Origin of the sequence: Paraburkholderia sp. WC7.3g (assembly GCF_050436345.1) — a bacterium.
Taxonomy (GTDB): Bacteria; Pseudomonadota; Gammaproteobacteria; order Burkholderiales; family Burkholderiaceae; genus Paraburkholderia; species Paraburkholderia podalyriae.
Genome location: NZ_JBNDMA010000005.1, coordinates 1 through 57,671, shown reverse-complemented (window position 1 = coordinate 57,671; position 57,671 = coordinate 1). Strand labels below are relative to the sequence as shown.

The following is a 57,671-nucleotide window of genomic DNA, read 5'->3' as shown; positions in this document are numbered from 1 at the left end:
CTGACCAATGGCCAACCAGCCGCAAACGCTCACCGTTGCACCGCCGCGCACCTATACACGCACCGACTTCGCGGCGCTGCGCGCGTTCGTGCAGCGGATCGAGCCGGCGGCGATCGCGCGGCGCTACTACGACGCCGACGATCCGCAACAGGCCCCGCATGCGGCGACGCCCGAGGCGATGGCCCGTTACCTGGGCACAATGCGCGACGAACTGGTGCGACTCGCACTGATTAATGGCTCGAGTGTGCTCGCCGACCATCTGAAAACCTCAATCCGCAAGCACGGCAGCGCGAAACTGACCGCGGTCACGCTGCGCATGGTCGAGCAGGCCGCGCAGCTGGCGGTTGCGGCGCCTGCCGCGTCGCACGGCGTGGGGCTGTGGTTCCGCCCGCTGATCGCACGGCGCCTGACGGGACAGGGCATCGCGACGCTCGGCGCGCTGATTGACTACTGCAATACCCATGGTGGCAGCTGGTGGCGCTCAGTGCCACGCATCGGGCCGCTGCGCGCGCGCACGATCGTCGCGTGGCTGCGCCGGCACGAGGCAACGCTAGGCGCACGCGTGGACCCCGACGTCGACGCGCGACCGCTCACGCCCGCAGTCGGCGAAGGGCGGGGCACGGCGGTCGTGATCGGTGGCCCGCCGGAGGCGCCCCGTCTTGCACCGTTCGAACGGCTCGCGGTGCCGTCGGACCTGTCGGGCGGCGAAGGGCGGGACGGCGTCGGCCGGCGCGGCACGAACCGTGCCACGGCGTTCGCGTACATCCGCGCGCCGCACGACCTGGCGGCATTCCACGCGTACCTGCACCGCTACCGGGACCGGCCGCCGACCTGCCGCGCGTACACCCGCGAGCTCGAGCGGCTGGTGCTGTGGGCCGTGATCGTGCGGGGCGTCGCGGTGTCGTCGATGACCGTCGAGGACTGCGACGCGTACAAGGATTTCCTCGCGGCCCCGTCACCGGCGTTCACGGGACCGAAGCGTTCACGATCCAGCGGGCGCTGGCGACCGTTCACCGGCACCCTGTCGGCCGGCAGCCAGGCGTATGCGGTGCGCACGTTGCGGGCCGCGTTCGCGTGGCTCGTCGACGTGCGCTATCTGGCTGGCAATCCGTGGGCCGCCGTGACGGATCCGGTGACCGTGACGCGCGAGGTCGCGGTGCAGGTCGAGCGTGCCCTGCCGGCGGCGCTGTGGGCGACCGTGCGCAGCGCGCTCGATACCCAATGCCGGGTGGCCGGTACAGGCAGGAAAGAAGACCAGAGGGGCGATGATTCTGGCCAGTGGCGAGCTGCGCGTGCAGCGATCCTGCTAATGGGCGATTCCGGATTGCGCCGGGCCGAAGCCGCCGCGGCCCGCCGGGAGGAGTTGCGGATCTCGCCCTGGTCGACCGCGGCCACGCCGGTCTGGGCATTGACCGTGATCGGCAAGCGCCGCCGGCAGCGCACCGTGCCAGTGAGCGCCGCGACGGTGCACGCGCTGCGCCTGCACTGGGCCGATCGCGGGCGGGAGTTCGACGGGGCGGGAGCGGGGGGGCCGCTGATCGCGCCGCAGGTGATTCCCGGCACGCGGGCTGCCCAGGACCGGCATGGCGGGGGAGAGGCCCCTTACGCGGCCGATGCGCTCGCCCGCCTGGTGCGTACGGCGCTCACCCGGCTCACGGACATCCTCGCAGCAGACGGCACGCTGCCGGCGGAGGATCTCGCGCGGCTCAACGGTACGTCTGCGCACGCGTTCCGCCATACCTTCGGCACCGGCGCGGTCGCCCGCGATATGCCGGTCGACGTCGTGCAGCAGGTCCTCGGTCACGCATCGCTGCAGACGACTTCGATCTATGTGCGCGCCGGCCAGCAGCGCATGCTCGAAGCGGCCGCCCGCTATTACGCGAGCGATGACGACCCGGGCGGGCGGCCGAAGCAGTTGCCGACGACCGACGACGTCGGCGCCTTGCCGACTGCGGAACTCAAGGTGACTTGAAGCGTCCTGTATCGCATCGATTCAAGGTAAGTTTCGACACGTTACGCAATAGCCACCACCGTACTCGCCGCATCGGCGACCGTATGAACCTCACGCAGTTCGATCAGCCGCTGCTCGGCTTCCTGTTGAAGCTCAATCACGTTGGACTTCAGACGATCTCTTTGATTGTCGCTAAGCGTAATATCGTCCGGGGACGGCGTACCAAACACCAGAACCGCCGCCAAGGAAGTGTGGCGCTCCTTCGCCAAGGCAAGCTTCCACATCTTGGCGCGTGCATCTTCCATGCCCTGATTCTGTTGGGCCGGGCGCAAAAGCCCAAACTGGGCCGCAAGGCGGGGGGTGAGCATCGCAAAGCGGACAGGTACTCCGCCATCCACCAGCACCGCCTCACGGTTGAAGTACATGCTGAGCTCAGGACGGAGCATCTGGACGGCTTCTTTAACCCGTGTTGTCCATTGCTGGTTGACTTCCTTTTCGGGCGTGGGAAGGTCGTCGGACGTGGACGCAGGCTCGTCGGCAATCACGCTGAGACTGCAATTCATCAACACGACCTGTCGCAACAGGTCTGCTTCGCTGCTGGCCCAGGTCGGACGCGATGGAGCGAGAGAAAAATTCGTCAGGGGTACCGCGGCCAGCGCCGCCTCCCAACCATGGGCATTGGCGACGGTGGAGAGCGCTTCAAGCACACCGTCCAACATTCTCAATACACCGTCGCCCGCTGCGCCGTACATGCAGCGTAAAACGTCCGGACGAATGAGGGGTTTTGCAAGGAAGCGGTCGTCATACTCGAATAGAGCCGCCACGTTGATTCGCTCTCCGGAGCCATAGACCGGCTCCCATCCGAGTACGCTGTATCGTGCATTGGTGCCTACAAATGCCTCGAGAGAACTCATGGTTGTTGCCTCGCGAACAAGGGGGACATCGAGTTGGCCGTCTTAGTCGCGAGCGAACCCAGATTGCCTTGAGCGAGCGATGCGAAGGTAGCCCGATGTTGCGTAATGACCGCAGGTACCGACGCGAACTCGGCGTCAATCATTTGCCAGACTGCCGAGCCAGCGCCCAGCAGCGCCTGCTGTGCGAGTGCCGCGCTCGTACTCGCACTTTGGACTGCGGCGACGAGCGGCGGCTTGAACTGGTTAGTCGCAAAGAATGCGAGGCGGTTTTGGCGCATAGGTTGAATTCCGAGAGTACGCTCGTGGTCGATGATGGTGAACTGCATGCCATTCCAGAGCACGTTGCCAGGATTGCGGTCACCATTGGCCACCAATTCGTCAAACGAGATCACTTGGCCAACCTGAGACCACGCCGAAAGGATGCACGCCAAAGCTTGCATTTGCGAAGCATCTGCGTGTGTTCCGATCCGTAACGCGCCGGACAGGCTTGGATATCCGGCTTCGCGGGCTCCAAAACAAAGCGTGTTATCGCGCGGATCGGTGATAACGAGCGGCGTCAATGTTGGGAGGCCCAACGCATCGCCCAGCAGTGCACACAGGCACTCTGCAGCAATTTCGCGGTCCCCGGCCTGTTTAACCACGCATCGCTGCGAAAGACCCGCAACACTCACGACGGCGTAGCTGGCCCCGGTGATGCCTTCGCCCACAGGAACCAATGTGTGCGGAATCAAGATGCCTTGTTCGATTTTCACCGCGTTCTCCTACTTCTGCCAATCCACGCTGGCCATTGATGGGCGTTTTCAACTGATTCTTGAGCTGGCCACAGCTGGTCGAGCAGACTGAGCTATAGGGATTACCGATGTTCCGGCAACGGCCCGCTACTCCTTTTCGAACCCACTTCCCGCTGCAAACTTCAGCGTTCTGCTGTTCTCGGTCACCGTACGGACTACCTGATCTGGAGCTCCGTCCGGAATCTCGGCGTCCACCTCGATGGTTACCGTCACGGTCGCGCCTACCAAGCCGGCGAGGTGTGAGATGACCTCATCCGCAATTCGGCTAGCGTCACGGCCAACGCGGGTTGTATCGAGGACCGCGGTACCGTGGAAGCGTTTAGCTTTCCCTTGTGTCGGTGGATGCTCGTTGGGCGGAGTGGGTCCTGGTCCTACGTCTCCGCCAGGAGGCTGTCCGGGTTCGACAATCGGATCGGGCACAGCGCGTTCGGCGTCGAGCTGTCTGCTCGCGACACCCGGCTTTACCACCAGTTCAGGTGCATGAGCGTCGGCGAGCGTCACCATTTGTCCACCGCGCAAACCCCTGTAACGACTGGCTCCCTCATCGAAGCTGTCGGCATAGCCAAAGCCATCCTGAGCCCACGTCAACAGACTCACTCCGTCCCGGATCGCGTCCAGCAGCACCGTGGAATTGCTGAGCCGGGGCAAGTAGAGATAGCGCGCAAAGTCTTCGACCAACTGTTTCACGGGCACATGATCGCCACGCCAAAGGGGAATGCGATCAAGCTCCATGCGCAAGCGGGTCGGCGCAAAGCTGGTCAGATAAAGCTCATCCGTGCGCAGCTTTTTGCTGGCACGTACGGCCAGCGCATCCTGCCCCGACAGCCGCAGCGCCTCCCATGTGACCGCGCCCTGCGGGCTGTTTTGCATTGGAACTAGGAGCCACTGGTATGTCTCAGGAAGCCTCGCCGTTACCGCGCTGTCGGCGGCAGTCTTCTGGGTCTCGGCTTGGGTCACCTGATATGGAGACAGGTTGAGCTGTTCCTTCTCGGCCAATATCGACGCCCACGCCAAATACTTGCGTGCCGCCTCGTCCAGGTCTTGCAAGCGCGTCTTGTCCGCAGCCAGAAAGACCAGGGTATTGCGGAACAAGCGGGGTGTGTTCCCGCGGGTTTCCAGAATCGCCTTCGCGGCGATTTCGGCAGCGCTGTTGGCCTCTTTGCTGTACGCGTGGCCGACGCCGAACACCACTAGACGCGCATCCAGATCGTCCGGCACATCCGCTCCCGATTGCGGCATGGGGTGGATGCGGTTGAAGTCACCCGTTCGCACCAAGTCCTTGCGCAGGCGCTGCTCCAGCTCGTGCGCCACCTTGTCCGGATCACGTTTGAACTGTTCAGCGCGGTCTTCCGCAAGTTTTGTGACGGTTGGCTGGGTTGAGTACCAGTAGTGCGGCCCATCCTGATAAAGATAGGTCGCCGCACCGGCCATGCGGCGCAAGGCATCGCCAAACACTGCGGGTGATTCCCCTGGCATTACACAGCCTAGCTTCACCCGTCGATCCTCGATGCCTTTGTGGGCGGCCGCAGTGGTCGGCGCCGATCCCATATAGATGGCGCGCGCCACACGACGACAAGCCGAGAGCTTGCCCAGATTGGGCACCTCGCTGTCCAGCCGCAACGGCAGTGAACTCGGGCCATCAACATCTTTCTCGATCACCGGCACCCAGTTATCCGACAGGTAACGCGTCAATTCGGACTGCACGCGCGGGTCATCTAATGCCACGTTGCCCGGGAGTATGAGCGGGTTGCGGTCGCCTTTTTCCCACAAGCTGTGAATCACCGCCGCCATCAGGCGCAGCACGCCACGCGTGCGCTGGAATTTCACCAACGTGGACCAGTCGGTGTAGAGGCGATCGAAAATCTCCGGGTGGATCGGATACGCCATCTTGATACGCTGCTCGTAGTCGGACTCCCTGCACTCCGGTGGAAACTCCGCTTGCTGGGTGGTATAGAACTCGGCGAAAGCTCGAGCCACCACATCACGGTCCTTGAACTGCACAGGATCAGACAATGGTTGAAACAGCCGCCGGCGGACGATTTCGAACCCCTCCTCAGCTGTGGCCGGGCGCCATGAAGATTCGACGCGCCCCACCACGTTGCGCAGCCGGTCCAATGCCTCACGTCCACGTGTTCCGCCCACCTCCACGTCATCCGCTTGGGTATGGGGAGAGCCGGACGTGTCAGAGGCCGGCAGGCTGATCACCAGCAGACAGTTCTTGGCCAGCTTGGCTGACTCGGTCAGTATCTGGGCAAAGGTGAATTGCGTCTCGAAGCCTCCGGCCGGCAGGTCACTTTGGTCATGGAGCTGGCGTGCGTAAGCTACCCATTCGTCAACCAGAATCAGACAAGGACCGTATTCGTTGAACAGTTCGCGCAGCACGTCTCCGGGACTGGTGGCATTTTCATCGTCAGCTTTGATACGGGAAAACGCTTTCTTTCCGCCCAATTGCCAGGCCAGTTCGCCCCACAGTGTTCGGACCACTGTACCGTCGGGTTTAGTGGACGGATTGCCCGGCGAGATTTTGTTGCCCACCAGCACCACCCGGCGGGCCGAAGGAATCTTGCTGACTCCGGCAGCTGCCATTACCGTATCGATACCGGCCAGTTCGGTCGGTGCAATCCCAGAGAACAGGTGGTAGAGCGCCAGCATCGAGTGTGTCTTGCCGCCGCCAAAGTTGGTCTGCAACTGAACTACAGGGTCGCCGCCGCCCGCCGTTAGACGTCGAACCGCGCCCGTCAGCATCTCCTTCAGACTCTCCGTCAGGTACGTGCGGCGGAAGAATTCCACCGGATCTCTATACTCTGGAGTGCCCTCGCCTAGATGTACCTGCCAGAGATCGGCCGCGAATTCGGCTTGCTGGTACCGACCGCTGGCTACATCTTCGTGCGGCATCACGACTTCACGCCAGGGTTTGAGGGTGGCCGTCACGCCGCTTTCGATCGCGATACCTGCTGACTTGCGCTTGTCGCTGCGTGCCTGCTCGTCAAAGCGCACCCGCAACAGTTCCATCTTCATTTTTTCAACATCGTCCGCCTCAGTTGCGGAGACGGAAGAAAGCAAACGCCCCACGGAATCAAGAGCTCGGTAAGCATCATCACTGGAGAACGGTTCCTGATGCGCCCAGCTGTTGCGTACAGCCTGGATCTCGTTCACCAGACTACGTTCCGTCTTGCCGAGAATCTGGCGAAACACATCGTTCCATTTGCGATCCATCACCACCATCAACACGGCGATATCGTTGAGTGACTCATGTTTGCCAACGCCGAGGCGGGTGTCCGACAGTACGTCTTTCACCTCAAAGGCCCAACTGTTTCCGTATTTTGATTTGAATTCGCGCTCAACAAACGGCCCTAGGCCGGCTTTCAGAAGTTCCAGTCCTTTGCCGACTCGTTCGTGATTCGTGATTGCCATGCTGTCTATTCCTGATTAAACATGTCGTCGGTTCCCACGGGAGCAGCTTGAGGCGTTTCGGTGGCCAGTCGAGTAATCTCTGGCCAGCTTTGCACCAGACCGTTGTATGCCATGGCTTCAGCAGCTCGCTTCTTGCGTTCGCACAACGAATAGAGCCGATAGCAGAGTTCGCGTGCGGTTTCGGCCAGGTTACCGAGCTTTGCTACGAGCGCGGCTGCTGCGCCTTCGCCGCCGGCCTCCAGCGCACGAATCAGTTGGTGCACCATTTCCCACACGGTTAGACGGGTATCGGTTGTCGGATCCCAATCTGCAGGAAGTTCAGCGGGTTTGAGCAACCGCACCTTGCCTGCCTTTGAAATTAGAATACCGGCCTCAACCAGGCCGGCTACAGCCGTATTCTTGGATTTGGAAAGCTGTTCCGCGACGCCATAATCGCCCTCCGCAAAACCCGTCTGCTCGAACCATGTGAGTGCCCATCGGCTGTCAGCGTCAAAGTCCCCTTCCTGCTCGGTCAACGCTTCGTCAAGTGTCTGGTTGATCAGGGCGAGCGCGGCGCGTACCGAGAGGGGCTTGCCTTCGGCATCGAGCACTCTGGAGTAGCGCGTATAAACTCCCATTCCTGGCCCGATTGAGGCTTGTGCGAGATCGACAGGGGCGATATTACCGGCTTGCAGATGAGCAAGTGCTTGCGGGAGTTCTGCCTTTAGTGCCGCTACGAACTCTCGGCGTGTGGCCGCAGGCGCGTTTGTCGCGCGCTGTCGACAGACGAGAACGATGCTAGAGGCTAATGCATTGTTGCCAGAGCCGATCATGCGGTTGCCCAGCTCCGTGCGTATCGGCCAAGTGCCGCTGATCGCAAAACCAGCCTCGATTATCGCGGCCAAGAACGTGTCCCAGCCGGTATTTGTTGTACCGTCCTGAGTATCTGTTTCCGCCTGCTTAAAGGCGTAGTAAATGGTGACGGGAAAGGCCGGGTGTGCCTGCTCAGCGAGGCGGTGCATCGCTTGGGTCATACCTGCAAGAAAAAAAACTTCAGCTAATTCTGTACTGCCATGGCGGTATGGTGTGGCCACGAGTTCTTCGGCTTTAGGCACTGCGAGAGTTGCAAAAAGATCGGGAAATGTAGGTTTTAACGAGTGTCGCAGCCACACATAGAAGAAGTCCGACAGATCAGCGTAGCCAATATTGTCGTAATAAGGCGGATCAGTTGAGACCACCTTGTCGCTTGCGACCGTTTGGCGACCTGCGTCCGCGTGAGTGGCAGAACCTGCAATCATGCCGGGAAATAAAGCGATTGCACGAACAATCCAGTCCAGTGAAACAAGATAGTTTCCTGAAGAAGCTGAAAACGGATTGCCCTCGGCAAAATCCCATGTCATGGGGATCGCCTGCCGCGAGAAGACGTGGCCGATACCAAGGTTTTTTGGGTCCGAGCGCCACGTGCAAATATTCGACCAATAGTCCGCGGATTTGCTGACGCCGAAACCCAGAAAAATGCTAATTGCGTCGGCATACGCACATGCGCCCCTACCCTCAGCAGCAAGATGTTTCCCATCATCTGTCATCCCGGCCGCAATAGCGTCGTTCTTTACGCGCTGCCGTGCCTCCTGTACCAGGTCGGAGAATGTTGTGAGAGCAACAAGCTGGCGGGAGGTGAAGAGATCAGCAAAAGTAGTAAGCCCGTAATTCGGCGTTTTGAAGTCGCGCGGATTTACAGGCAGCATTAGGTCGGGCTTCCACTCCGGCTCCGCTGAGAGGGCAATCGACTCCATCTCTTTCGTTGGCGCAAGAAAAACTCGACCGCGATCTCCCTCGGCAACGGTTGCCATCAAACGCACTCCCATTCGCCCGGCCTTTCCCTCTTCACGGATGTAATCGTATGTGATGGGTACGCCCGACATCAGGCAACGGAACGCCGCTCGCTTGCCAACGGAAGTTCCAAGTTTCGCTTCGTTGAAGTTCACCGGTTTGCCTGCCATCACCGCAAATCGATAGTCACCGTCGGCGATTGCGGGTTCAATATAGGACTCCATTCCACTCTTGGTAGATAGCATAAACGTGGTCGCGAGCGGCACGTCTATGTTGGCAAAGGCGGGGTTCGGACTTTTCACAGTCCTTGCCCATAGCCAAGCAATAACAGTGAGGCTTTGGCCTTGGTATTTGTTGAGGTCAGGCCGTTCCTTCGCCATTGCCGTCGTGACCTCGACTTTGGGATAGAGGTGGCCGATACGCTTCTCTGCTTCGTCGCGGATCCATTGCCCGTAGTAACGCACGTCTTCGGCCAGCCCCTGAGGGCCATCCCAACTTTGATCCATTTGGGATCTTTGTTTCTGCGCAACGGGATTCACTGGCGGTTTGCCGACAAATTTCGGCGGGACCTCAATCATCGCCTTGTTGATCAACACCGCCACTGGGTTGAGGTCGGATGCATGACTCTCTAACCCGAGTCGCTGCGCCTCGAGCGGAAGCGCCCCGCCACCCGCGAAAGGATCGTGAAATGCAGGAAGCACGTGGCGGTCGAATAGCTCTTTCGATCGTGGATGATCGGCATTCTCAGCGCACGTGTAACGCCAGCTCTGCCATATTTCATCACGCGCCTGCTGCAACACGGTCTGATTGGTGGTGTTCTCCCACTTCACGAGTTCCTCAATAATGCTGAACAAACGCTGCCGTTCTTTCTCTTGCGCTTCTTCAGTTTTGAAGATGTCCGGATGCGCGGACGGATCATCGACCATCTGTGAAAAAATTACTGCCCGCGCGGCCGCAAGAGGCCGCCGCGCCCACCACAGGTGCAGCGTGGACGGATGGCCATGCCGGATCGATTTCTCGCGCGCACTGGCCACGTTGATTGCCTCCAGCGGCAACGCGACTTCGATGAGTTTCTTCTTATAGGTCATGATGGGGCGTTCGATCTGGCGATTAGTTCTGAAAAGTCGTAGTTCACACTGGTCACCCCGAAGTCCGGCTCGCGCTGAAATGGCTGACGCAAGTAGTGGGGCTTATGAGTGTCTTCGCCGGTAAATTCGACGATGGCGAGTATGAAGTCTTCCGGCTTGTTGAGTGAGTAAAGTATTTCGTTGCGCGTAACCGTAATGGTCTGAGCCCCGGACACGCGTCCCTTCACTTCGATGAAGCGCAGCTTGCCTGTGCCGGGAACTCGGCTTTCAATGTCGTAACCGAGCTTTTCAAATTCGCGGTCGGTCGGGTCGAAGCCGAGACTACGTTCGATCTCCATGACGATAGCGCGGGCGCGGGCGGCATTGACCTGGGTATCCACCGGCGTCGTTGGCACGGTTGAGGCGACCGTTGCCGGGCCAGTCATGGCATTGATCAACCCCATCGGTATCACCAGTAATCCACCCAGCACGACGGGCGGTAGAGGCGAGAGTTGTGCTTCGAGCTTCAGTTCTTCGAGTCGCTTTTGCAGCCGCCCTTGCAGGAGGTCAGCGCGCTTGCGCGCTTCGCCGGAATTGAGTTTGGCATTTGGTTTCCCGGCCTGCTCCTGCAGCTTCAGTTCCTCGGCGCGATGGTCCCAGTAGGTGATTTCCTTCGTGAGTCGCTCTTTTACCGCCGCCTCGGTCTTGGCGATGAGTTCGAGCTTGTGCCCACGCACTTCAGCCAGATGTTCCGGCACAACGGTGGCGATGGCGTAAACCTGCGCCTTTTGTTCCAGATCGCGACTTATCCACTCGCATTCTGGCCGGCCGAGGATGGACTCGACTCCCGGTTCGCTCGCTGCCAAGGGGCGGTAATCAAGATATGGCGCATAGTTCACGTGCCGCGTTGCCCCTTGAGCATCCTGCTCGACATAAAGCATGCGCTTGGATACAACACGTCGTTCGCCTGAACGGGCGAGGCCGGCATCCTGAACGACGTGTTCCAGATAGAAAACTACGCGCGGCAACATACCGGGGTCCCGTTCGTCCACCAGCACGGTGCCACGTTTCAGCAGATCGCTATTCCGCTCCAAAGTGAGGTCGATGACGGCATCGAGCAGCGGGTGACCAGGGCAAACAAATGCTGCAAGCGGCTGACCCTGCGGCGCCACGAGCGATTTTTCGAAGGCGATGCGTTCATAACGCGGCAGTACAGGTTCGCCAATGCCGATGAGACGATCGCGGTTGCGCACCGGCGCGGGTACGTGGGTGATTTCGTAGCGTCGGGTTTCACGTTGCTTGGCGGTGCCGCCGATTCGTTTGAAGGCCTCATGGAAGAACGATTCGATGTAGTGGGGTTGCAGACGCCGCGCGTCGGCGCGTTCCATGTCTTCGCAGATACGCTGTACCTGGCTCACGTCCATCGCGTCGCGAGCCAGTGCGCCGTCGTCGAGAAGCTGCTGAAGATGGTTGCGATCGAGCGCGGCATTAAGCACGGTGGTGAGATAAGCCTTGACCTCGGGTTTTTCACCGTGGCGGATGGCCTCGATCAGCAGATCCCGCAACGATCTACCCTCAAACTGAAGCTTGCCAAGGACATCAAACACCTGGCCACCCAGCGCCTGACGCGCCTGTTCAAGCTTTTCCAGCAGCTTGAGATAGACGTCGCCTTCACGTGTACCGTCTGCTACCAGATTCCACAGGTGGCACACTTCAGTCTGCCCAATACGGTGAATGCGGCCGAAACGTTGTTCGAGTCGGTTCGGGTTCCATGGCAGGTCATAGTTAACCATCAGGTGCGCGCGCTGGAGGTTGATACCTTCGCCTGCTGCGTCGGTGGCCAACAGCACTTGCACTTCCGGGTCGTGCCTGAAGGATTCCTGTACCTTCAGGCGCTCCTCGCGGCCGATGCCCCCGTGGATGACAACGACTGCCTCCTTACGGCCAAGCAGCGTGGCGATTCGCTGCTCGAGATAGTTAAGCGTATCGCGGTGCTCGGTGAAGACGACCAGCTTTTGGTGGGGGGACGGCTTGGGCGGGGAGACCGCGCCCGCGCCCAATTCGGTGACATGCTGACCAATAGGCCCCGTGGTAAATATTTCACTGAGCAGACTGGCCAATTCACGCCACTTCGTATCAGTGCCGCTGCGGCGGACAGCCATAGCATAGCCTTCCAGCCCTTTCAGGGTTTCGATTTCGATACGCAACTCGGCGATGGAACGAGCTGCGGTAGCCTGATCGAGAATTTCCTCCTCGGCGGCTTCGACTTCAGTGTCGGGCGCTTCTTCCAGATCCTCAACGTCCTCACTATCGAAGGCTGGCAAAGAGGCGGCCAAGATGGGCATCGCCTGTCCTCCACGGTGAAGGACCTCCAATTCTCGCAGCCGGCTCTCCAGACGTTCGCGCCGGCGCCGGAGCGATTGATAGATAGCCTCGGGCGACGAGGCAAGCCGCCGCTGCAGGATCGTCAGCGCGAAGCCGACGGTGCCAGCGCGTTTGTCATTTTCAAGTGCTTCAGCACGATTGAATTCCTCGCGCACGTAGTCCGTGACGATTTTGTAGAGGTGGGTTTCAGCGTCCGACAGCATGTAAGGCACCGTATACGCAATCCGCGGGGGGAACAGCGGCGTGCCGTCGAACTTGAGCAGACTTTCCTTGACCATCCGGCGCATGAGGTCCGACACGTCTGCGATATGCACACCGTCCCGGAAACGCCCTTCGAACCGATCACCGTCCAGAAGCGCCATGAAAAGCTGGAAGTCCTCTTCCTTGCCGTTATGCGGCGTTGCCGACATCAGCAGGAAGTGCCGGGTCAGGGTCGAGAGTAGTTGGCCCAGCCGATAACGCTTGGTGTATTTGGCTTCACCACCGAACATGGTGGCGGACATCTTGTGTGCTTCGTCGCAGACCACCAGGTCCCAGCGGCAATCGGGCGTCTGGAGCTTCTGCTGCACATCTTCGTTGCGCGACAGCTTGTCCAAGCGAGCAATCACCAGGTTGGTTTCGAGGAACCAGTTGCCGGTCCGCGCCGCTTCCAGCTTGTCGTTGGTCAGGATTTCGAAGGGCAGGTGAAAGCGCCGATAGAGTTCGTCCTGCCATTGTTCGGCGAGACTGCCTGGGCAGACGATCAGGCAGCGTTGCAGATCGCCGCGTGCGATCAGTTCCTTGATAAGCAATCCGGCCATGATGGTCTTGCCAGCACCGGGGTCGTCCGCCAACAGGAAGCGTAACGGCTGACGCGGCAGCATGGACTCATACACAGCTGTGATCTGGTGCGGGAGCGGATCAACAACGGAAGTGTGCACCGCAAGCACCGGGTCAAACAAATGTGCAAGCCGGATGCGCTGGGCTTCAGACACCAGGCGGAAGAGGGCGCCGTCGCCGTCAAAGCTCCACGGCCTGCCATGTTCCACCAATTCCAAGCGCGACTCATCGTGCCGGTAAAGCAACTCGTTGGCAACCTTACCGGACGCCGTTTTGTAGGTAAGCTCCAGCGCCTCAGACCCGAACCACTGGACATTCACGACCGTCACCAGCGCATCGGGGACGATGCCGCGGATGGCGGCGTTGGGCTTGAGTTGTTCGAGCTTCATCATCGGCAGGATTTCGTCATTTTTTGATTCCCGGCAAGCTTCGTATTTTTCAGCATGGAGCCGACCATGAGCAATGCAACTGTCCTGAATGGGGGCCGCTTGCTTACCTGCCTGTTGGCGTGAAATAGCGGCCCTTCAGCAGATCACAATTATCCTCGGGTGTCAGTGCATCAGGGATGCGCCGTATCGTTGTGCCGGGGAAGACTCGAACTTGCGGCGTCGGCTCGTAACCGGTCAGCCAGCATACCGATTTTGCCGGATAGTACTGGACGTCAGTCCAACATCTCGTCTGGCCATTGCTGTGCGCCGTGCAGCACGCGCAGGATGCGCACGGTGTCGCCGGTGATGCGATACGCTGCGATGTACGGCGTTCGGCTAATGACCAACTCGCGGGTGCCCTCAACACGACCAAGGCGGCCCGTCTCGGGGAACTGGAGCAGCTGGCAGACCTGGGTGCGAATCCGATCATCCACGATAACGGCAGCACGCGGGCTGTCTTCTTCGATGTAATCGAAAATCTCGTCCCGATCCTCTAGCGCGCAAACCGACCATTCAAGCCTCACGCATCACCCTTGTCAGCTTTACGAAGGGCCGCCGCGCGACGTTTGGCGAAATGGGCTTCTACCTCATCGTCCGGAACAGCCGGCCGCGGATCGGCCAATGCCTCCTGTACCTTCGCGCGGAACCATGCGTCATGTGCGGCAGGATCAGCAGCGAACGCGAACGGCAGCGCCCCTTCGTTCGCGACGCGCGTCAGCAGGATACGCACCGCATCCGAGACGGTCAGTCCCATGTTGTCGAGCACTGCGGCCGCGCGCTCTTTCAGCACGGGGTCGATGCGCGTCTGTACCAATGCACTCGCAGCCATGGCGATTACTCCTCTCGGTAGCTCAGTTTCTGCATTGTAATTCAATTGCATTACGCATGGTATCACAACACGTATGAGCCACCTCGATCGACTCTCACACAAATGCTGCATTTTGCGACGTTGTCGGGCATCCGCGCGATCAGGCCCTTTATTCTCTGTGCGTGAACTGGCACGGGCTCGATACGCGGTGCCGTCAGGATCCGGATTTTCCGTACGCGAAGCGGCGGCACATCATTATGGGGAGCGGCCCAGCGTCAACTCGTTGCTTGCTCGATGTCCATGCTGGGGAGTACCTCAGTCCGACGACAGGTCGATGCTCAAAACGCGTCAGATTAGAGTCACCTCCTTCGTTCGATGACGTTGTTTCGTTGATCTTCTAGACCCCAGCCTGATGGATTTGCCACTAGCGTACGGAAAATCCGGATCCTGACGGCACCCCCGTTTGTGCTCACTGCTCTCCGCGCAACAAGGCGGTGATATCTTCGACGCCGGCAACGGAAAACACCGTTCGGCGCAGGTGCATTACGTGCCCGTTCACGTGGTGTCGAAACGTGGCAAGTTTCGAAACAGCCTCACAAGTCATTTTGGCGGCCACAGCAACGTTCCATGCGCTGTCAAAGACGACCGCGACCAATAAGTCGAAGTCTTCGCCGGCGAGGTTCCTGATGACGCTCAGTTGGGTCGATGAGTTATCAGCGGTGACGCGACGGGCCTTGATCTGATATCGAGTGCCATTCGCATCGGTGGCGTCAAAGCCCTTAACCGACTTCGCTGCGAGCTGTAGTCCGAGCTTCGACGAGACCAGCCATTCAGCGTAATCGCCAGTCGGATTATTACCTGAACGGACTACACCACGTCGCCTCAGTTCATCGAGTGCCGAGCAATGGGTGGCCAGCAAATCGGCGATCGACAGTCCCGGATGAATGACGGAAGGCATTACGACAATGCATTTCTCCTCAGCGGCGACCGTCATATCAATAGGCTGTTTGCTCACGTGCTTTCCCTCGGCGTCAACACCTTCGGATCTGCAATCTCGTACCAGCCGGTCCGGACGGCGCGGAGTACGCTTCTTGCCGACGCAGTCTGTCACATCGACTTCGCTTGCGACCGCGTCGCTGCGTATCGGTTAGCTAGGTGCCGCGGCGACATCCGACCGCTGGCATCCGCGCACGACCAAAGGCGATCGCCGGCGGAATCGTCAATCTCCCCACGCATCGCAGCGCGGACAGCGTCGAGCCCAGGTACATACGGCATGGCGCTCTTCCTACGAATGTTTGTTGGGCAATGTACCGGTTTATACATGCTCGCATGCCTTGTGTCGATGCCCGATCAGCCCCACTTCGGAACGAATAACGTTCGGAGCGGATGCAACCGCTCCGGCAGGCTGCCCTCACATACCATGCCCAGATACGTGGCTGCCCGCGTTGCACCGACGTACACGAAGCGATCAAAGATCTCGGGCTTTGTCTCGGCCAATGCGTCTACGCCAACAAAGAACACGGCCTCAAATTCCAGCCCCTTTATGTGCTGCAGATCAAACACCCGAATGTCTCCCTCATCACCTAGCACTTGCCCATCTACGCACGCGACAGCGCGCATGCTGATCGTTTCCAACTGCCGGTTCAGCGCTTCAGCCATCGGCTTGACCTGGTCCTCAGACGGCACGAGCACTGCGATGCTCGGCATGTCCTTCACCATCCTCTCGATTTCCTTGATGCGCGCCGACAGCCAAGGTGGGATGTCCTGCCCTCGCAGTTGCTCCCCCAGCACGGGCGGAACACCCTCGTGGTTCGAGTGCTCTGGTAGTTGCGCTTGGGCTGAGAGATCCCCGTCCATGAGCGTTAGCAGCTCTAAAGCGAAACCGTTGAGCTTTCGGCTTTGGCGGTAAACGGTATTGATGCTGGAAGCCTCCAGCTTGGCAGAGATCCATTCCAGTTGGTCACGGCTGCGAAGGCCATAGCCGGTGACGCGTTGGTTGAAGTCCCCGCACGCGAAGAACGAGCGGGTTTTGAGGTCCGTCAGGGCCTCCATACAGGCCAATTGCAACACTGAAAAGTCTGTAGCCTCATCCACTAGCACTTGTTGCTGCAACAGCCCCGCCACCCTCTGAAGTTCGGCAAACTTCGCCTCATCGAATCGGCGTTGCACAAAGCGCTGGAGCATCAATTCGCGCGCGGACCGAAGCATCATCAGCAGGATGGCGTCCAACTCAGTAGCGTCGATGTGCGCCGGGGATTCTGGCCGCTGGTATTCGAAACTGCTCTGAGAAAGGCACTGGCGCCGGAATGCCCTGTAGCTGGCAGGCACATCCAAGACGTATCGCTTCCACGCGTTGCGGTAGCGCCGCAACGCATTCTGAAGGGTCATCTCCTCGCCAAGCTCTTTAATGCGCTCATCCCCCGGTAGCCGATCTCCCAGCCACTCCAGGATTCGCGCAGCACGCGACGCTTTGCCAGGCCGACGGCCTTTGAATCGGCTCCGGGCATACGATTGCAAAAAGCGGCGGTACGCCTGAAAGGCTTCATGCGCGGCATTGCCACTTTGACGCTGCACAGCTTCTTCGACACCATCGTCATCGAACTCGTTCTCTTCGTCTTCCTCTTCGTCAGGTTGGTTCAGGGAGTCGAGAAATGTGGCCAATTCGTTGAAAACTGACTTGTTCTGGCGGAACAGTGCGCCGCCCTCACCGTCGATCCACAAGTCTGTCTTCTTGCGGCTTTCCTCGAGCAGCGGCGCGAGGACGTCTTCCAAATCGTGGAGCTCGGAGTAGACGCTCAGAAGCTGTCCACCATCCAGCGCCGGTAACAGTCTGGCTAGGCGTTGCACCAACTCGTCGGCATGTGCGGGAGACACCTCCTGTAAAGTTGTCATTCCCTGCCGCAATGCCTCTACCACCCGTTGTTGATGGAATGCGCGAAACTGATCGAACCAAACGCGCGGATCCTGAACCACCGCGGACGGCAGATGCTGGCGCTCCTCTTTGAGAATCAGGGTGCCACCGCTCGTGGTCTTGAGGATGCCGAAGACCTGGCGAGCGAGTTCATGACGCCGCTTGCTCCAGGTCTTAATTCGGTCATCCGGCGCGGCAATACCTTCGCGGCCGAAAGCCTCTTTCAGATAGTGCTTGAGCAACTCCGACGGCGTGAACATCACCCATCGGCCACTGAAGGACTCACCTCTGCCCTCTCCATCAGCGCTGGACTCCAGGGCGAGCTTCTGGCCCAAACGCTTGATCAGGGTCGTAGTCTTGCCGGTGCCGGGCGGCCCCAAAATGATGAGCTGCCGTGCAAGCGGCAGGCGAAAGATCTCGTCCTGAAACTTGTCAAGTACCGCTTGATCCCGCAGTGCCATGGCTGTACGGATTTGGTGGGTCAATCCCTCGACCACATTGCGATCCGCTTCGCCTGACGCCAGGAACGCCATGAAGCCCCCGTCGTTTGCGGCTGGGCCAATTGTCGCCCTGAGGGACCGAATCGTCAGCGGAACTTCAGATTCCCTGTGCCAAACAGAAGGTGTCGAGTCCCAGGCGTGCTGGTCTTTGTAAGGTCGCAATTCGAGCCTTTCCAGCACACGCAGCCACACGCGCCGGTTGCCGATCGCAAACTCTTCCTCGTCTCCTATGTCCAACGAGGCAAGCCGTCCCAAATCCGATCGGTAACTTGCGAGCTTAATGCCAGGGACAGCGATGCTCGTAGTGCGAGAGATGTAATAGATATCCGTCTGACCGTCAGAATCCTCCACAGCGACACGGGCGATCGACGGCATCCTCATCAACGCCAGGAGGTCGCGCGCTTTGCGGTCAGTTATGGATTCCAAGTTGTGCAGAGCCGCGTTACCCGTCAGTGACTGCAGTACCGCCAGACTACTGCTCAGGTCCCGTTGGCTCGTATTTTCCAGCTGCTCGTGCGCTAGTGTCTCCACCCTTTCGAAGGCTTCGAGAGCCTCATTGGCCAACACCTGAATTCCATTTTTGCTCACAAAACTCTCCTCGATTCTTTTTAGTAGCTATCGACCGCAGTGCTCCTAGCAGCTCGCTCGAATCATAAGTAAGCCCGCTTGAAAGCGGCCACCGGCGAAGCAGGATGTGTAACGTGCCGAACAAAAATAATGTTGTATAGTGCCGCGATCTGCGATGAGGAGTGGCGCTTCTGAGCCTACCCGGATTACCGATCGTATTCGCCGTGAGAGACTGTTACTTGCTCTTTGGCGCTTCGGTCGTCGCCTGTCCTGCTACAGTCTCATCCCAGCGGAAGCGGTAACGACGCTCGCGCTCCAAGAACGCGCGGTTTCCGCCTTCGAGGATGTTGCATACAGCCTGCCGAATCTCGTGGTTCTCCAGTGCGCCGGCGCGATAATTGATAGCTGGCAAGCCCTCCCCACTCACGCGCTCAGCCGAGGCGACGATCACTTGGTCCGCATCGGTGTTCACAACAAGGTTGGCGTTGTGCGTGACAAGAATCACTTGCCGGCGCTTTCTGGCCTCTCGGAAATGTGGAACCAGCTCGTCGTAGACGGACTGCGGATCTAGATTCTCCTCGGGCTGGTCAACAATCAGTGGGCGCCTATCCCTCTTGTCAACCGCTAGATACAGTAGCAGTAGCACGATGCCTCTGGTGCCCGGAGATAGGTTCTCGATCTCCACGCCGTCGAATTCAATCCCGTACTCAACTTGGATGTGGCTGGTGTCATAGAGCCATGCCGCGATTTCTTGTACGCGACGGCTTCGATCTTCCATGCTCAAGGCCTTCGGAATGGAGTTGGTCAAATCCTTGGAGAACGTCTCGCGAAACGACTCCATGGCGCTCGCCACGTCGTCGGGCGTCCCTTTCGTCCAGGCCCTCAAGAGATAGCGCTCGGCCTCCTGCCTCAGGGTGCCCTTGCCGCGCAGCTTGTCCGCGACACGCAGATCGATGAACCCTTCGCCGGTCCCTGCCCATGCGTCCAGAGAGACACGCCGCTTCACCACGACCTCGAGTTTGGCCAAAGCGCCAGAGACTCCCTGCAACTCATTTGCCAACGGGGCATAGAGCTTCTGGAGTTGCGCCTCCTCATCTATGAAAGAGGCGAATACATCGAGGTAAGCGGACCGCCTCGTCGTGATCAACTGCTGACGGCGGGCGTCGGCTCCCTCCGCAGCTGTGATCTGTGCGCCCAACCGTTTCAGGGCAACTTCTTCCGCGCGCACCTTACCTTGTAACTCGTTGTACTTCTTTTGCTGCTGTGCATCGATGCCGACTTCCTTGCGGAGCGCTTCAAGCTTCGTCGTGATTTGGTTCAAGGGCCACCGCTCGAGTGGCACGTTCGTAAGGTCCACAACTGCCGCTGCATCGCCTCCCCTCACGCGTTGGACTGCCGCGCGCACCTCCTTGCTCTTAGCTGTCAGGATCGCGTTGACGTCACCCGCGAATGCGAGCCTGAAGGCTTCCCATTCGACATCTGATAGCCCTGCTTCGGAGAAGGCCTCTCGCATATCGTCCCATCGCGTGGGCTCTTCATGCGTCAAAAGATCGGCCGCCGCCTGAGATAGATCGTTGATCTTCTGCTGTTGGAGGTTCAGCCCTTCGACGCGCTGCTGTATGGTGCGATACGCAGTCTCCGTTTCGGACAAACGCTTGGCCCGCTCCTCTTTTCCTTTCGGAATGAGTGCATCGGCTTCCTTCTTCAGTTTCCCGATTTGCTCCAAACTCGCTGTGTGCTTAGTCTTCAGGCCGGCGAGGCTCCTCTGGCTAATGTCTTCCGTTGCGATTTGCTCTGACAGCCGCTCAATGCGTTGCCGCAGCGCGACCTGTCTGGAGCGGATCGGTTTCAGAACAGTATCAGCAAGCGCCCTGAACGTGTCAGCCTCCAGCCTGTCGACCGGATCAATGGCATCAAAAATTACCCGTTCGATCTCGCTTCTGAGTCCCCTCGCGAGGCCTGACGTCGAACATAATTGATCGACAAACTGCTGCGAAAGATACCGGACTTGTGGAATGGGCTGCTCATCGTCTTCCAATTCCACCCTCGGATCGAGACCAGTGTCCTCGCCGGTATCGTCCCGCCACTCCACGTGAACTGACGCATTCTTAAGGTAATTCGTGGGCTTCGATGCTCGCGACAGGAACGAGGAGTCGGCAACCTGGTCCCCCAAGGATTGGGTGCCGGCAGCCAGCAGTTCGACAAGTGCAGTTTTCCCTGAACCCCTCGCGCCGATAATCGTCACCAAACCCGGATTGAAGTCAATGCGATCCCGCTTCAGCCAGTCTGCTCCCTTCGGGCGCAACATCCGGATGGAATAGGATGCTAGACCGACGCGGGGACATTCGGGGCCGATCCATACACGTTCTTCAGGTTCGATGATGGCCTGACGCAACGTGTCAAAGTTGAGGTCCCCCTTGATCCAGCAGAAGCGGTCGTCGGCGGGCATGCCCACTTTTTCTTCAGCATGCGCGTCGCAACCATGCAAGCATGGCTTCAAAAAGCGGTAGGTCCTTTCAATAGACGCGCGATCCAGAACGCCCTTACCGAGCCAGTACTTCCGTGTATTGGGATTGGCCGAAAAAACAATGTGCGCGAAGCGCTCGATATCTTGGCGCGTCGCCGCGTAGGAGTCGTCGGCCTGCAAACCAGCCGTCCCGTCGACGCTCCCTCCTGATATCGCCACTAGGCAGTTTTGCTGCGCCCATCCATCTTTGAGAAGGTCCTTGAGCGCACTGAATTGGGTCTTGAACTGGTTGGCGCCGATGCGGATCGCTGCCGCATCATCGATCGGTTTGCCATGAAACGCTCGACCGAGTTGGGCGAGCTCCGATGGGGTACACGCGTATCGGCGATCCTGTACCTCGAAAGTCAGTTTCGAGAGCAGGCGCTCAATCTGAGCTTCGTGGTCGACATCGTACGGAGAGAATAGCAAGTGGATGTTTATTCCCTTGGCTTTCTCCGTCTTGATGTCTAGCCTCATCTCGACATTCGGAAAGATCAGGCCAACGTTGGGAAGGCGTCCCTGCTTCTTTCGCGCCACAACTTGTCGATATCCCTCGATTGAAAAATAGTCGGTGATGCCCAGTGCCCGGATCGTAGGGGTCGCCGATTCCAACCTGCAAAGGTAGCCTTCCCAGTCGTCTTTGTACTGATCGTTGAGGAGGGTTCCAGGTGCATGGATATGCGGGTCCCAGCGTTTCCACGAAGATCCGGTAAATTCCGCATTCAAGTTGTGATGCACCATTCGTCCCCCGCTCGGCAACGCCTTTGCCCAGATTGTTTAGCCAACTGCCGCTCTCCACGAAACGAATCTGAGGCAGAGCGCACGCGATCATTTTCCTTTGCACTGACGGCGATCGCTTCCCCCGTTTCCATTTCCGTCCCACGATAGTCTATTTGGCCGATTATGCGGATTGCATGAACGTGTTTTGAACATGGAATTTGCACCCAACGATAGTTAACGGCATCCACGCATTAATCTTTATCTAAAACCCCGTCCAATGCCGCGATAGCTTCCCGTCGTTCTCCGAATGCGAAAGCGCCTTGCGTACCGATGAGGACGGCAGCAATGCTCACCGTCGACGGGCAGCGGGCGTTCCGGTCCTTTCAACGATCCGTCTCTGTTCAGGCCGCCATGCGATGTTCGTAGTAAGGGCGGTGGCGATCGTTGAAGATCGCGTACTGTGCCGCAAGATTGCGTGGATCGGGATTGAGCCACGCGTCGATATGCTCCGGCGATGGGAATGATGCAGCGATCGTGGCCGGCGGCGGCAACTTCAGGGGGCGGTTCATCAGTGATGGCCGCGAAGGAGAGCAGATCAGGCTCGCCAGGGCTTTGCCAGTGCGACCACAGGCAGGCGACTAGCATGTCCTGAGCGGGCTGCGGCTTGAACTCCAGGACCACGCTTTCCTCTAGTTCGCCTTCAGCGAGATCTCGCCCTTCAAGGCGATGTCGTTTCACGTTTTCATAGAACGCATTCGCGACGATCAGACCGTGCGAACACCCAAAAAGTCCCTTCCAGAAGCCTTCCAGATTGTCGAGCCTGGCGTTGTAAAGTCCGGGATATTTCTTGTCGTAGAACGCAGGCTTGCCAGCCGGGCGACAATGATATCGCATCGGCTTGATGACGCGCTTGCCGTCTTCCATGACCATCACCGGAGCATAGTTACCGGGGAAAATTCGCGAATCGCGGTCTTTCAGTTCGATGCGCCGGAGATCGTCGAGTCCGCGCAGCGCCGACTCGATCTTGTTGGTTGCGATCCGTTTGCTTTCGGTGGCCGCTTTCGTCGTTTTGCTTTGAAGGGTGCGTTCCGCGTCGGCGAGCCGCGCGCGCTGCTTGAACAGTTCCTGCTCCAGCCTGGTTGCCTGCTCACCGTTGAACCGGTCGATCGCCTCCCTGATCCGGCGTTCCTCGTCGGTCTGGGGAGCCGAGAACGCGGCGTCCATCGCCTTCGGAATCTTGATGTTGCTGCCCTCGGCGCGTTCCCAGTACAGCTGTGCGAACTCCCGGATGCTCATGTGCGCGCCAAACATCCTGACGTACTTGCGGTAGTCCGCCTGGATCTGGGCTGAATAGCACATGGCGGCTCTCCTTGAAGGAAGGTGCGCGATTATGGTACGCCGGTTACTAATGGAAGTTTCGTGTCGACGTGACGAGAGAGCCGAGCAGCGGGGACACGTCGACCAGCCGGTGCGCGACGAGGTGGCGCACCTCACCCTCACGCTGCCAGACGCCGTACACGGCAAGTAGTGACGCGCCGAGCGCTTCGCGTCGCTGCTTTTCGATCAGGGACGGCCAGATGATGACGTTGACCTGCCCGGTCTCATCCTCCAGCGTGACAAACATCACGCCCTTGGCCGTGCCCGGCCGCTGCCGGACCGTCACGATGCCGCAGGCACGCGCGAGCTGGCCGTTCCGGAATCCGGCCAGCGTCGACGCCGGCAGCAGGCGCTGGGCGAGCAGGCGAGGGCGCAGCAGTTCCAGCGGATGCCGGCCGAGCGTCAGGCCGAGCGCCCGGTAATCGCTGGCGATCTGCTGGCCTTCCGTCATCGGCGCGAGGACCGGCGTCGCGTCGTCATCAGTCGCGCCGCGCAGCAGATCCCGGTCAGGTACCGCAGCCACCGCATGCCACAGAGCTGCACGCCGGTCGCCGGCGAGTGAGCGCAATGCGTCGGCTGCCGCGAGCGCCTGCAGATCCTTGCGATCGAGCTGCGCGCGTCGTGCCAGATCGGAGACATCGATAAAGGGCCGCACGGCGCGCGCGAGCTCAATGCGCGCGGCGGCTTCCTCCTTCAGCCCACGTACCAGCGACATGCCGAGGCGCACCGGGGAAGAGGTTGTCTGGCCTTCAACCGCCGAATCCCAGTTGCTGAGCGTCACGTCGACCGGCAGTACCTTCACGCCGTGGCGCTTCGCATCCTGCACGAGCTGCGACGGCGAATAGAAACCCATCGGCTGACTGTTGAGCATCGCGACGAGAAACGCGACAGGCTCGTGACGCTTCAGCCATGCACTCGCGTAGACCAGCAGCGCGAAGCTCGCCGCGTGACTCTCGGGAAAGCCATATTCGCCGAAGCCCTGGATCTGCGCAAAGATCGCTTCGGCAAACTCGCGGTCGTAGCCACGCTCGAGCATGCCGTTCACGATGCGGTCGTAGTAGGCTTCGAGTCCGCCCTTGCGACGCCATGCAGCCATCGCGCGACGCAGCTGGTCAGCCTCGCCTGCGGTGAATCCTGCCGCGAGCATCGCGACCTGCATCACCTGCTCCTGGAAGATCGGCACGCCGAGCGTGCGCGAGAGCGCCTGCTCCATCTGCGGACTCGGATAGGTGACGGGCTCCAGTCCCTGCCGCCGGCGCAGGTACGGATGCACCATGCCGCCCTGCACGGGGCCCGGACGCACGATCGCCACCTCGATCACGAGATCGTAAAAGCAGCGCGGCTGCAGGCGGGGCAGCATGCTCATCTGCGCGCGCGACTCGATCTGGAATACGCCAACGGTATCGGCGCGACAGATCATCTTGTAGGTCTCGGGATCTTCGGCAGGGATGTCCTGCAGCTCGAACGGCTCGCCGCGTTTTTCCGAAATGACGTCGAGCGCGCGGCGGATGGCCGACAGCATGCCAAGTGCGAGCACGTCGATTTTCAGCAGGCCAAGCGCCTCGATATCGTCCTTGTCCCACTGGATGATCGAGCGGTCGGCCATCGCAGCATTCTCGATCGGCACCAGCCTCGACAGCTTGCCGCGGCTGATCACGAAGCCGCCGCTGTGCTGCGACAGATGTCGTGGAAAGCCCACCAGCAGCGCCGCAAAATTTGCCCACTGCACGATCAGCGGTGTCCCGGCGTCGAGCCCCGCCTCGGCGAAGCGGCTGAGCAGATCGCCGCTCGAATCGAACCACTGATGGGCCTTCGCGACGCGATCAACGATCGCTTGATCCACGCCGAGTGCCTTGCCCGACTCCCGCAGCGCGCTGCGTGGGCGGTACGTCGTCACGGCGGCCGTCAGCGCCGCGCGATCGCGCCCGTACTTGCGGTAGATGTACTGCACGACCTCCTCGCGGCGCTGATGCTCGAAATCCACGTCGATGTCCGGCGGCTCACCGCGCTCTTTCGAGATGAACCGCTCGAACAGCATCGACGAGCGCGCAGGATCCACCTCGGTCACGCCAAGCGCAAAGCACACAGCCGAGTTGGCCGCCGACCCGCGCCCCTGGCAAAGGATGCCTTCGCTGCGCGCGAACCGGACGATGTCGTAGACCGTCAGAAAGTACGGCTCGTAGCGTAGATCCCCGATCAGCGCGAGTTCGTGTTCGATCTGCTGCTGTACCTGATGCGGAATGCCCGCTGGCCAGCGGCGATGTGCGCCGATGTAGGTTTCCTGCCTCAGATAGGTCGTCGGCGTATGGCCGGCCGGCACCAGCTCGTCGGGATATTCATAGCGCAGTTCGTCGAGCGAAAACGTGCACAGGTGCGCGATCCGCAGCGTCTCCTGAAGCATCCGCTGCGGGTACAGGTTGGCGAGTCGCAGGCGCGATCGCAGATGCTGCTCTGCGTTGGGCGCGAGATCATAGCCGCACTCGGCTACCGGTTTGCCAATCCGGATCGCAGTGAGGACATCCTGCAGCGGTTTGCGCGAGCGCACATGCATAAGAGGTGCACCGGTCGCCACGACGGGAATGCCGCGGCGCGCAGCGACGTGTTCGACGATGCCGCGGTGGATATCGTCCATCGCGCGCGCGTGCAACGTCAGGGCAATCCACGCACGGTCGCCGAAGGTCTGGGCGAACCACTCGACCTGCGTATCCAGTCTGTCTTCATCGGCGGGGTAGTCCGGCGACAGGATCGCGACGCAGTCCGGCAGTCCCCGCAGGTGCCCAAAGGGCTTTTCCGGGTGCGCGAGATCCAGGGGAGCAACCCGGTAGCTGCCCTTGTGTGCGCGCATGCGGCCGAGCGTGATCAGCTCGGACAGGTTGCCGTAGCCGTCACGCGTCATCGCCAGTGCGGTGAATGACAGGGCCGACGTGCCGTCGGCGTTGGTCAGGTGGAAGTGCGACCCGACGATGAAGGGCAGACCGGCCTTCTTCGCCTCGACGTGCGCGCGCACGACGCCGGCAAGCGAACATTCATCCGTGACAGCCAGTGCGGTGTAACCCAACTGTGCGGCGCGAGCGGCGAGATCTTCGGCGTGGGATGCGCCGTGCAGAAAGGAAAAGTTGGACGCGCACTGAAGCTCCGCATAGTCGGGCAGTGCGCCGTAGGTCGGCGCCATGGGCGATCACCCGAACAGGCCGTGCAGGAACCAGCGCGGCTCGCGTTCGTCGACGGCGCTTACGCGCTCCCGGAAGACCCAGTAGTGCACCGCGTCGCCGGATTCGGCGACAAAGTAATCCCGCGTCACTAGGTGTCCGTCCTGCCAGCCGCCCTCGATACGTTCGGCCGGCGACACCATGCGCAGCGGGGTGCCGTAGAACGGACGGTGGCCGCGCATGATGAGCTGCACCGGACTGTCGAGCAGCCACGTCGGCCGCGGAAGGCTGGACGGTGGCGGCATGGACCTGACGGTCTCACCGATGGGTATCCAGCGCGCGGCGACCTCGGGGCGGTGATCGGCGACGGGCGCCGCCCGGGTGACATTCTGGGCGCCGAGCCTGGCGACGAGCAGTTCCATCAGGCGCGCATGCTCCTGTGGCGAACCGCCTGGCTCAGGAAACAGCGATTCGCTGGGTGCGTCCGCTTCGCGCACGTCCTTCGCGTCGAGGCGAACGGCGATGACCGGCGCGGCCAGTTCGACGCGGCCCAGGCGTTCTTTCAGCAGGCGCACGAGGTGTTCCTCGCGTGACGTCGGTTCGCCAAGCGCGATTTCGATTGCGGTCGGCGGCACCGCCGCGCGGCCGCGTTCGTGCTCGAGCTCAAGTACAAACCGGGCGATCGCCAGCTGTCGCGCCGACAGCCAACCGGTCATCTGCAGGATCAACCGCCGCGCCGCGAACAGCACGGCTTCCGCATGCTCGATCCGGTCGGGCAGCTCGAGCCGCGCGCTGAAGGCGGGGGGCAACTCCAGCCATTCGTACACTTCGGGCGCCGCACCCGTCGCGCGATCGAGCGCATCGAGCAGCGCCGTTCCGCAGCGCTTCCTGAGGCCTGCGCGGGGTAGTCGCCGGACGTCGTCGACCGTTTCGCATCCCAGTCCGTCGAACCATCCGGCGTAGGGGCGCGCAGGCGGCAGGGCAGGTAACGGCACGCGACGCAGCGTACGGTCGACGGAGCGCAACGTGAGCGCGACGCCACCCGATGATCGGGCGAAGAGCCATGCGGCCTGTCCCGTCGGCGCAACGGCAAGTGTCGCGGTCACGCCGAACGCGCTCACCGTTTCACCCGCCCGCCAGCGCAGTGCCCGAATGCCACCGAAGAGGCGCAGGCTCGCCGAAACGTCGGCCAGCACGACCGATTCCTCCGCCAGCACCACGTGGGGGGTGAACTGCAGCAGGGCGAACGCCACGCCACGAACCAGCTCCGCTTCACGGGTGAGATCACGTTCCCGGATGACCGCGTCGGGGACAAGCGTCAACACTCCACCGCGGCGCATGCCAGGCACGATGCCGGCCGAGTGCGCCGCGCCGTCGAGCGCGACAACGCGGTCCTTTTCCAGCACGACAAACCCGGCCTCATTGCGCGGCGTCGACCAGCGCGGGAGAAACGACTCGAGGGCGAGGTGCGGCAGATGTACGCCGATCCAGAGTTGCATATCGGCTCAACAGGGCAGGTGAAGGTACGAGAGGAACGAAAACGGGTTCGTCGCGCTGCGGTCCGCGGCGTTTGACGAACGTCACTTCAATACCGCCCCTGGCGGCTCGCAGCGCAAGCCGCAGCGGCGCCGGCGACGTCGCCTGGGCGGCCGCGAGTGGGCGAAACAGGAACAGCAGGGTGTCCGAGGCCTGAGCGGCCAGATGCAGGCGCCGCAGCGCTTCCTGCCGGACTTCTGCCTGCCAGAAGAGCAGGGCGCCGCAGGTGCCGGCACGCAGGATCTGCTCGGCGGCCCACAGCACAGCCGTGCGTGGTGCGCGCAGCACGCACGGCTGTGCTGCGGGAACGCCGAGCCACGCCAGTCCGGCGGGTTGAAGCCGATGCGGCGGCTGCAGCAGGAGCAAGGGGCGGGATCCGACGTTCGCCAGCGCGGGCTGAAGCAGACGCAGTTCACCGCAGCCCGGCTGCGGTGTGAGCAGTTCAGTGAGCGCGCCCGCGGGCCAGCCGCCGCCCGGCAGCTCGGCGGTTAGCGCGGCGTGGCCGCACGACACCACCCGATCGAAGCCGGCGGCCAGCTGCGAAGCTCGCCATAGCGCGGGGTGGATTTCTTCAGGGTGACGCGGCAGGGCGTTCATGGAGCAAGGATACTGTATGGATATACAGTATCTAGTGTAGCGCTTATCCCGGGAAAATGTAAAAGGAGGTGTGAAGACCACGACCGGGGGGTACTGGCGAGCCGTTCCAGGCGGGCGCGAGCCCACCTTTCGCGACCGGTCTGTGATCGGCCATATGGGAAAGCTTTCCGCAAGCCCGAGAAGCTGGTCAGAGGAACCGTCGGTTAGAATAACTGCTCCCATCAGCAGCTGACCGTCTTTCACCAATGCTCAACAGAAAGCATTCTTCCGGCAAGCTCTACGTCGATCTGCAATCGGCAGCGGCACGGTACCTTGCTGCCGCCCAAACGAAGTCCGCGTGTCTCGAACGCATCGCTTCCACGCCGCAAGCCATCTGGGTGACCGATGTCTCCGCCATCGCTGACCTTCGGATCAAACTGGATGGCGCATATGCTAATGATGAGATTGCGGTTGTCGTTTTATACGGGATCCCGGACCGTGATTTCGGCGGTGGGTATTCCGCCGGTGGAGAAGAAACAGAAGGATCCTACCGCGCCTACATTGACAAACTCTGCGATGCCATCGCACAACGTCGGGTGATTGCGATAGTAGAACCAGACGCAGTCGCCGATATGTTCAACGGAAAGTTCGGTGAGGATCGCGCCGAGCGCCGCACGGCCTTGCTGCAATACGCATGTGACCGGCTAGGCCAACTCACCCAAACTGATGTCTACCTCGACTGTGGACACTCCAGCTGGCCGGAAGAAAGTTGCCTCGATCGGTGGCTGCGCGACAACAACATGCTCGATAGGCTCACCGGCATCGCGATGAATGTCTCGAATTTCAAATCGACAGAAGAATGCCTCGATCGTGCGAGAGCACTGCTGCATTTGGGATCTCGTGAAGTTGTGCCTGTGGTCATTGACTGCAGTCGAAATGGCGCGCCTCTTGCCTCAGATTTGCAGGGCGATGATTTATGGTGCAATCCGGTTGGAGCCCGTCTTGGTCCGGATCCGGTCTTGTCTTTGTCGAATTATCACGCCCGGTTGTGGGTAAAGCGGCCTGGCGAGTCGGACGGAGTGCACAACAGCGGATTGCGTGCGGGCACGTTCGATCTGGGCCTATGCCTCCGACTTTGCGGCGAGTAAGTCGCGCAAGCGCAGTGCACACCAAAGCACATTCATTAGGGGTACGGTGCATCTGCGTACGAAGGTCCGTCGATCGAACGGAGGGGCCGCTCGAATGATCATGTGAGCGCGATAGCGTACGTCGGAACATGGCCGGCCGGTCTCTGCCGGTCATCGATCGGCAGCATTCGACCCTCAACAGCCTTCCGACTGCTCGGTTTCTATGTCCGCTTCTGAGCTGAAGGTAGCCGCTCGCTTCAAAGCCATAGCGTGAAATTTAAAATAGAAAATCAATGGATCAACCAATGCAAATGTTCAAACCGGATTTGCGGTTTAGGGTCCGATCGGGACTCGATTTTTTAGAAGGCTGTACATGAACACACAGTCCCACGCCATTGAAGTCTCCCATGGTGACTTGCCTGCTCCGTCCTTCGCGATTTCTGAGCGTTCCCACTGCCACTGCGTGTATGAGGTGCGAGCGGGATCAACATAGCACTTTCGCTTAAGCAGCGGCAGGATCGATGCATCTGGTCCCAGGTGCAGATAGAGGAAAAACGGATTCTCTGGCTCTCGGGCGGCGATGATTGCCGCGGCGTTTGCTAAAGTGTCGCTTCTATGACCAAGTAATCGGTCAATGGCAATCTTGACGGCAATTAGGTGGAGGGTGTAGCCCCGCGGGGCGAACGCCGCCGGCCAAATCAAGTCATCCATCTGATCACCAAACTTCCCAGTCGGGTCAACAACGTCTGAGGGAATAACGTTCGCGACAGCTAGCTTGCTGGCGAGCGCGTTGAAAACCAGCCATTCGCTTCCAGCCAGTTCACATGTCATATTGGGATCGGGTGCACAACTGGAATAAGCAGTGTCAATTGGAAAGGAAGGCGGTACGTGCATCGCGTTGCCCGCGATGTAGTGGAGGTAACGAGACAAGGCGGCCGACTCGTTTCGAGTTTTAATGAACGCGAATACACCATTGATTTGATCGCCAGAGAAGTCGGAGCCGACAACGTTGACGTGATTCGGTGAACGCCAAAATCGTCCATCAGCGCTTTGGCTGTTTTGTAATAGAGTGCAGCCTTCCGCCTCGCCGGCCAAGCAAAGCAAGCCCCCGAAAATTGCCATATCACCGCTATCGTCTGGTGGGGTAGCAGTTGGATCGAATTTGGCAGGGAACGAATAGTTCGGGTCGCGGACGGAGCGCTCTCTATGAGCCACGGCCTTGAACTGGGCTATTTCCGAATCGTAGTCAAAGTTACCGATGGGACCTGTTGCGGCGGGGGCGCTGGCGATTAGCTGTCTCATGCGACGAGCGATCGCGTCAGTAGAAATCCAACCGATTTTTAGGCAGATCCCCTGTAACTGTTGGTACGCGCAATATGAAGCTTGTAAATGCGCAGTCGCGATAAAATTTGATAGCTCTGGATCGTCATGCTGCAAGCCCGCGAGCGGATCATTAGGATCAGTCGCATTGAATATCGCTCTATTTATTGCGCCCCGAATACTGGTCGTCAATACGTCCGCAACCCAAGACACCAGGTTAAACAAAGCTCCCGTCTGACAGTTGATCTCGCTATTCATGTCCTGCACCACAGCTGCGGGCAACGGTGCATTCGGTATCGCGAACCTAAGCAACACTTGGCAATTGAAACCTTGGCCAATGGCGTTGATGCGGCCTTCGATGTGGGCCTGATATGCGAGAGCAAAGCTCCCGTCAGAATACTCAGAAAAACCAGCGCTGTCCAAACGAAACGGAACGGACGGATCCTTCGCACCTGCTTCCCTTAGGCTTTTCTGAATCTGCGCGTCAACAGGGCCGAGTGGCAAGGATACGGTGACAAGGCTTTTGGCGACGCTCTCCAAATGAAGCTGCATCCGACCAGGCAACAGCGATGAACCGTCCTGCGGTACTAAAGGCGCGGCTATTACCAGAGACGGGAGCATCACCGTGATAAAGCGGGCCAACCATCGATAGGTCCAGCGGACGATCGCATTCATCGCAACTCACCTCGATGGTTGGGTTCCCTGAATGACGCTGAGTACGGGGGGGTAGCTGTTACCCGTTGTCGAACACCTAATGTGACCCTTCTGGCCCATATTTGGAACCCCGCCTGGGCTCTTCACGCTTGCAGTCACGCACACCACCAGCGGATCAGATATGCCCGTGCTGTCAACGGCTTGGTGGTAGCTTCGAAACTCAATGTCGCAACGTTCCTCATCTCCCGTCGAGCCACTACCGAAACGCCGTTGTACCGTATATTGCGCGATGAAATCGCCGCCGAAAGATTTGCAGGTTTGGAAGGAACAGGAACTGCGCTCACCCATAACGTCTGTAGCCGACGTATCGCATCCGTTGTCTATGGTGAAAGGTGTGCCGGTGTTTGCGACACGGGCATTTTTGGACGCGCAGGCACTGAGTAAAACCACACCTGAGAGTGCAGCTATGAGCAATAGATCGGCCACCTGAAAATCCCCAAACCGACCGGGTCGTTCGGCCGTAACGCCACGATTCTGCGGCTGCTTCATAGTCCCCTCCACGGCTAGACTCCGACCGGCTATACGGCGACTCTGGTGGTCTTATGCGTTCAAGTATGTACGGGAGCGGACAGATTTAATTCTCTTTTGCACATCCCGGCGTTGACCAGTTGTTACCTCTAGGAGGTGAAGAGGAGCCATCCCTTCGAGCAAGCTTTTGAACACACCTACGCCGGTGATCTGTCCGACCGTCCCATATGAATCTGCGAAGAGACGGTTTACGATATCTAACCAGTGGCCGAAACTGGCCGAGGGCGTGTGGAAACTCCATTTCAACCGCTGAGGGCGACGTTGCCGGTCGGATCGATCAGGTTAGATGCGTCGAGCTTGCGCTAATCGAACATCGCGGCCGCAAGAAGCCCCTCGGGGCCTCAGCTGGTAGCCAGCTTCATCGCCTTCATCATTCCGGCAACCCCCAGTATATTGATGACGCGCTTGAGGTTGTAGGCTAGCACCTGAAGGCTCATTTCGGTGCTCACCCGTCCCAGCGTCCGGGTCAGGAAGTGGGTGGCCCCCATCCAATGCTTCATCGTGCCGAAGACGTGTTCGACCGTGCTTCTTCGAATGGTCATTGCATCGGGCATACGCTCGAGTCGATGCTGCATGGCTTCCAGTACATGTTCGTGTTCCCATCGTCGGATGCGGCGGTAGTCGCTGGGCGAACATCGCTCCTTGAGATGGCAACGCGGGCATGCGCTGGGCCAGTACACGCGCAGGTTCATGTCTTTCTCAACGGTCTTGAATCGAAGAATTGCGCGCTCACCGGCGGGGCATCGATACTCATCGTTCCTGGCAACGTAGATGAAGTCGCGTTTGGTAAAGAGCCCTTTCTTCCTTGACGCCGAGGTGAGTGGTTTCGGGACATACGTGGTGATCCCAGCCAGTTCACAGGCGCGGATGTCCGGACCGCTGTAGTAGCCTCGATCAGCTAGCACCTTCAGCCCCGGCTTGCCCATCGCCTTCTTCGCTGACACGGCCATCCTGCTGAGTTGCCCGTGATCGCCTCCGATATTCGTCACCTCATGTTCCACGATCAGATGGTGCTTCGTATCCACGGCGGCCTGCACGTTGTAGCCGACAGTTCCGGTTCTTTTGCCACCGCTGGTCATAGAGCGGGAATCCGGGTCGGTAAGCGACAGTTGTCCGTCCGGTTCTTTCTTCAGCTGCGCTTTGATTTGCTCGAGCTCACGCATCCGCTGGCGCAACAGAGCGATCTTCTCGTACAGGCGCACGGTCTTCACATCGAAACCTGTCGGACTGGTCCGGTCTGCGGTTTCAATCATGTCGAGGTATCGCTGGACGCTTTCCTCAATCTGTTGCTGACGCTTGTCGATCTTGCCCGCCGTGTAGTTCCTGTCGCGGCTGTTCACCGCCTTGAATTTGCTGCCGTCGATGGCGACCATGTCGCTCGATAGCAGCTTCAGTCCTCGACACAGCTCGACGAAGCGACGGCATACGTTGCGAATGGCCGGCCCGTTGTCGCGGCGAAAGTCGGCGATCGTCTTGAAGTCTGGCGCCAGACGTCCTGTCAGCCACATCAACTCGACGTTGCGTTGGCATTCGCGCTCAAGACGCCGACTTGAGGGTACCCGGTTCAGATACCCGTAGATATAGATCTTGAGCATCACGCCAGGGTGGTAGGACGGGCGCCCGGTGATTGCGGGCGTGGTGCCGTTGAAGCCGAGCGTCGTGAGGTCCAGTTCGTCCACGAACACGTCGACGATTCTGATCGGGTTGTCCTGGCCGATGTAGTCATCGACGCATTTGGGAAGTAGTGCGACCTGCTTGCGGTCATCGCCTTCAACAAATCGCTTCATGAGTCACCCGGTCTCAATGAGTTGATTCAGTTTAGGCGATGAATGCGTTTTCACACACCCTCGGCCGGTCAGCGACCGCTCGCTAACCGGCTTGACAATCTACACCTCCGTCTGCTCGGCGATTTCGAGTGCATCATCTACCTCGATGCCGAGGTATCGCACTGTACTTTCACGTTTCGTGTGGCCGAGTAACAACTGGACAGCCCTGAGGTTCTTAGTGCGACGATAGATCAACGACGCCTTGGTCCGCCGCATCGTGTGGGTACCTTAGGCCGTGTCGTCAAGGCCGATTGACGCGATCCATCGATGAACCAGCCGGGCATATTGCCGTGTCGACAAGTGCGGAGAGCCGTGAATTCTGCTCGGGAACAGGAAGTCGGTTCCGTGCAGCTCCGCATGCCTTATCCATGCTGCCACACTCTCACGAGTCTGTTCGGTAATCTCGAACTGAACCGGCCGTTGCGTCTTCTGCTGCATGATCATCGCGCGGCTGGCAACGTGCTCCCCGTGACAAACATCGCGAACGCGCAGCTTCGTCAAATCACAAGCGCGAAGCTTGCTGTCGATGCCGAGATTGAACATTGCCAGATCTCGCACGCGGGACGAGAGCTGCAGCCGCACGCGTATCGCCCAGATTTCCTTCAGCTTCAGCGGTGGCTTCTGACCGGTTAATCTCCCTTTGTTCCACGGGACCCGCGTCGGGACCGAGTCGTTTGATGTGCTCATGACAATCTCCTTTCAGTTGAAGGAGATCCAGTTTGCGTCTGGCGCAATGGGCGCTGTCCGACCCAATTGGGCCGCTCGGCCTTCGTCCCCGCAACGGCCCCTTGCAGCCCCACAAGAGACTCTCACTTTTCCAGATATCAACCATCCGATCATCTCGGCCGGTGGGCTCGGATTGCGCCCGGCAAGCGATAACACGTAAGGCGAGTGATTACTTCAGCGGGTTCGCTAGGAACGAATTGGCGTCGTGCGAAGTAGAATTGAGATATTGAGGCCGCCAATGGCTTACAAAAACAATCGCGAATCGGATGAAGGTGAGCGTGGTCTGGGGCCCTAGCGACCGCATAATCCCGGCACCGCTTCACCTCTCGCTTGCGCCTCTTTGCACTGTCTTTTGAATTTAGTTTCGCGCGCTTGTTCGACTAAGGCGAGGCCTGCCTCCTCATCAGCAACTTCCGTTGGGCTTGCGTCCACCTTTGTATCGCGTCGAAACGACTGCAAGGCGTTTATCGCTTTCTCGTATGGAAGAGGGTAATCCGGATCAAAGCTTTTCTTTTCGTCCGCAACTATTTTTCGCAGAATCGCGCCCGCTGCGGGATTGTCACCCTTTAGCTTGAAGAACTCAGCCTGAAGATTCATAGCTTGGACAGCGTCCTTATCGGTCAGATCCGTGGGGTGCGCCTGGCGCGCGTAGTTCTCAGCAGACCTTGCCGCAGCGAGTCCGAAGTCAACTTGCCCTGCCTTCCAGACGCTACTTACGCGATCGCCGATCGCTCGATCAACTCGACCCTTGGTGGCAATGCCAAGGTAATAGTAGAACCGGCCAAGGTCCGAAATGGCATACTCTCCTGGAAGGACCGAGGACCACCATCTTATCCCCTCCTGTAGATAAACCTGCGCTTCGGGATACCGCTGTCGCGAATCCAGATATCGAAAGATGTTTTCAAAAAAAGCATCCCAGGTCGATCCATCGATTACAATTTCGGAGCGAGTATTTGTTAGCCGCCAATATTTGATTGTATTCGTCAGGCTTTCATCCGTAGCGTCGTCAAATTGGGGAATCCGCCTAAACCACGTCAACTCGCCTGTCTGCTTATTGTTGTAACTCCCGACTAGGACTTTGACGTTCGAGCCAGCACTTGTTCCCGCCGCCCAGAAGCGTATCGCGGCATCCACATCGACCCTGAAAACAGCAGCCCAAAGACCCGCTAGGGTGATTTGCTCGCTAATGGTTTGCACGCCGCCGCTGTGCTCGATTTTGGAAATCACCTTTCGGTAAACCGCGAAGTCCTTAGGCTTGGAACTGCCCACTGAATTGTTGGCGAGATACCAGACAGCCGTCTTCGCAAGTCCTAGCTCCTCCGGACTCCACGGCCTTTCTAGCGACATAAGCCTTGAGATTCCCTGCGTCGCGACCGTCAGGCTAGGCGTTGTCATCTCCTCAGCGATTTCTTTCCACTCGACTTGCGGGGTTGCTCCCGCGGATCGGTCTAGGTCTAGGACCAGCTCAGAAAGTTCTCTGACCTGGATATACCAGTTGGCATAGAGGGGGTTTTCAGGTTCCAACTGGTACGCTTTATTGAAATAGCGCGCGCCGGCGGCTGGGCCAAACTGTAACGACTTAACTAACGCAAGCTGCAAGTTGCTCGCAGCAGCCTTGTTGACCGCAACCGCCTCTTGCTGTACCAGATCCGTTAAAATTAGATCCGCTTTCTGAAAATCGCCGCTTTCGGTAGCGCGCTTCGCCTCGTCGTCAAGAGGACTGGTCCCTGCGACAATCTGCCAACTGCGTAATAAGTCGTCATATTTACGTGGCCAATCTTCCAGGTCTTGCAACGCCGCCTTCGACGCTCCTGGACTTGTGGAATTTTGGAGCGCTGTGAGCCTCTTCTCGATTACTTGAACCAAGTCGATGTTATGTTGTATCACATCGTTGTTCGATTTCATCGATTGGTCGAGCTTACTCATGAGTTGCTTGTTGGCGGTCCTGAGCGCGAGATAAATGGCGTTAATGGCAGCGATGACCTGTTTGAGTTGGCCGACAGAGATTTTCCCTTGGCTTTGAATGATGAGCAACTGTCCTTTCAGGTCGGAATACTGTTCTTTGCTCAACCCACAGTTAAGTTGTATGTCATGCTTAACATCTGAATATGCGATCGCCTGCGAGCATTCCGCCGCATTGGCCGTGACCGTGACGGACTTTGGCTGCTGACCAACAGCGTGGACGGCGACGCTGCATAACAGCGCATTCGCAGCGGTTCTGACCCACGCTTTCACGGCTTGCCCCCGGCGGGCGCGCCGCAGTTATTGACTACATCCCGAGCGGTTGCGTCGCCGACCGCCTGTGCGCAGGAGCCACTGGCTTGTACGTTCACTGTGGGGCGTTGAGCCCCAGCCCCGGTAAACGGTGCGGACGCGGCGGAGAGGGTTTCTGTTTTAAGCGTTTGAGGGACAGCATTGCCGTCGACCATTCGATACGCGAGAACCCACCCGCCGACTATCGCGAAAGCCGCGAGGCCAACGCACGAGAATGTAATCGTTGCGCTGGCGGCTTTCCTAGCTGCAAAGCCGAACAAGAGTGCGAGCGCAAAGCCCGCCCACCCTAATGGCTGTGTGACAACGCTGGTCCAATCCATCTCGGCCTCGCGCGACGATTGCGAGACTCCCATCCTACTCTTTAGCCAGTTGCCATAGCCCAAGAAAGTTCGACGCGTGGCTAAAACAGAGCCCGCTTAGCTCGCTCTACACTACGCTACTCTTTTGTCGTCGCGGTATCGAATGCTTCTTTTCAGACGTCGAGCGGAACCGCTTTTCCTTTGGTTCTGAAAAGGGGCCGTCAACGAGCATTCGGTTTGCGCGACAGTTGCCATTAGCAATCGACACGTTCGTCCGGACGCGAATGACGGCATGGCCGATGACGCGAGCCACATGATTTCCGCACGGAAGTCCGTTAACTGGACGAAGCCGTCGTCTGAACGTCCAAGCGGCGGGGCAGGCGACTTACGCTTGATGGCCGGCTCCTGCCTGTGCGCAACCCGGTGCCCCGCTTTCCCGCGAAAATTTTGTTGCTATTGCTGAACATGCATTTCCGGAGCCGGGGCGTCTCACCACCGCGGGTCGACTTCGATATCCCGGATGTACAGTCCTAGACCGAGATTGAATGGTGACTCAGGTTCAGTCCAGGCGTCCTCCGCGCGGCGGTCCAGTTCTTTCACGATGGAGAAAAGGAAGCGCTCCCCGGAGCGTGACTCGACGTCTGCGGCAACCGTGAGTGTGACGCCCTCAGTAAAGGTTACCCTGCCCTTAAAGAGCCGATCGTTGAACTCTTCGAGCGCGTTGATTGCGAATTGCGCGATGACCACGCAGAAGCCTTCGCTGTGGCGGAAATCGCGGTGCGTCGGGTCAATGAAGACCTCCTGCACCTCGAGTTTGAAGTCCATCAGGTCGGCACGCTCAACTAGTTCAAGTTCCACTGAGAAGGAGCAGTAGCCGACCGGGCCGGTGCTATTCGAGAGCACGAGCACGTACCAGGTCCGGAGGTAGGGATCGGCAAATTTCTCATCCGGCTCGGGAATTTCCCTCACGCTCTCGGCACCCTTCCCATTACCGAGGCAGCTCCCGGCAAGGGGGGAATACTCGCCTGCGGACTTCCAATCGGAGGCCCGGACGTCCTTGACCTTGCGCGCGAGGACCCGACGGGTATCCGACGCCCGCCAGCCAGCGGCCGTTCCGTACGTAACGGTCCACTGATCGAGAGCGCCCAAAGGGCCGACGCCGTATTCGTAGATGGGAACGCCTGCCGATAGGGGCAGATGTAACGGCTCAGCCATCGCGGCCGCGATGATGCCGAGGACATTCTTTGGGGTCTTTTCCAAGGGCGCGGCCGTCATGCCATTCACTCGCGTTTGTGGTCAAACGTTTCGATCCGGTGAGAGATGCGATCACGAATGTCCGGCGGCGGCGCTTCGGACAACACGTCAGCCTCCACCAGATGGCCAATCTGCCGCGCTCCCTCCGGGTCCTTACGCATGATGACACCGTAGTAGACCTTTTCTTTGATACCGAACTCATCGCGCAGAGTATTCGTTGCCCTCTCGTTGCTTCTCGAACAGAGATGATGGCGGATAAGCGCTAGGGCCGCGTCAGGCTTGCTGCCGTGCTTCCTGTCCCTCAGGATGGCATAGAGCCTGTTGCGCTCTTCTTTCGAGATTCGCCAGTCGATGCCGCGCCACGCATCGGGCGCGCCCCCTTCCCATGCGCCTGCGTCGAAGGCCGCGAACGAGATTTTTTCCCCGTGCCTCACCTGATACAGCCCTTGCCGACTGGGAAGAAGCTCCTTGTCGAACCACTCTGAAATTGCCCCGGTGTCCTCGCACGTCGCATAGGACCGTCCGTCGCGCCTGACCTCCTCGTAAATTAGCGTGCCGACCTCGCCGTCCCGGGCGGGTTCGTGCGATGTGGTAAATCCCAATGCATGCAACCGGGCTTCGAATTCGTCGAAGAGCTCGGCAACCTTGCTGTCAATGCGTTCTTGACGGTTCATTGCGACCTCGCATGGCGTTCGGGCGTGTTGGTGTTAGATGAGATCAGAGAGCGCCGTTTCCGTTTCGCTGGCGAACCGTTCACGGCGCAGCGAAACGAAGTGTTCACCTTCAAGGACCTTGAGCGGAAGCGCCTCTTCGTGACCAAACTCCTGACAGAGTTCTTCCCAGAGGCCGTGCAAGGTACGATACGGGCGCTTGGCGATGCGCTGGACGCCTGTCCAGTGCACGAACTGGTCTTTGCTCATCGTGGTGTTGCCCGTCAACCAGACTTCTTCGAGTTTCTGCTGCAGAAGTGCTTCGCGATATTTGGTCATGGATTTACCCCGTAAATGTGGGGACGAGAATAGCACGTTATTTAATTAATCGGCCGTTATTTCTCTACGTCGCCGCTGTTGTATTAGCGGATCGCTAGAGGAGGCGTGCCACTGACCGGCCGGACGCCTGCCGTGAAGGGACAGTCGAATGTCGTCGGTAGCGTCGTATCGATTGGCCGCAACTGGCCGACCTCTGCCTCGCGCGATCCGCATGTGCAGCACGAGCCCGGCGGTCGGCACGGCGCGACCCCAAAAGCGGACAGTCTGGCGAGACCCGCTACAAACTTTTCAGAAGATTGTCGATTTTCGATCATCAGCTTCGTCGTCAGGTTATTCACACCCAAAGGATCTCCCATGAAATACCTCGGCTTGGCCTACTTCACCCCCGATAAATTCGCCGCGATGGCGCCAGACGACGTCAAGAAATTGGTGAGCCAATGCCCCGCATTGGACGACAAGATGCGGGCTACCGGCAAGGTACTGATTTCCGCATCGCTTGGCGATCTGGACAACTGGAGGACGCTCCGCCCGCGCAGTGGCAAGACCCACGTCACCGATGGGCCCTATACCGAGTCGAAGGAAGTCGTGGGCGGCCTGTTCATCATCGAGGCGGATACCCATGACGAGGCGTTGCGCATCGCCTCCATGCACCCGGCGGCCACGCTGGGTGACGAAGGTGGATGGGTCGTCGAGCTTATCCCCGTGGATTTCTACTGGTCCCGATGAGGGCTTGCCGGCCTTCGGGCGATCACACGATATCAAGCTCGGGGGCACTCCACGTCTGACCTAATGGCTCCGTGACCACCCGGTTCCTCCCCGCGCGCTTCGCCGCATAGAGCAGGTGATCGGCGCGCGCCAGCAACGCTCCGACCGCCTCGCCAGGCCGATACCGGGCAATGCCGGCACTCGTCGTAACGCACAGCGTAGCCTCGATTTCATTGAAGCGTGAAGACTCCAGCACGGTGCGCAAGCGCTCGGCGATCTGATACGCGAATTTGTCGTCAGCGCCCGGCAGCAGAAGCACGAACTCCTCGCCGCCGATGCGCGCCACCACGTCTTTCTCGCGCACCGCGGCGCGCAGGATTGCGGCGAACTGGCGCAGCACCGCGTCGCCGGCCGCATGCCCATAACGGTCGTTGATGGATTTGAAGTTGTCGATGTCGAAAGCGATCAGCACGAGCGGATAGCTTCGCTTGTCCGCGACGCGGCGGCCCGCCATGCGTTCAAACGCGCGCCGGTTCAACGTTTCGGTGAGCGAGTCGAGATCGCGTTCGAGAGTCAGCCGGTCGATCACGTCCGACATCGCGGCGGCCAGCAGCACGAGCCCCAACACAGCGCCCATCAGGGCGAGCGACAACTGCAGCAAGACCCAGAAAATGGTTCCCGCGAACGGCGCAGTGCTATGCGGCAAGGGTTGGATTGTAGTGAGCGGCGTCCTGATGAAAAAACTGGCGCCGAAGATCAGCAGCACCCAGAGAAGAACGTGGTTGACGGTGCGGCCATTGCAGCGTTTTCTGAAACGGACCGCGGTAAACAGCATCAACAGCCCGGCGCTGAGATTCAGAATGTAGACGCGCACGAGCAGGTTTGACGTCACGAAGGAGAAGTAATACATGCCACCCAGCACCAGCGCGAACATCGACGCATGCGTCGCTAGCCGCAAGTGAAGCCCAGCCCTGCGCAAAACACCTTCCGCCAACAGTTGAATGCTTAACACATAAAACGTTGCCGATATAAGCGCGTTCAATCGCCATTCATCCGGCAGATGACAGATCTGCACTGCCGAGCCGAGTGCGAAAGCAACAAATGAAGCGGCGAGAAAGCGCAGATAGCGCAGTCGTCTATCGTAGAGCCATGCACAGGCAAAACCGAGCGAAAAGACGGCCGTGATACCTGGGATGATCAATTGAACGAGTTGATTGGGCGTTATCTGAGCGGGCATGTGGCTCGTTCTCCGCTGCCGGCCACGAAATCGCCGGGCCTATGGGTTGGCGGTTCTCAGGGCGTGCATCGTCAGCCGCCATTGACGACTCTCCCAAAAATGGACGTGCCACCCGATATGGTCAGAGGATTGTACGCCTGGTGAGTGGGAGCCCTCGGGCAAGGCGATAGTGTCGCATGCGGTCTCGAGATCGGAATTTGATGCGCGCAGGATTGTCAGCGATTCTTCTGAGGTCGGCGAAGGTCCCTTATTGGCCGATCGTCTAGCGAGCGAACGGTGCTTGCCAAAAGCGGCAGCATGCGGACGCATTGCCTCCGCTCGGACCAACGTCGCTACCTGGCCGCTTAAGAAGCGAACCGACCTGAATCTTTTGACGCCCCTCTGCTGGTGCTGGGCCGACGATTGCCCTGGTTCGGCGCGGTCTGTCAAGATGCGCACCGCCCCATCGAAGCGTTTGTGGCGAAAACAAACACCGCATTTTTTGCTCTGAATACTCCGCAAACGATTGCTTATACTCTGTGCACCTCTTTCTCCGAGGCGCGTCGTATGCGGCAGGAATGGCTTGAATATCTCCAGCGACTTAGCTGGAACACTCCGATGATTTTGGCGCTGGCGTCAGGGGCAGTCGGCTCTCTCACAACGCTCGCGTGGATCTCAGCAAGGGATGCAAGGGAGCGCAAGCGTCAGCGACGCGACGCTGCATTGGAACTTGCGTTATCGCTGGAAAGCTACGCTCGAACCTGTCGGACAATGATGCATAAGGCCGCTTGGGCGGCATCGGAGCCGGTCGGCCCTATGAGCAGCGAAGCCAGCAAGGGCGTGTCCATCCCCGTCTTTGCCTATCCGGACAAGCTTCAGTGGCGAGCCCTGAGCCGCAAAGTTATCTCCGAGCTGCGCGAGTACCCGGCAACGGTGTACGCCGCTCGGGACTCTGTGGAAGCGTTCCGCGAATTTGGTGAGCCGATCGACCTGTGTGGCCAGGTTGAATACGAATGTGCAAAGGCTGCGATGGAAGCGTTAGCACTTGCTCGGACCACGCGTCGGCGGCACGGAGCCGCGACGTGGAAGCCGGGCGCCAAAGATTCAGCCATGGAGCGCGAACTGTCCGACTTCATCGCGAACGCTGAAGAAAAGCGCAAGGCGTCGCTTGAGCGTCGAACGGAGTCCACAGTTGGTCGGCGAGCTGACGCGCAACCGTTCAATCAGGCGCTAAGCGCCTGAAACCTGGACCAGACAAGCGGATATCCTGAAAGCCTCTCAGGTTCTGGCCGGCCTCGAAATGTACCCAGGACATTCAGCCGGCGCGTCTCGGTGCGCCGGCTCTCTTTTTTTCGCGCAACATGGTGACAGCAAAACGTAACGCCTTGTCATTCGTCATCGGGCGCTGATTCAGCCATACCTCTCAACCCCAATTCAAGGGTTTTGCCACGCCAGATCGCGCCAAGGCCCGCCATATCACAAAGGATTGCCCACGCTATATAGGGGACGGGCGTTTCTCCGCTTATCCAGCGTCTGACCTGGCGGCCGCCATGCTCACTCAGCCCGAGCACCCTGGCAAGAGCCCGGCCCGACAGACCGATGCGTCGCACCACTTCCTGGACTTCAGCGCCCCGAGGTCGCTCCCAGCCTTCATCCGCCGGGAGCAAACACTCAGCGCGAATGGGTAATTGAATATCAACCGTCATTTTTCTATCGCCTTTTCTCTTGGTTGTACTTTCTGGATCGGACGGATCTTCGCGCCCGGTCGACCGCGTCCGCCGCGACCTTTTCTTCCAGCCGTAATCGATGCGCGCGGAACTCACGTTCCGGCCACCGCGCTTCGCACTCCTCGAGCGCCTTGACTGCCTGGTCGCGAGTCATCGGGTGCGTGTATCCCGGCCATGGCTCGTACACGTCGCCGCCATCACTCGCCACCCGTAGCCGCACGGCGCGCTGGATGATCCAGTCGTCCGTCCAGATTTCTGGGGCCGCCGAAGCTTCAATGGCATCAGCGCCAACTTCCGGCAGGTTGCGCTTATCAAAGTGTCGCTCCCCGGTCGACGTGTCGAGCAGCGTAATGATCGCCTGGCTGTGCACGCCTGAATCCCACCGGGCCAAGGTGGTCAAAACTGATCACCACGTCGACGTCGCGGTTCACATCGTCATTCCAGACCTGCACTCGAAACATGGTGCCCTCCTGATCCTGAACGATTCATTGCTGCGCCTGTCTTCGATCCAGCCCCCACGGCTTCGCCGCGGGGGAAACACGCAGCCTGCGGCTGCTTGACGACCCCGGCCACAGTTGCACGGCGCCTCACCGGATCGTCCCTCCGCTGCCGCTGCGGGCCGGCGCTCTCCCCACGCCTCCTGGCGCGGGTCCCCGTGCGCCTCGATCCGGGCGCGCAGGCGCGCGCGATGCGCTCCCGGCCAATACGCGTCCTGGTTTAGCAGGAAGGGGGTTGCCCGGCACCGATGCCTGTGATCGGGCTGACGGGCCGGAGCCTGTCAGCCTCGGACACAGACAGACCTGGCCATTACCAGCCAACGTAGTTCAGCAAAAGCTCCGCGATCAGCTTGCGGCGAACGAGATCCAGTCCCGACAGGTCGGCAAAGCCCCTGATGCCCGCTTTCTCCCACAGAGGAACGCTATCGTCCGAGTTGTAGAACGAATACAGCGCGGCAAGGAAAGTGCGCTCGCCGCTGCTGAGAACACCGAACGCATCGAGAATGAGCGCGCCATTGGGCGCAAGCGCCCATTTGTCTTTCGCGTTCTCAACGGCCTCCCGGGTGCCGTCGCCGAAATACACCGGACCGGCCAGCAAGACAGCCTGTTTCCACGCCTCAAAAAACCGCGCTGGTGCGGCGGTAAAGTGGGCGTCGCTTTCCTCCTGCTCGCGGCGAAACTGTTCGAGCACTTCGGCGGAAAACTTCGATTCGTCGGTCATAGCGGCAATTCCTGTTGATAAAGGGCAGTCGTCACAGCTTCCACCTGCCCGGCAGACAGCGAAGACACGTCAATGGTCGTTGCGTGCGAATAGATCATCGCGCCATAGATATTGGCAAGGTGACGCGCTCTCGGGCACAGCGCCGCATCTTCTCCTGACGCCTGGCGGTTTCGCCACACGTTGATCGCCTGTTCAATCTCGGCAATTGTAAAGGTTGGCATGTCGGGCTCCGATGCCCGCGCGTAGGTGGATGCAAACGCGCGGGCGGTTCAGGTTGCTGGGCGAACAACACGTCTTAGAGTCCGCCCCGGTCGATCGACATTTCGGCATCCGGCAACTTTGCCACACCTCAGATGAAGTCGAACGGGCCGCAGTACGGCAGCATGTCAAGAATCGGCTGATTGCCGAACCATGTGCGCAACACGTCGCCGCGCTGCAGTTCGCAACCCCGTTTCAGTTCTGTCGTCACGCGACACGCTCGCGAGTGTGGCGAACCGCTTCGTGAACCGCGACCAGAGGCGCGCGGGGCGGTACGCGGTCGAACTCCGCAAGCGCGGTACGCGCGATCGCGCGAAGCTCTTCGCGATGCATATCGATCGCATGGCCGTCCCGGTCGAGCATGTTGGCGATGCGGTGCAGCGCGTCGGCTGTCTTCGCCGCCGCATCCGCCGACAGTGCCATCCGGAACAGTTCAGCACGCACGATTTCACGGTCCCCGTACTGGTAGACAGCCAGCAAAGGCAGAAGCGCGGTCAGCCAGGTTGGGCGAATTTGCGTCAGGTTCATTTCTTCCTCACTGATTTTCAGATAGGGCGAAAGACCCCAGCCCGAAGGCCGGGGCTGGTTCGTTAGTCGATAGCGCGGAGGATGTTGGCGGCCTCGACGTGCTGGGTCGCGTAGGCGCGTAACGCGTGGTAGTGATCGATGATCCTGTCATCGCCACACTTTTCCGCCAGATGGCACAGGGCAAACAGCGTGACGACGATGCCGAAGGCGTCCGCGCCCATCATGTCGCTGTAGCCGTTCATATGCCACCGCACATGCAGCCGACCGCTGTTCGACGGGGCCATATAGAAGCCGCCATTCGACAACTGGAAGAAGTCCCACGCACCGCCGTTGTAGGCACTCGAAAGGCGCGCGGCCCAGTCGTACACCAACGCCTCGCCCTGGAGATATTGCGCACCCAGGTAGTGAGGAAGGAAATTCAGACGCAATTCATCAACAACAACGTTTGACGAGATTCTGGTTTCATTATCAATCACGGTTATCTCCGGTTATGGCCATCGCACCACGCGAGGCACAACTTAATGATAGTGACATTTTGTCCTAACATAAGAATATTTTTATTTTCATTTTAAATTGCTTTTGACATTCAATTGAAAAATTCAAACGCCATTCAATGATATACATTCTTTACTTAGGTCATTTTGTCCGTATAATGGTTGTGTGCCTCGCGTGGTGCGATGGCCATAAGTCTGTCGAGTAAACGAATTTCAGAATGGCGAGTCTGACAGGCCATCTCATCCTGATTGCCACCTGCCCGTGAAATGTGCCGTTGAACTGACTGAAGCGGAGAAAAAGACCTTGCAGCAGCTGTCGCGCAAGCATCCTCATCAAGACTTTCGAACCCGTGGACTGGGTCTGCTGGAGCTTGCCAGCGGCCGGCGGGTTCATGAGGTCGCCGTCGAGCTCGATGTGAGCGACAAGTCGGTATACAACTGGGCGCATTCCTGGAACGACAGGGGCCTGTGTGGTTTGCTGACCGGACATAAAGGCGGCCGGCCCCGCGCGCTGTCTAATGTCTTGATCGCCACCGCTGTCGAAGCGGCTCGCGCCGAATCGATGACGCTCAGGCAGATCGCGAAACACATCGAGGCCGTGCATAGCGAGCCGATGCCGTGCGCACTGGAAACCCTGTCGGTAGCTCTGCGACGGGAAGGTTTCTCCTTCAAGCGCAACCGGTTCTCGCTCAAAAAAAGCGCAACCAGGAAGACTTCGAGATGAAATCGGCGACCCTGGACAAACTGCAACAGGCCGCTCGCGACAACGCAGTCCGTCTGGTCTATTTCGATGAAGCGGGCTTTGCCGCCTCACCTCCGGTGCAAAGAGCGTGGTCACCGCGCGGCCTGCCTCATTGCATTGAACCGCGTTTCCACTGCCGACGTTCGGTGCTCGGTGCACTCGACTTTGGGGCCAACGCGTTGACCCACCATGTGGCGAGTTCGTCGATCAAATGCGATGCCGTCGTCGAATTCCTCGACCAGATCGCCATGCAGGGCAATGACCGTCCGACCATCGTAGTACTCGACAACGCCTCGATCCATCATGCCATCGATTCCGAAGTACACGAACGCTGGCTACGCGAACATCGCATGCAACTGTTCTACCTGCCACCCTACAGTCCCGAACTGAACCTGATCGAAATCGTCTGGAAGCACGCCAAATATCACTGGCGACGTTTCGTCACCTGGACGAAGGAAACCATTGATGCTGAGATCGGCAAGCTGCTCGCCGGCTACGGCTCAGAATTTGAAATCCGTTTCGCCTGAGCACTTAACCGGAGATAACCGTGGATCAAATCGTTGAAAACCGTGCAACCGGAACCGTTCCCGAAAACAGTTTCGGCAACGACACCCCGATCGAATACGTGCCGCTCGCCCTACTGTGCAAGTCACCGCACAACGTACGCCGCAAAGCGCCTACCGGTATTGAGGCACTGGCCGAAAACATCGCTGCGGCTGGCGTCATGCAAAACCTCGTCAGCCACGAGATGAAGGCACGCGGCAAGCAGCGCAGGCTGGGTGTATGCGCGGGCCAGCGCCGCCTGCTCGCACTGGACCTGCTGCGCACGACTGGCCGGATCGATGACAGCTACTCCGTACCGGTCAAGGTGGTGAGTGAAGCCGATGCCGTCGCCGTATCGCTGATCGAGAACCAGCATGAGCCGATGCATCCGGCGGACGCCTGTGAAGCATTCCGCCTGCTGGTCAATGAAGGCCGTACGGTGGACTACATTGCGGCTCTTTTCTCACTGCCTGAAATCCAGGTGCAAAGGCACCTGAAACTTGCGAACGTGTCGCCCCGCCTGATGGACGTCTTTCGCGATGACGGCATGACGCTGGAACAGATCCGTACGCTTGCACTGACGGACGATCACGAACTGCAGGACAGGCTGTGGTTTGATGCCGCCCAGGCGTGGCAACGCAACCCGGCGCAGCTGCGCGCCGCGATCACAAACAGCGAGATCGACGTGGCCGACAGCAACCTCGTTGCCTTCGTCACACTCGACGCGTATGAGGCGGCAGGCGGCCACGTTCGCCGGGACCTCTTTAGCGACGAGCAAAACGCCGGGTATGTGACCGACGCAGAATTGCTGCATCGCCTGGTCGCAGAAAAACTGGTTTCTGTCGCGCAGAGCTTGAGCAACGAAGGCTGGAGTTGGGTCGAGACACGTGTACGCCGTGACTTTTCCGAAATGGCCCGCTTTGGCCGCTTGCCGTCGGCGTCGCGCGAGTACACGAAGAAGGAAAAGACCGAGCTTTGCGCGCTGAAGAAGGCGAGCGACCAGGCCGCAGCGGACCTGAACGCGTACTACGACGCCGAAGACGAAGCCGAGGATGACGCCCGCCGCGACGCACTGGAAGTCGCAGCGGACGCCGCTTCCCGGGCGCTGGACGACTTTGCTGAACGCCTCGAAATCTGGAGCGACGACCAGAAGGCGCGTGCCGGTGCATTCGTGACGCTCGACCAAGACGGCAAGGCCGTGATCGAGCGTGGACTGGTCAAGCCCGAGGACCGGACCAGCGTAAAACGCGAAGGCGTGACGGACGCTGATGAACTGCCCGCGCCAGCCGAAAAGCCGCTGCACGGCAAGGACCTCAGCAAGCGGCTGACGGCACATCGCACCGCCGCCGTCCAGATCGAACTTGCACGTAAGCCGGTGGCCGCACCGGCGGTACTGATGCACCGCCTGATCCCGGTTGTGTTCGATGACCGCTATGTCTGCGTCTACGACCAGCATGCCGCCGACGTGCGGGCCACATGTTCACACAGCCGCCTGTTGCAGGCAGCGGACGACATGGAAGCCAGCGCAGTATGGAAAGAGATTTTGGCCGAACGCGAAAAGTGGGCCGCGCTGCTGCCGAAGCGTTTCAGCGACCTGCTGCCCTGGCTGATGACGCAGAGCGAGGACGTGCTGAGCAATCTGTTCGCCTTCTGCGTGGCCGCGACCGTCAACGGCGTGAGTGAATCGGATGGCGCACATCCAGTGAATGTCCTGATGGACCTGCTGAACGTTGACATGACGCAGTACTGGACGCCGACGCGAACGAGCTATCTGAACCACGTTTCGAAAGCACGCATCGTTGACGTGGTAGCGCAAGCGGTTTCACCCGAAGCGGCGGCACCGCTGGAGAAATTGAAGAAAGAAGCAGCGGCAGAGGCGGCAGAACGGTTGCTGGCCGATGCACGCTGGTTGCCCGAGGTGCTGGTGAGCCGGGAAACGCCGGTTGTATGGGATGACGACGAAGACGAGGAGGAGGAAGAAGAAGCCGCCTGAGTGAGCCGAGCGCCGCGCCCCGGACGAAGCTGTCACGGGGCGCTGATCGATACCTGGCTTATTTTTCAGAATCCTTTTTAGGTCTCCGGCGCGTCGTTCCCTGCGACGCGCCTTTTCTTTTTCCGCAAGCCCAACGCCACGTAGGCTGCTGCGGTATCGCGCGCACCGTCGCGCCCGGATCGAGGCGCACGGGGACCCGCGCCGCAGGTGCGGGGAGAGCGCCGACCCGCAGCGCAGCGCAGGGGCGATCCGGTTCGGCACCGGGCGTCACGCGGGGACTTTCTCCGCCGCAGCCGCTTTTGCTGCTACCTCCGCGCTGCCCTGCGTTTCGATCTTCTTCTCATTTTCGCGCTCGGCGATGAAAGCGTCGCCGCGTTTCTTGAGCGTGCGCTGCAAGTCAGCGTCAGTCCTGAACTGATCGAGCGCCCACAGTAGCGCGCCAGTCAGCGTGCCGCGATCCACCGGAAAATCGACCATCGCCACGATGCCGCCGAGTTCGATCAGTTCGCGCGTGCGGGCCTTGCGCTGGTTCTCGCGTCGCTCCATCAACATGCGGGCCGCTTCGACTTTCATCGCGTCGGCCTTCTGGTTGATCTTTTCCAGTCGCACCAGCTTGTCTAGCTGGCGGGACTCCTGCGCGGTCGGATTCGCAATCGCCGCCAGTTCGACCAGCAGCGACTGCGTGGCGGTGGGCGACTTCAAACCCTTGATGTACTGAACGTGTTTCGTGAGCCATTCGGTCATTGCCATCTTCGTTCTCCTGGATCAAATTCACATTGCATCGAGCGACAGCGCAGGCCGACCATCGGCCCCCTTCCTGCCAAGCTATTCCGGATTATGAAAACCGCAAAAAGCGAGCTATCAAGGAGGCACCGCCGGCAGTATCTGGCGAGCAAGCGAGTCAAAGCGCGCTTCCGCGTTTCTATGCTAGCATAGAAACAGCTTATGATAAGACGAAAGTCAAGCCGCCAATGCCAACGTACCATTTGAGCGTGAAAGCAGGTGGGAAAGCCGCCGCAGGGGAACACGCAAAGTACATTGCGCGGGAAGATCACTACGCTTACATTTCTCGCGGTGGAAAGTACGAAGAGCGTGGCGACCTCAAGATGACCGAGAGCGGCAACATGCCAGCATGGGCCGCGCACGACGCGAGCATTTTCTGGCAGGCAGCGGACACCTACGAGCGGGCAAATGGTCGGCCGTACACGGAAATCGAGGTTTCGATTCCGCGCGAACTGGACGATGAACAGCGCGTCGCGCTCGTGCGCGAGTTCGTTGAACACACACTCGGCGAGCGACACGCGTACACGTGGGCGATCCACAATCCGGCGGCAAGCGACGGACTGGAACAGCCGCACGCGCACATCATGTTCACGGAACGGGTGAACGACGGCATTGCGCGCGATCCAGCGCAATATTTCAGGCGCTGGAATGCGCAGGAACCCGAAAAAGGCGGAGCCGGAAAGGACCGCTATCTGAGCAGTCGCCAGTTTGTTCGCGACGTGCGCGAAGAATGGGCGGTCATCGCCAATCACTTTATGGCACGGGCGGGTATCGAGGCCCGCATTGACCATCGCAGCTACCGGACGCTGGGCATCGACCTGGAGCCGTCCGTGAAAGTGGGCGTCGCGCGCTACGCGGGCGAGCGTGGCGTGATGGCCGGATTGCTCGAAGAGAATCGCCAGCGCGCGTACCGCAATGGCCAGCGGCTGCTCATCAATCCGGCGATCGGTGTCGCCGCCCTAACGATCAATCAATCCACCTTCTCACGTCGCGACGTCGAGCAGTTCGTCTTTCGCAATACCGACGGTGCCGAACAGTTCCGGCAGGTGTACGCGCGGCTGATGAATTCGAAGCAACTGCTTGCGCTGAAGGATTCCGGTCGCAACGGCGAATGGTTCACGTCGGCGGATCTGCGTGCGATAGAGGTTCGGCTGGTCGATCGTGCTCGCGCAATGAGTCGCGCTGACGACAGCACGGCGGGCGACGCCGCGGTGCGTGAAACGCTTCGCGCGACCCGAAAGTTCAATGCGGGACAGGATGCGGCTTTTGTCGCGCTCGCCAGCAGCGGCCAGCTGGTGGTGGTGAATGGCGCGGCGGGTACTGGCAAAAGCTATGTGCTCGCCGCGGCACGCGAAGCGCTCGAGGCGGACGGCCTGCGCGTGATCGGCGCAGCCCTGCAGGGCAAGACGGCCGACGACATGCAGCGTGACGCCGGCATCGCGAGCCGGACGCTGCACAGTCTGCTGTCGGGCATCGAGCGCGGTACGGTCACCCTGGATGCGAAAACGGTTCTGGTAATAGACGAGGCCGGAATGGTTGGATCGCGGCAGATGGAAAAACTGCTCGGCCACGCGCAGACGTCCGGGACGCGTGTGCGCCTGGTGGGCGATGCGTGGCAGCTGCATGCGGTCGACGCGGGCGATGCTTTCCGCGCTGTGTCGCGCGAAGCGGCCGCCGCAATCCGGCTCGAAAGCCTGACCGAAATCAAGCGGCAGGACGAGGCCTGGCAGCGCGAAGCGACTTCGGCGCTGGCCCGGCACGATGTGCCAAAAGCCGTTTCCGCGTATGCGGAGCGCGGTGGCGTGCAACTGTATTCGACCGTCGCCGACGCGCGCGAGCAGCTGATCGCACAGTGGCAGGATGATCGCCGGGTCAGTCCCGGCAAGACCCAGCTGCTGCTGACTCACACCAACGAAGAGCGCTGCGCGCTGAATGCGCGCGTGCGCGAATTGCGACGGGCTGCCGGCGAACTGGGCGCCGAACAAACCATGCGGGCCGAGGACCGACACATCGCGATCGCCGCAGGCGAGCGGATCATGTTCCTGCAGAACGAATACGTGATGCAGGTCAAGAACGGGACGCTGGGCACAGTCGAACAGATCGAAATGCCTGACAGGAAAGCGCCCGGCGCCGTCCTGCACGTGCGGCTCAATGATGGCCGACAGATCGAGGTCGATACGGCGCAGTACGGCCACTTCGATCACGGTTACGCGCTCACGGTCCACAAGAGCCAGGGTGTGACAGTCGATCGCGCGTACGTGCTGGCCACGAAGAACATGCACGCCGAGCTGGCCTACGTCGCGATGACCCGGCACAAGGAAAATCTGATTGTGGCGGCCGGCCGGGATGAGTTCGCGGACGGCGCAGCGCTGATGCGCCGCCTGTCGCGTGCCGACGAAAAATCGTTCAGCGCGCAACATGAGCTGCAGCCGGAGCGTGATCGCCGGCCGGAACTGGGCTACCGGCACACGCTGAACCGGCGTCGTGTCGAATTCTCGAATGCACCCCGGCCGCAACGGGCCGAAAAGACCCTCGATCGTACAGTCGAGCAGTATGCCGATGCCCTCTCCGCTGCGGCGGCCGCAAACCGGGCAGGCAAGCCGGTGCCCGCGAAGGACCGCGCGGCGCTGAAGCGGGCGAGTGTTGGACTGAACCGGCTCGATCCGGGAATGCGCCGCGAAATCCGCCACGTAGTCGAGCGGGATGACCGCGCCTGGCGCGCGCTCGTTGAGCTCAGCGGCCCCGCACGAGCGGCCGCGCTTGTCAACGAAGTAGCGCAGGCCCGGGCGCAGCGCGCCGGCATCGACGCGGCAGCTGCCGGACACCCGCAGGCGCCGACGCCAGCCACCGCGTCCCGGTGTTTCGCCGACCTGACGCCCGAAGAACGTCAGGAACGGCGCAACGAGTTCAAGGCTCAACTGCGCGAAGCGGCTGGCCAGGCGGTCGAGCGAGATAAGCCACCGCGTGAACGCGCGGCATCGCGCGGACGTGGCGGGCCAGAAATCGGTGATTAATCTGGTTATCGGGATAATCGGCCAACGTTGAATGAACGGTTGATCTGGACACAGCCCTATGTTTGGGCGATGCCCCTTCGCCGCCTCGGAATGGCGTTGTTTTATAGCCCGCACTTAATCAGGTGCGGGCTTTTTTATTGCTGTTTTCGGCGTAGAAATATCCGATACCGCTGGATATTTGGGGTTTGAGGTGTAGGGGAACGAAAAACCGGGTTAAACACTTGTCATGAATCGCTGCGTGCTGGATCACGCAGCCAAGATGAGTACACGTCAATTGGCTAAACGGAAACCATGCGGTCCATAACGTCGAGATCCGATGTTAATTGGCTAGGGCTTATTTGGCTATGTATCTTGGCTCCCGGGTTCAGCAGGAAAGCATCGTCGCAAACCGGGCCACAACCGGCCGTTCAGCGGGCGGGGAAACCTGCCATTGGAACGGCTGAAATACTCCGGAACCTGTCGGACGAGCTACGTGCACAATTCTTGAGGTTTATTCAACGCCTGCCCGCACGCGCCGGCGCGCACCCCGAGTCCACGGACATGGGCAGGCATCGAACAAACCTTCTATGAGCAGTAGTTTGTCAAGGTCTTTGACGAACCAACTCATACATCATCAACCGCCATCGTTGAGCACCTCCGTTCGGACTGGCTTGGGCTGCGTCAAGGACAGGCGGAGCCTGGCGCCAGCGGACCCTTGACGCCACGCAGGCCAATATGCTTGAACCGGGTGGCGAGCACACGTTATTGCGCTCGCCACCCTGCAGGCGCATTGCGGCCTGTTTCGATCGCTACTCTTACGTGCTGTGATCCGGTCCACGACATTGGCCTGAAGCCGCTCATTGCGCTCGTGAGATGCGCCAGCATCGCCGGGTAGCCAGGCGCGGTTGCCCGCGCCTAGCCCCCTAAGAACTGTACGTGCAAGTTTCCCTGCATACAGCTCAAGCCTCTGCCAAGGCATCTTTCGACACCCGCTTTCACAACTTATTTCCGGCGTACTTTTGAATTCCGTGACAACCGGGATGGTGCAGTTGAATGTTGCCCGCTGCAATCGACCCACCGTCGGTTCTTTTCACAATGAAGCGGGTGACCCAAGGGGTACCTATTGCGATCGGTTCCTGACAGGTCGGACACAGGCCATCCTGCCTCAGCCAGACCCGGTAGAGCTTCGCGCGGCCCCTTGGCAGGTTCATCATCCTCTTGCCCCATCGGGTCTCGAAGTATGGTTCCCACTGGGGGTCGTGCGGATTGGCCCCGGCCTTGATCTTGACATGCCGCTTTATCGGCGTGTCCGCCGCTTTCAGCAGGACGAGCTCCTTCTTCCTCCCATCCTCTTGTTTTTCGGTTGTGGCAAATACCCAGTTGCGGGTGCCTTGGGTTTTGAAGTATTTATCTTTGACCCAGCGGGCTCCTTTCTCTGGATGCCGTCGAACCGCCCATTGCCACAGCATTGACCAGACATACGTATCAACCCGAGCAAAGGTTTCCTTGGCGACCGCATGGCGGTGATAGTTTGCCCAGCCCCGCAGAATCGGGTTGAGCAGGCGTATCAAGCTTGCTTGTTTGGCCGTCTTGTTGCCTTTGATGACTTCCCGGATCTTGTCAAGGTGCGCTTTGACGTTCGCTTTCGACGGCTTCATCAACAGCTTGCCGTTGTACTTGCGGATATTCCATCCGAGGAAGTCAAACCCTTCGTCGATGTGCGTTACCTTGGTCTTTACCGGCGACAGGACGAGCCCACGTTCCGCCAGAAATGCGACCACCGCAGGTTTGACCTCGTACTCCAGCCACTCTTTCGAGTTGCCGGTGATGATGAAGTCGTCCGCGTAACGCACCGTGTGCATTTTCAAGCCTGTTCGCTTTGCAGCCGGGAATTTCTTCCTCAGCATCGCTTCAAGACCATCCAACGTCATGTTGGCCACTACCGGTGAAATAATTCCCCCTTGAGGGACCCCGGCATCGGTCGGGAAGAGTTCGTCCTGGTACACATATCCCGCCTTGAGCCATTTCTGCAGGATCACTTTGTCCGTGGGGATGTTAGCGACCATCCATGGATGGCTGATTTCGTCGTAACAGGCCTTGATGTCTGCTTCCAGCACCCACTGCGCGCTTGTCTTTCTCGCGAGGGCGATGAAGCATTGCTCCCCCGCGTCGGCGGTTGAGCGCTCCGACCTGAACCCATATGAGTTCGGGTCGGCAGTGGTTTCCGCAACCGGCTCCAGAGCAAGCAGATGCAATGCTTGCATCGCCCTGCAGCGCATTACGGGTATGCCGAGCGGCCTCGTTTTCCCGTTCTTCTTCGGGATCATTACCCTCCGAAGCGGAAGAGCCGAATAACCCCGTCTCTTCAACGACGCAATCGCGTTGGTCCTTGCCCCCGGTGTTTTCCAGATGACCTTGTCGACACCGGGGGTGTTCTTGCCTTTGTTTTCAGTCACCCGTTTGACGGCTAATGCTTTGCCGCTGAACGAGTGGGTCAGCAGCCATTGCAAGGCTTTCACCTTGTTGTGCTTGCCGGCCTGTGTCCACTTCACAATACGTGCTTGCAGCCGTCTTACCTGACGCTGGACATCGGCCCAACTGATGCCGTCCCATGCCACGCCGGAAGGCGCACACGCTGGTGTTGCTGCGTCCATTTGCTTCCCCTCCGTTAAGATGGTTCTACCTACTCTCTTGTGACGAGAGACCATGAGGAAGTCTGCCCGCTTTCGCGTGGGATGATGTTGCAACCCCTATCCATCCGATTACAGGATGGCGTTCGCTTTGTCCTCAATCCTACGCCCGCACTGCCATGGGCAAGCCTTGCGGCTTGCTGTCCCCGAGGGGAGCGATACGGGCTTTCCACGTTTCGCTTGCGAAAGCATGTCGGGTTAGGCGCCTGCTGTCGACCGGGAGGCGTATGGGTCACGAGAGCGTATAGGTGAAGACGCTCTTCCCACCTCCATTGCCATTTTGGCTCAAGCGCAATAGCCACTTCCGCTTGTTTAGAATAACGACCTTTATCGCAGATTCACATGTGTTCGCCATGCCGACTGTCTAGCACTCATCCGGCGTGTGGCTGCCAGAAGGGTACGCCTCTCGCGATTGATACCCCGCATCTCGCGATGCTTCGTTACATTGTCAGAGTCGCTCTTTATTCAGACTCCTAGACTCGCCCGGTGACACGGGCGGTTCCCTCATGTTGAAGCGGGAACAGCTCCTGCAAGCAACTTCGTGTCGCAGTCACAACCTTCTATCCGCTGGCCGGTGGCCAGCCTCATCCTGCATGCGCGTTACGCTGGAGTTTTTCCAGGAGCCATGCCCCATCTCAAAAATCGGTTACGTCTGTAACCCGGTTTGTTCACGGGCATGTTCACTTCAAACCAGCTACCAGGCGACGCTTCGGGCTCCTTGCACGATTGCGTGGCGGCGGGAGACGCCTGGGGACTCAGACTGACTTCAGCTGTGCTCCTTCGGGGATGACGCCGTCCTTCAGATAGTGCCACAGCGCAATCGCGAGGCGCCGTGCCACTGCGACGATCGCAATGCGTCGCATGCGGCGGTTTGGTCCCGTTCCCAGCGTGCGCTGGTTGAACCACCGCGTGAGCGCACTGTGGGGCTGGTAGCGGATCCAGTCCCATGCGATCTCGACCAGTAAGGCGCGTACCCGCCGGTTGCCCTGCCTGCTGATGCCCTGGTCGGTGTGGCTTCCGCCGCTGTCATAGGGCTGTGGCACCAGTCCGACACAGGCACCCACCTGGCGCCGGTTGTGGAACTCCCGCCAGAACAGCTCGAGCGCGAGGCGTGATGCGCCCACTTCGCCAATCCCTTTCAGGCGGGCCAGGCCATCGCTTCGCTGCCGCGCCGGGGCCGGCACGCTCGCTTGCCGCGTGTTCTCCAGCACTGCGAGTTGCTGCTGGGCCAGCGCTAGCCGTTCGCACTCGCGCAGCAGCCGCTCCCGCAGTTCCGGCGGCAACGACGCGCCATCGTGGCACTTCACCTCGTCACGGGCGAGTCGGCCGGCGAAGTGCTTGTGCTCGACCTCTTCCCAGCAGCCGAGCGTCACCAGCAGTTTGCGCATGCGGTCGCGGTGCTGTAGCACTTCCTTCTGCAGTTGCGCGCGGTCGCGCATCAAGTGGCGCGATGCTTCGTCCTGCGGTGACGGCGCGTGAACCACGTGCATGCGGTCGCGCTCGCCGCGCAGCCACGCCCGCAGGTTGATGACGAGCTTGATGACATCGAGCCGGTCCGTCTTCGCGCGCCGCTTGTGGCGCTCGACGGGGATGCTTGCGGGATCGACGACATAACACGTAATCCCGCGGGTTTGCAACGCACGGAAGATCCAGAACGCGTCCTGGCCAGCCTCATAGCTCACCACTACCGGGGTACCCGAGGGCAATGACCATTTCAGCTTCTGCTGGTCAATGACGTCCAGCACTGCCTTCAGGCGGTCTGCCGCCTGCGGTTGCGCGACCGTGTGTACGGCGGGCTGCTCGCGTCGGCCATCGTGCAGCGCCACCTTCCATTTCGCCGCCGCCAACTCCAGCGACACGGCCAGCACAAGCGCTTCGGAACACATCGTGTCTGTCTGATCGGTGCCCATGATCTCCTCTCCTTTCAGTAAGGCTCAGCACGCTGATTTTAGGATCGGCGTGTCGGGGGGCCCTGCTTACATAGGATCTCAAGAGACATCGACGCCGCCAAAGAGGGTATCTCTGACGGATCCTGCCGCGAGCTGGACAGCCCCGAAGGGCGGCTTGCCGTTCTTCGCCTACTCGACCAATTATCTGATTGACCTGCAGGCAGGGATCATCGTGGACGTCGAGGCGACGCCCGCGAACCGGTCGCACGAAGTGGAATCAACCATGACGATGATTGACCGCGTTGAGCGCCGCGTATGGCTCAGCGGCGATGCTTGCCTGGATGATCGAAGAGAAGGAAATTGCACCACATGTTCCGGTCTGGGATAAAACCGCACGCAAGGACAATACATTGTCCAGCAGCGAGTTCAAATGGGATGAACTGGCCAATGAATATCGCTGCCCCACCGGGCACGCACTACGCAGTGATCGGCGCAAGTTCAGAAATCCGCGCTCGCGAGTCACGAAGGCTGACACGATAATCTATCGGGCAAGCCAGTTTGACTGTGAGAACTGTTCGATGAAGGATCGCTGCTGCCCGAATACACC

Annotated in this window: 38 protein-coding genes and 3 pseudogenes (1 of these 41 running past the window's edge); 10 read left to right on the top strand and 31 right to left on the bottom strand. The window is 59.8% G+C overall.

Annotated features, from left to right (window positions below; all coding sequences use genetic code 11):
* Together OKW43_RS42280 and OKW43_RS42275 are read left to right on the top strand one after the other, a co-directional pair.
* A protein-coding gene (locus OKW43_RS42280) for an AlbA family DNA-binding domain-containing protein (RefSeq protein ID WP_429454822.1) crosses the window boundary here: on the top strand, positions 1-4 show its 3' portion. Its footprint begins 1,175 nt before the window's first position; 4 of the gene's 1,179 nt are visible here — the last part of the coding sequence; the start codon falls outside the window, past its left edge; it ends in the stop codon at positions 2-4.
* A 3-nt stretch (positions 5-7) separates the two neighbouring features.
* Complete coding sequence (locus OKW43_RS42275; protein ID WP_429454821.1) at positions 8-1,972, top strand: phage integrase family protein; 1,965 nt, start codon at positions 8-10, stop codon at positions 1,970-1,972.
* A 41-nt stretch (positions 1,973-2,013) separates the two neighbouring features.
* On the opposite strand, the gene OKW43_RS42270 is transcribed toward OKW43_RS42275, so the two are convergent.
* The 14 genes and pseudogenes from OKW43_RS42270 to imuA all read right to left on the bottom strand — a co-directional run bounded on the left by OKW43_RS42270 (position 2,014) and on the right by imuA (position 28,249).
* The gene (locus OKW43_RS42270) at positions 2,014-2,865 is read right to left on the bottom strand and encodes a hypothetical protein (protein ID WP_429454820.1); all 852 of its coding nucleotides are present in this window, start codon (positions 2,863-2,865) and stop codon (positions 2,014-2,016) included.
* The gene (locus OKW43_RS42265; protein WP_429454819.1) at positions 2,862-3,617 is read right to left on the bottom strand and encodes a hypothetical protein; all 756 of its coding nucleotides are present in this window, start codon (positions 3,615-3,617) and stop codon (positions 2,862-2,864) included. The genes OKW43_RS42270 and OKW43_RS42265 overlap by 4 nt, the downstream gene beginning before the upstream one ends.
* 126 nt (positions 3,618-3,743) lie before the next feature.
* Positions 3,744-7,070: a Swt1 family HEPN domain-containing protein gene (locus OKW43_RS42260; RefSeq protein WP_429454818.1), complete on the bottom strand. Its 3,327-nt coding sequence runs from the start codon at positions 7,068-7,070 to the stop codon at positions 3,744-3,746.
* A gap of 5 nt (positions 7,071-7,075) precedes the next feature.
* Entirely contained in the window at positions 7,076-9,967 is a 2,892-nt protein-coding gene (locus OKW43_RS42255) for a DUF1156 domain-containing protein (RefSeq protein WP_429454817.1), read from the bottom strand.
* On the bottom strand, positions 9,964-13,542 hold the full coding sequence (locus OKW43_RS42250) for a helicase-related protein (protein WP_429454816.1): 3,579 nt from the start codon (positions 13,540-13,542) through the stop codon (positions 9,964-9,966). Before OKW43_RS42250 ends, OKW43_RS42255 begins: the two co-directional genes overlap by 4 nt.
* A gap of 269 nt (positions 13,543-13,811) precedes the next feature.
* Positions 13,812-14,102 (bottom strand): type II toxin-antitoxin system RelE/ParE family toxin, encoded by a 291-nt coding sequence (locus OKW43_RS42245; protein ID WP_429454815.1) that lies wholly within the window; start codon positions 14,100-14,102, stop codon positions 13,812-13,814.
* Entirely contained in the window at positions 14,099-14,407 is a 309-nt protein-coding gene (locus OKW43_RS42240) for a type II toxin-antitoxin system RelB/DinJ family antitoxin (RefSeq protein ID WP_248558713.1), read from the bottom strand. Before OKW43_RS42240 ends, OKW43_RS42245 begins: the two co-directional genes overlap by 4 nt.
* 448 nt (positions 14,408-14,855) lie before the next feature.
* Positions 14,856-15,401 carry a hypothetical protein gene (locus OKW43_RS42235; protein WP_429454814.1) on the bottom strand — a complete coding sequence of 182 codons (546 nt, stop codon included), beginning with the start codon at positions 15,399-15,401 and terminating at the stop codon, positions 14,856-14,858.
* Between the two features lie 335 nt (positions 15,402-15,736).
* On the bottom strand, positions 15,737-18,385 hold the full coding sequence (locus OKW43_RS42230; protein ID WP_429454813.1) for an ATP-binding domain-containing protein: 2,649 nt from the start codon (positions 18,383-18,385) through the stop codon (positions 15,737-15,739).
* Positions 18,386-18,599: 214 nt separating this feature from the next.
* Positions 18,600-21,611 carry a TrlF family AAA-like ATPase gene (locus OKW43_RS42225; RefSeq protein ID WP_429454812.1) on the bottom strand — a complete coding sequence of 1,004 codons (3,012 nt, stop codon included), beginning with the start codon at positions 21,609-21,611 and terminating at the stop codon, positions 18,600-18,602.
* A 380-nt stretch (positions 21,612-21,991) separates the two neighbouring features.
* A pseudogene (locus OKW43_RS42220) lies at positions 21,992-22,949 on the bottom strand (SOS response-associated peptidase family protein).
* A 46-nt stretch (positions 22,950-22,995) separates the two neighbouring features.
* The gene (locus OKW43_RS42215) at positions 22,996-26,139 is read right to left on the bottom strand and encodes an error-prone DNA polymerase (protein WP_429454811.1); all 3,144 of its coding nucleotides are present in this window, start codon (positions 26,137-26,139) and stop codon (positions 22,996-22,998) included.
* A gap of 6 nt (positions 26,140-26,145) precedes the next feature.
* Entirely contained in the window at positions 26,146-27,615 is a 1,470-nt protein-coding gene (locus OKW43_RS42210; RefSeq protein ID WP_429454810.1) for a Y-family DNA polymerase, read from the bottom strand.
* A complete protein-coding gene (gene imuA / locus OKW43_RS42205) occupies positions 27,536-28,249 on the bottom strand; it encodes a translesion DNA synthesis-associated protein ImuA (protein WP_429454809.1) in 714 nt (237 codons plus the stop codon). The genes OKW43_RS42210 and imuA overlap by 80 nt, the downstream gene beginning before the upstream one ends.
* Positions 28,250-28,494: 245 nt before the next feature.
* Here imuA and OKW43_RS42200 point away from each other — a divergent pair, with 245 nt between their 5' ends.
* On the top strand, positions 28,495-29,376 hold the full coding sequence (locus tag OKW43_RS42200) for a glycoside hydrolase family 6 protein (protein ID WP_429454808.1): 882 nt from the start codon (positions 28,495-28,497) through the stop codon (positions 29,374-29,376).
* A gap of 312 nt (positions 29,377-29,688) precedes the next feature.
* Here OKW43_RS42200 and OKW43_RS42195 read toward each other — a convergent pair whose 3' ends face one another.
* The 7 genes and pseudogenes from OKW43_RS42195 to OKW43_RS42165 form a co-directional block, all read right to left on the bottom strand.
* Complete coding sequence (locus OKW43_RS42195) at positions 29,689-31,350, bottom strand: hypothetical protein (protein WP_429454807.1); 1,662 nt, start codon at positions 31,348-31,350, stop codon at positions 29,689-29,691.
* A gap of 908 nt (positions 31,351-32,258) precedes the next feature.
* Entirely contained in the window at positions 32,259-33,704 is a 1,446-nt protein-coding gene (locus OKW43_RS42190; protein ID WP_429454806.1) for an IS1182 family transposase, read from the bottom strand.
* Positions 33,705-33,803: 99 nt separating this feature from the next.
* Positions 33,804-34,430 (bottom strand): annotated as a pseudogene (locus tag OKW43_RS42185) (tyrosine-type recombinase/integrase).
* Positions 34,431-34,760: 330 nt separating this feature from the next.
* Entirely contained in the window at positions 34,761-36,704 is a 1,944-nt protein-coding gene (locus tag OKW43_RS42180; RefSeq protein ID WP_429454805.1) for a hypothetical protein, read from the bottom strand.
* A gap of 827 nt (positions 36,705-37,531) precedes the next feature.
* Positions 37,532-38,317, bottom strand: a complete 786-nt coding sequence (locus OKW43_RS42175; RefSeq protein WP_429454804.1) for a hypothetical protein — start codon at positions 38,315-38,317, stop codon at positions 37,532-37,534.
* A 5-nt stretch (positions 38,318-38,322) separates the two neighbouring features.
* The gene (locus tag OKW43_RS42170; RefSeq protein WP_429454803.1) at positions 38,323-38,970 is read right to left on the bottom strand and encodes a hypothetical protein; all 648 of its coding nucleotides are present in this window, start codon (positions 38,968-38,970) and stop codon (positions 38,323-38,325) included.
* A gap of 33 nt (positions 38,971-39,003) precedes the next feature.
* Positions 39,004-39,285 (bottom strand): hypothetical protein, encoded by a 282-nt coding sequence (locus tag OKW43_RS42165; RefSeq protein WP_429454802.1) that lies wholly within the window; start codon positions 39,283-39,285, stop codon positions 39,004-39,006.
* 354 nt (positions 39,286-39,639) lie between these two features.
* Between OKW43_RS42165 and OKW43_RS42160 the strand changes: the two genes are divergently transcribed.
* Positions 39,640-40,011: a YciI family protein gene (locus tag OKW43_RS42160; protein ID WP_429454801.1), complete on the top strand. Its 372-nt coding sequence runs from the start codon at positions 39,640-39,642 to the stop codon at positions 40,009-40,011.
* Between the two features lie 22 nt (positions 40,012-40,033).
* On the opposite strand, the gene OKW43_RS42155 is transcribed toward OKW43_RS42160, so the two are convergent.
* The gene (locus OKW43_RS42155; RefSeq protein ID WP_429454800.1) at positions 40,034-41,227 is read right to left on the bottom strand and encodes a GGDEF domain-containing protein; all 1,194 of its coding nucleotides are present in this window, start codon (positions 41,225-41,227) and stop codon (positions 40,034-40,036) included.
* 402 nt (positions 41,228-41,629) lie between these two features.
* Here OKW43_RS42155 and OKW43_RS42150 point away from each other — a divergent pair, with 402 nt between their 5' ends.
* A complete protein-coding gene (locus OKW43_RS42150; RefSeq protein ID WP_429454799.1) occupies positions 41,630-42,448 on the top strand; it encodes a hypothetical protein in 819 nt (272 codons plus the stop codon).
* A 146-nt stretch (positions 42,449-42,594) separates the two neighbouring features.
* Here OKW43_RS42150 and OKW43_RS42145 read toward each other — a convergent pair whose 3' ends face one another.
* The 6 genes from OKW43_RS42145 to OKW43_RS42120 all read right to left on the bottom strand — a co-directional run bounded on the left by OKW43_RS42145 (position 42,595) and on the right by OKW43_RS42120 (position 45,413).
* Positions 42,595-42,912, bottom strand: a complete 318-nt coding sequence (locus OKW43_RS42145) for an XRE family transcriptional regulator (RefSeq protein ID WP_429454798.1) — start codon at positions 42,910-42,912, stop codon at positions 42,595-42,597.
* Between the two features lie 4 nt (positions 42,913-42,916).
* Positions 42,917-43,333, bottom strand: coding sequence for a hypothetical protein (locus OKW43_RS42140; RefSeq protein WP_429454797.1), 417 nt, complete (start codon positions 43,331-43,333; stop codon positions 42,917-42,919).
* Between the two features lie 407 nt (positions 43,334-43,740).
* Positions 43,741-44,151 (bottom strand): hypothetical protein, encoded by a 411-nt coding sequence (locus tag OKW43_RS42135; protein ID WP_429454796.1) that lies wholly within the window; start codon positions 44,149-44,151, stop codon positions 43,741-43,743.
* Positions 44,148-44,372 (bottom strand): DUF3717 domain-containing protein, encoded by a 225-nt coding sequence (locus tag OKW43_RS42130; protein ID WP_429454795.1) that lies wholly within the window; start codon positions 44,370-44,372, stop codon positions 44,148-44,150. The genes OKW43_RS42135 and OKW43_RS42130 overlap by 4 nt, the downstream gene beginning before the upstream one ends.
* A 244-nt stretch (positions 44,373-44,616) precedes the next feature.
* Entirely contained in the window at positions 44,617-44,937 is a 321-nt protein-coding gene (locus OKW43_RS42125) for a hypothetical protein (protein ID WP_429454794.1), read from the bottom strand.
* 62 nt (positions 44,938-44,999) lie between these two features.
* Positions 45,000-45,413 carry an antirestriction protein gene (locus OKW43_RS42120; RefSeq protein WP_429454793.1) on the bottom strand — a complete coding sequence of 138 codons (414 nt, stop codon included), beginning with the start codon at positions 45,411-45,413 and terminating at the stop codon, positions 45,000-45,002.
* Positions 45,414-45,735: 322 nt separating this feature from the next.
* Between OKW43_RS42120 and OKW43_RS42115 the strand changes: the two genes are divergently transcribed.
* From OKW43_RS42115 to OKW43_RS42105, 3 genes are read left to right on the top strand one after another with little or no spacing between them, the layout of a single operon-like run.
* Positions 45,736-46,155 (top strand): helix-turn-helix domain-containing protein, encoded by a 420-nt coding sequence (locus tag OKW43_RS42115; protein WP_429454792.1) that lies wholly within the window; start codon positions 45,736-45,738, stop codon positions 46,153-46,155.
* Positions 46,050-46,700, top strand: coding sequence for an IS630 family transposase (locus tag OKW43_RS42110; protein WP_429454791.1), 651 nt, complete (start codon positions 46,050-46,052; stop codon positions 46,698-46,700). Before OKW43_RS42115 ends, OKW43_RS42110 begins: the two co-directional genes overlap by 106 nt.
* Positions 46,701-46,720: 20 nt before the next feature.
* A complete protein-coding gene (locus OKW43_RS42105) occupies positions 46,721-48,709 on the top strand; it encodes a ParB/RepB/Spo0J family partition protein (RefSeq protein WP_429454790.1) in 1,989 nt (662 codons plus the stop codon).
* Positions 48,710-48,976: 267 nt separating this feature from the next.
* On the opposite strand, the gene OKW43_RS42100 is transcribed toward OKW43_RS42105, so the two are convergent.
* Positions 48,977-49,459 carry a conjugal transfer protein TraD gene (locus OKW43_RS42100; protein WP_429454789.1) on the bottom strand — a complete coding sequence of 161 codons (483 nt, stop codon included), beginning with the start codon at positions 49,457-49,459 and terminating at the stop codon, positions 48,977-48,979.
* A gap of 221 nt (positions 49,460-49,680) precedes the next feature.
* On the opposite strand from OKW43_RS42100, the gene traA reads away from it, so the two are divergent.
* On the top strand, positions 49,681-52,506 hold the full coding sequence (gene traA, locus OKW43_RS42095; protein WP_429454788.1) for a Ti-type conjugative transfer relaxase TraA: 2,826 nt from the start codon (positions 49,681-49,683) through the stop codon (positions 52,504-52,506).
* Between the two features lie 974 nt (positions 52,507-53,480).
* On the opposite strand, the gene ltrA is transcribed toward traA, so the two are convergent.
* Positions 53,481-55,139: a group II intron reverse transcriptase/maturase gene (ltrA, locus tag OKW43_RS42090; RefSeq protein ID WP_429454787.1), complete on the bottom strand. Its 1,659-nt coding sequence runs from the start codon at positions 55,137-55,139 to the stop codon at positions 53,481-53,483.
* A gap of 791 nt (positions 55,140-55,930) precedes the next feature.
* Positions 55,931-57,085: an IS110 family transposase gene (locus OKW43_RS42085; protein ID WP_429454786.1), complete on the bottom strand. Its 1,155-nt coding sequence runs from the start codon at positions 57,083-57,085 to the stop codon at positions 55,931-55,933.
* 97 nt (positions 57,086-57,182) lie between these two features.
* Between OKW43_RS42085 and OKW43_RS42080 the strand changes: the two are divergent.
* Positions 57,183-57,671 (top strand): annotated as a pseudogene (locus OKW43_RS42080) (IS5/IS1182 family transposase); the annotation flags it as partial.

Coding starts and splice junctions, on each gene's coding strand:
- OKW43_RS42275 (WP_429454821.1), top strand. CDS start 8: ATGGCCAACCAGCCGCAAACGCTCACCGTTGCACCGCCGCGCACCTAT.
- OKW43_RS42270 (WP_429454820.1), bottom strand. CDS start 2,865: ATGAGTTCTCTCGAGGCATTTGTAGGCACCAATGCACGATACAGCGTA.
- OKW43_RS42260 (WP_429454818.1), bottom strand. CDS start 7,070: ATGGCAATCACGAATCACGAACGAGTCGGCAAAGGACTGGAACTTCTG.
- OKW43_RS42255 (WP_429454817.1), bottom strand. CDS start 9,967: ATGACCTATAAGAAGAAACTCATCGAAGTCGCGTTGCCGCTGGAGGCA.
- OKW43_RS42250 (WP_429454816.1), bottom strand. CDS start 13,542: ATGATGAAGCTCGAACAACTCAAGCCCAACGCCGCCATCCGCGGCATC.
- OKW43_RS42240 (WP_248558713.1), bottom strand. CDS start 14,407: ATGGCTGCGAGTGCATTGGTACAGACGCGCATCGACCCCGTGCTGAAA.
- OKW43_RS42225 (WP_429454812.1), bottom strand. CDS start 21,611: ATGGTGCATCACAACTTGAATGCGGAATTTACCGGATCTTCGTGGAAA.
- OKW43_RS42215 (WP_429454811.1), bottom strand. CDS start 26,139: ATGGCGCCGACCTACGGCGCACTGCCCGACTATGCGGAGCTTCAGTGC.
- OKW43_RS42210 (WP_429454810.1), bottom strand. CDS start 27,615: ATGCAACTCTGGATCGGCGTACATCTGCCGCACCTCGCCCTCGAGTCG.
- imuA (WP_429454809.1), bottom strand. CDS start 28,249: ATGAACGCCCTGCCGCGTCACCCTGAAGAAATCCACCCCGCGCTATGG.
- OKW43_RS42200 (WP_429454808.1), top strand. CDS start 28,495: ATGCTCAACAGAAAGCATTCTTCCGGCAAGCTCTACGTCGATCTGCAA.
- OKW43_RS42195 (WP_429454807.1), bottom strand. CDS start 31,350: ATGAATGCGATCGTCCGCTGGACCTATCGATGGTTGGCCCGCTTTATC.
- OKW43_RS42190 (WP_429454806.1), bottom strand. CDS start 33,704: ATGAAGCGATTTGTTGAAGGCGATGACCGCAAGCAGGTCGCACTACTT.
- OKW43_RS42175 (WP_429454804.1), bottom strand. CDS start 38,317: ATGACGGCCGCGCCCTTGGAAAAGACCCCAAAGAATGTCCTCGGCATC.
- OKW43_RS42170 (WP_429454803.1), bottom strand. CDS start 38,970: ATGAACCGTCAAGAACGCATTGACAGCAAGGTTGCCGAGCTCTTCGAC.
- OKW43_RS42165 (WP_429454802.1), bottom strand. CDS start 39,285: ATGACCAAATATCGCGAAGCACTTCTGCAGCAGAAACTCGAAGAAGTC.
- OKW43_RS42160 (WP_429454801.1), top strand. CDS start 39,640: ATGAAATACCTCGGCTTGGCCTACTTCACCCCCGATAAATTCGCCGCG.
- OKW43_RS42155 (WP_429454800.1), bottom strand. CDS start 41,227: ATGCCCGCTCAGATAACGCCCAATCAACTCGTTCAATTGATCATCCCA.
- OKW43_RS42145 (WP_429454798.1), bottom strand. CDS start 42,912: ATGACGGTTGATATTCAATTACCCATTCGCGCTGAGTGTTTGCTCCCG.
- OKW43_RS42135 (WP_429454796.1), bottom strand. CDS start 44,151: ATGACCGACGAATCGAAGTTTTCCGCCGAAGTGCTCGAACAGTTTCGC.
- OKW43_RS42130 (WP_429454795.1), bottom strand. CDS start 44,372: ATGCCAACCTTTACAATTGCCGAGATTGAACAGGCGATCAACGTGTGG.
- OKW43_RS42125 (WP_429454794.1), bottom strand. CDS start 44,937: ATGAACCTGACGCAAATTCGCCCAACCTGGCTGACCGCGCTTCTGCCT.
- OKW43_RS42100 (WP_429454789.1), bottom strand. CDS start 49,459: ATGGCAATGACCGAATGGCTCACGAAACACGTTCAGTACATCAAGGGT.
- traA (WP_429454788.1), top strand. CDS start 49,681: ATGCCAACGTACCATTTGAGCGTGAAAGCAGGTGGGAAAGCCGCCGCA.
- ltrA (WP_429454787.1), bottom strand. CDS start 55,139: ATGGACGCAGCAACACCAGCGTGTGCGCCTTCCGGCGTGGCATGGGAC.
- OKW43_RS42085 (WP_429454786.1), bottom strand. CDS start 57,085: ATGGGCACCGATCAGACAGACACGATGTGTTCCGAAGCGCTTGTGCTG.